At 43.0% G+C, this 57,671-nt stretch carries 57 protein-coding genes (2 of these 57 only partly in view); 33 read left to right on the top strand and 24 right to left on the bottom strand.

Annotation, left to right across the window (positions count from 1 at the left end; translation table 11 throughout):
- Positions 1 to 1,166 carry the 3' portion of an NAD(P)/FAD-dependent oxidoreductase gene (locus ACFQZS_RS13890; RefSeq protein WP_377101210.1) on the top strand. Its footprint begins 382 nt before the window's first position, so only the last 1,166 of its 1,548 coding nucleotides appear in the window; its start codon lies beyond the left edge, outside the window; it ends in the stop codon at positions 1,164 to 1,166.
- 95 nt (positions 1,167 to 1,261) lie between these two features.
- On the opposite strand, the gene ACFQZS_RS13885 is transcribed toward ACFQZS_RS13890, so the two are convergent.
- The 3 genes from ACFQZS_RS13885 to ACFQZS_RS13875 all read right to left on the bottom strand — a co-directional run bounded on the left by ACFQZS_RS13885 (position 1,262) and on the right by ACFQZS_RS13875 (position 2,561).
- On the bottom strand, positions 1,262 to 1,480 hold the full coding sequence (locus ACFQZS_RS13885) for a hypothetical protein (protein WP_377101209.1): 219 nt from the start codon (positions 1,478 to 1,480) through the stop codon (positions 1,262 to 1,264).
- A gap of 100 nt (positions 1,481 to 1,580) precedes the next feature.
- Positions 1,581 to 1,976: a hypothetical protein gene (locus tag ACFQZS_RS13880; RefSeq protein ID WP_377101207.1), complete on the bottom strand. Its 396-nt coding sequence runs from the start codon at positions 1,974 to 1,976 to the stop codon at positions 1,581 to 1,583.
- 12 nt (positions 1,977 to 1,988) lie between these two features.
- Positions 1,989 to 2,561 carry an RNA polymerase sigma factor gene (locus ACFQZS_RS13875; RefSeq protein ID WP_377101205.1) on the bottom strand — a complete coding sequence of 191 codons (573 nt, stop codon included), beginning with the start codon at positions 2,559 to 2,561 and terminating at the stop codon, positions 1,989 to 1,991.
- A gap of 141 nt (positions 2,562 to 2,702) precedes the next feature.
- Here ACFQZS_RS13875 and ACFQZS_RS13870 point away from each other — a divergent pair, with 141 nt between their 5' ends.
- Positions 2,703 to 3,068, top strand: coding sequence for a CoA-binding protein (locus tag ACFQZS_RS13870; protein ID WP_377101203.1), 366 nt, complete (start codon positions 2,703 to 2,705; stop codon positions 3,066 to 3,068).
- A 118-nt stretch (positions 3,069 to 3,186) separates the two neighbouring features.
- Here ACFQZS_RS13870 and ACFQZS_RS13865 read toward each other — a convergent pair whose 3' ends face one another.
- From ACFQZS_RS13865 to ACFQZS_RS13855, 3 genes are read right to left on the bottom strand one after another with little or no spacing between them, the layout of a single operon-like run.
- Positions 3,187 to 3,543, bottom strand: a complete 357-nt coding sequence (locus ACFQZS_RS13865; RefSeq protein ID WP_377101201.1) for a hypothetical protein — start codon at positions 3,541 to 3,543, stop codon at positions 3,187 to 3,189.
- 32 nt (positions 3,544 to 3,575) lie between these two features.
- A complete protein-coding gene (locus ACFQZS_RS13860; RefSeq protein ID WP_377101199.1) occupies positions 3,576 to 4,211 on the bottom strand; it encodes a hypothetical protein in 636 nt (211 codons plus the stop codon).
- The gene (locus tag ACFQZS_RS13855) at positions 4,195 to 4,689 is read right to left on the bottom strand and encodes an RNA polymerase sigma factor (protein WP_377101197.1); all 495 of its coding nucleotides are present in this window, start codon (positions 4,687 to 4,689) and stop codon (positions 4,195 to 4,197) included. The genes ACFQZS_RS13860 and ACFQZS_RS13855 overlap by 17 nt, the downstream gene beginning before the upstream one ends.
- Before the next feature lie 213 nt (positions 4,690 to 4,902).
- Between ACFQZS_RS13855 and ACFQZS_RS13850 the strand changes: the two genes are divergently transcribed.
- Positions 4,903 to 7,647 (top strand): hypothetical protein, encoded by a 2,745-nt coding sequence (locus ACFQZS_RS13850; RefSeq protein WP_377101195.1) that lies wholly within the window; start codon positions 4,903 to 4,905, stop codon positions 7,645 to 7,647.
- Positions 7,648 to 7,716: 69 nt separating this feature from the next.
- Here ACFQZS_RS13850 and ACFQZS_RS13845 read toward each other — a convergent pair whose 3' ends face one another.
- Positions 7,717 to 8,769 carry a glycoside hydrolase family 130 protein gene (locus ACFQZS_RS13845; RefSeq protein ID WP_377101193.1) on the bottom strand — a complete coding sequence of 351 codons (1,053 nt, stop codon included), beginning with the start codon at positions 8,767 to 8,769 and terminating at the stop codon, positions 7,717 to 7,719.
- 129 nt (positions 8,770 to 8,898) lie between these two features.
- On the opposite strand from ACFQZS_RS13845, the gene ACFQZS_RS13840 reads away from it, so the two are divergent.
- From ACFQZS_RS13840 to ACFQZS_RS13825, 4 genes are all read left to right on the top strand, one after another.
- Positions 8,899 to 11,115 carry a hypothetical protein gene (locus tag ACFQZS_RS13840; protein WP_377101192.1) on the top strand — a complete coding sequence of 739 codons (2,217 nt, stop codon included), beginning with the start codon at positions 8,899 to 8,901 and terminating at the stop codon, positions 11,113 to 11,115.
- A gap of 164 nt (positions 11,116 to 11,279) precedes the next feature.
- The gene (locus ACFQZS_RS13835; RefSeq protein ID WP_377101190.1) at positions 11,280 to 12,134 is read left to right on the top strand and encodes an alpha/beta hydrolase; all 855 of its coding nucleotides are present in this window, start codon (positions 11,280 to 11,282) and stop codon (positions 12,132 to 12,134) included.
- A 10-nt stretch (positions 12,135 to 12,144) separates the two neighbouring features.
- Positions 12,145 to 13,233, top strand: a complete 1,089-nt coding sequence (locus tag ACFQZS_RS13830; RefSeq protein WP_377101188.1) for a glycosyltransferase — start codon at positions 12,145 to 12,147, stop codon at positions 13,231 to 13,233.
- Positions 13,234 to 13,270: 37 nt separating this feature from the next.
- On the top strand, positions 13,271 to 14,122 hold the full coding sequence (locus tag ACFQZS_RS13825; RefSeq protein WP_377101187.1) for a 4-hydroxy-3-methylbut-2-enyl diphosphate reductase: 852 nt from the start codon (positions 13,271 to 13,273) through the stop codon (positions 14,120 to 14,122).
- A gap of 83 nt (positions 14,123 to 14,205) precedes the next feature.
- Here ACFQZS_RS13825 and ACFQZS_RS13820 read toward each other — a convergent pair whose 3' ends face one another.
- Entirely contained in the window at positions 14,206 to 14,553 is a 348-nt protein-coding gene (locus ACFQZS_RS13820) for a HesB/IscA family protein (protein ID WP_377101185.1), read from the bottom strand.
- Positions 14,554 to 14,646: 93 nt separating this feature from the next.
- On the opposite strand from ACFQZS_RS13820, the gene ACFQZS_RS13815 reads away from it, so the two are divergent.
- From ACFQZS_RS13815 to ACFQZS_RS13800, 4 genes are all read left to right on the top strand, one after another.
- Positions 14,647 to 15,177 (top strand): DUF7935 family protein, encoded by a 531-nt coding sequence (locus ACFQZS_RS13815; RefSeq protein ID WP_377101183.1) that lies wholly within the window; start codon positions 14,647 to 14,649, stop codon positions 15,175 to 15,177.
- Between the two features lie 4 nt (positions 15,178 to 15,181).
- Complete coding sequence (locus tag ACFQZS_RS13810; protein WP_377101181.1) at positions 15,182 to 16,729, top strand: acyl-CoA mutase large subunit family protein; 1,548 nt, start codon at positions 15,182 to 15,184, stop codon at positions 16,727 to 16,729.
- A 342-nt stretch (positions 16,730 to 17,071) separates the two neighbouring features.
- Positions 17,072 to 18,499, top strand: coding sequence for a chromosomal replication initiator protein DnaA (gene dnaA / locus ACFQZS_RS13805; RefSeq protein WP_377101180.1), 1,428 nt, complete (start codon positions 17,072 to 17,074; stop codon positions 18,497 to 18,499).
- A gap of 363 nt (positions 18,500 to 18,862) precedes the next feature.
- Positions 18,863 to 19,456: an FkbM family methyltransferase gene (locus tag ACFQZS_RS13800; RefSeq protein WP_377101178.1), complete on the top strand. Its 594-nt coding sequence runs from the start codon at positions 18,863 to 18,865 to the stop codon at positions 19,454 to 19,456.
- A 9-nt stretch (positions 19,457 to 19,465) separates the two neighbouring features.
- On the opposite strand, the gene ACFQZS_RS13795 is transcribed toward ACFQZS_RS13800, so the two are convergent.
- The 7 genes from ACFQZS_RS13795 to ACFQZS_RS13765 form a co-directional block, all read right to left on the bottom strand.
- The gene (locus ACFQZS_RS13795; RefSeq protein ID WP_377101177.1) at positions 19,466 to 19,867 is read right to left on the bottom strand and encodes a hypothetical protein; all 402 of its coding nucleotides are present in this window, start codon (positions 19,865 to 19,867) and stop codon (positions 19,466 to 19,468) included.
- An 8-nt stretch (positions 19,868 to 19,875) separates the two neighbouring features.
- Complete coding sequence (locus ACFQZS_RS13790) at positions 19,876 to 20,082, bottom strand: cysteine-rich CWC family protein (protein ID WP_377101175.1); 207 nt, start codon at positions 20,080 to 20,082, stop codon at positions 19,876 to 19,878.
- A gap of 29 nt (positions 20,083 to 20,111) precedes the next feature.
- Positions 20,112 to 20,747, bottom strand: a complete 636-nt coding sequence (locus tag ACFQZS_RS13785; protein WP_377101173.1) for a hypothetical protein — start codon at positions 20,745 to 20,747, stop codon at positions 20,112 to 20,114.
- 294 nt (positions 20,748 to 21,041) lie between these two features.
- The gene (locus tag ACFQZS_RS13780; RefSeq protein WP_377101171.1) at positions 21,042 to 23,420 is read right to left on the bottom strand and encodes a ribonucleoside-diphosphate reductase subunit alpha; all 2,379 of its coding nucleotides are present in this window, start codon (positions 23,418 to 23,420) and stop codon (positions 21,042 to 21,044) included.
- Positions 23,421 to 23,499: 79 nt separating this feature from the next.
- Positions 23,500 to 24,471, bottom strand: a complete 972-nt coding sequence (locus ACFQZS_RS13775; protein WP_377101169.1) for a ribonucleoside-diphosphate reductase small subunit — start codon at positions 24,469 to 24,471, stop codon at positions 23,500 to 23,502.
- Positions 24,472 to 24,899: 428 nt separating this feature from the next.
- Positions 24,900 to 25,262, bottom strand: a complete 363-nt coding sequence (locus ACFQZS_RS13770) for a methionine-R-sulfoxide reductase (RefSeq protein ID WP_377101167.1) — start codon at positions 25,260 to 25,262, stop codon at positions 24,900 to 24,902.
- A 298-nt stretch (positions 25,263 to 25,560) separates the two neighbouring features.
- Positions 25,561 to 27,315, bottom strand: coding sequence for a lysophospholipid acyltransferase family protein (locus ACFQZS_RS13765; RefSeq protein ID WP_377101165.1), 1,755 nt, complete (start codon positions 27,313 to 27,315; stop codon positions 25,561 to 25,563).
- Positions 27,316 to 27,403: 88 nt separating this feature from the next.
- Between ACFQZS_RS13765 and ACFQZS_RS13760 the strand changes: the two genes are divergently transcribed.
- The 3 genes from ACFQZS_RS13760 to tnpA all read left to right on the top strand — a co-directional run bounded on the left by ACFQZS_RS13760 (position 27,404) and on the right by tnpA (position 29,436).
- Positions 27,404 to 28,066: a ComEA family DNA-binding protein gene (locus ACFQZS_RS13760; RefSeq protein ID WP_377101164.1), complete on the top strand. Its 663-nt coding sequence runs from the start codon at positions 27,404 to 27,406 to the stop codon at positions 28,064 to 28,066.
- Complete coding sequence (locus ACFQZS_RS13755) at positions 28,063 to 28,590, top strand: adenine phosphoribosyltransferase (RefSeq protein ID WP_377101162.1); 528 nt, start codon at positions 28,063 to 28,065, stop codon at positions 28,588 to 28,590. The genes ACFQZS_RS13760 and ACFQZS_RS13755 overlap by 4 nt, the downstream gene beginning before the upstream one ends.
- 411 nt (positions 28,591 to 29,001) lie before the next feature.
- Positions 29,002 to 29,436, top strand: a complete 435-nt coding sequence (tnpA, locus tag ACFQZS_RS13750; protein ID WP_377101160.1) for an IS200/IS605 family transposase — start codon at positions 29,002 to 29,004, stop codon at positions 29,434 to 29,436.
- 167 nt (positions 29,437 to 29,603) lie between these two features.
- Here the strand turns inward: tnpA and hpf are convergent, their stop codons facing one another.
- The 4 genes from hpf to ACFQZS_RS13730 form a co-directional block, all read right to left on the bottom strand.
- Positions 29,604 to 29,951, bottom strand: a complete 348-nt coding sequence (gene hpf, locus ACFQZS_RS13745) for a ribosome hibernation-promoting factor, HPF/YfiA family (RefSeq protein ID WP_377101158.1) — start codon at positions 29,949 to 29,951, stop codon at positions 29,604 to 29,606.
- A 12-nt stretch (positions 29,952 to 29,963) separates the two neighbouring features.
- Entirely contained in the window at positions 29,964 to 30,854 is an 891-nt protein-coding gene (locus ACFQZS_RS13740; protein WP_377101156.1) for a tyrosine-type recombinase/integrase, read from the bottom strand.
- Between the two features lie 85 nt (positions 30,855 to 30,939).
- Complete coding sequence (rpsU, locus tag ACFQZS_RS13735) at positions 30,940 to 31,134, bottom strand: 30S ribosomal protein S21 (protein ID WP_377101154.1); 195 nt, start codon at positions 31,132 to 31,134, stop codon at positions 30,940 to 30,942.
- Positions 31,135 to 31,231: 97 nt separating this feature from the next.
- The gene (locus tag ACFQZS_RS13730; protein WP_377101152.1) at positions 31,232 to 31,921 is read right to left on the bottom strand and encodes a hypothetical protein; all 690 of its coding nucleotides are present in this window, start codon (positions 31,919 to 31,921) and stop codon (positions 31,232 to 31,234) included.
- A gap of 151 nt (positions 31,922 to 32,072) precedes the next feature.
- Here ACFQZS_RS13730 and ACFQZS_RS13725 point away from each other — a divergent pair, with 151 nt between their 5' ends.
- From ACFQZS_RS13725 to sucD, 7 genes are all read left to right on the top strand, one after another.
- Positions 32,073 to 33,659 (top strand): PAS domain-containing sensor histidine kinase, encoded by a 1,587-nt coding sequence (locus ACFQZS_RS13725; protein WP_377101151.1) that lies wholly within the window; start codon positions 32,073 to 32,075, stop codon positions 33,657 to 33,659.
- Between the two features lie 161 nt (positions 33,660 to 33,820).
- Positions 33,821 to 34,672, top strand: coding sequence for a bifunctional helix-turn-helix domain-containing protein/methylated-DNA--[protein]-cysteine S-methyltransferase (locus ACFQZS_RS13720; RefSeq protein ID WP_377101149.1), 852 nt, complete (start codon positions 33,821 to 33,823; stop codon positions 34,670 to 34,672).
- A gap of 271 nt (positions 34,673 to 34,943) precedes the next feature.
- Positions 34,944 to 35,216 carry an Ada metal-binding domain-containing protein gene (locus ACFQZS_RS13715; protein ID WP_377101148.1) on the top strand — a complete coding sequence of 91 codons (273 nt, stop codon included), beginning with the start codon at positions 34,944 to 34,946 and terminating at the stop codon, positions 35,214 to 35,216.
- Positions 35,203 to 35,814: an alpha-ketoglutarate-dependent dioxygenase AlkB family protein gene (locus tag ACFQZS_RS13710; RefSeq protein WP_377101146.1), complete on the top strand. Its 612-nt coding sequence runs from the start codon at positions 35,203 to 35,205 to the stop codon at positions 35,812 to 35,814. Before ACFQZS_RS13715 ends, ACFQZS_RS13710 begins: the two co-directional genes overlap by 14 nt.
- 94 nt (positions 35,815 to 35,908) lie before the next feature.
- A complete protein-coding gene (locus ACFQZS_RS13705) occupies positions 35,909 to 37,357 on the top strand; it encodes a serine hydrolase (RefSeq protein WP_377101144.1) in 1,449 nt (482 codons plus the stop codon).
- A gap of 210 nt (positions 37,358 to 37,567) precedes the next feature.
- Complete coding sequence (locus tag ACFQZS_RS13700; protein WP_377101142.1) at positions 37,568 to 38,242, top strand: hypothetical protein; 675 nt, start codon at positions 37,568 to 37,570, stop codon at positions 38,240 to 38,242.
- Between the two features lie 125 nt (positions 38,243 to 38,367).
- On the top strand, positions 38,368 to 39,246 hold the full coding sequence (gene sucD, locus ACFQZS_RS13695) for a succinate--CoA ligase subunit alpha (protein ID WP_377101140.1): 879 nt from the start codon (positions 38,368 to 38,370) through the stop codon (positions 39,244 to 39,246).
- A 211-nt stretch (positions 39,247 to 39,457) separates the two neighbouring features.
- Here the strand turns inward: sucD and gltX are convergent, their stop codons facing one another.
- Positions 39,458 to 40,960 carry a glutamate--tRNA ligase gene (gene gltX / locus ACFQZS_RS13690; RefSeq protein ID WP_377101138.1) on the bottom strand — a complete coding sequence of 501 codons (1,503 nt, stop codon included), beginning with the start codon at positions 40,958 to 40,960 and terminating at the stop codon, positions 39,458 to 39,460.
- Between the two features lie 220 nt (positions 40,961 to 41,180).
- On the opposite strand from gltX, the gene ACFQZS_RS13685 reads away from it, so the two are divergent.
- Both ACFQZS_RS13685 and ACFQZS_RS13680 read left to right on the top strand, forming a co-directional pair.
- Positions 41,181 to 42,422, top strand: coding sequence for a sensor histidine kinase (locus ACFQZS_RS13685; protein WP_377101240.1), 1,242 nt, complete (start codon positions 41,181 to 41,183; stop codon positions 42,420 to 42,422).
- The gene (locus ACFQZS_RS13680) at positions 42,403 to 42,912 is read left to right on the top strand and encodes a DinB family protein (protein ID WP_377101136.1); all 510 of its coding nucleotides are present in this window, start codon (positions 42,403 to 42,405) and stop codon (positions 42,910 to 42,912) included. The genes ACFQZS_RS13685 and ACFQZS_RS13680 overlap by 20 nt, the downstream gene beginning before the upstream one ends.
- Before the next feature lie 17 nt (positions 42,913 to 42,929).
- Here ACFQZS_RS13680 and ACFQZS_RS13675 read toward each other — a convergent pair whose 3' ends face one another.
- The gene (locus tag ACFQZS_RS13675) at positions 42,930 to 43,280 is read right to left on the bottom strand and encodes a DUF6249 domain-containing protein (RefSeq protein ID WP_377101135.1); all 351 of its coding nucleotides are present in this window, start codon (positions 43,278 to 43,280) and stop codon (positions 42,930 to 42,932) included.
- 195 nt (positions 43,281 to 43,475) lie between these two features.
- Between ACFQZS_RS13675 and ACFQZS_RS13670 the strand changes: the two genes are divergently transcribed.
- Together ACFQZS_RS13670 and ACFQZS_RS13665 are read left to right on the top strand one after the other, a co-directional pair.
- Positions 43,476 to 44,057, top strand: coding sequence for an RNA polymerase sigma factor (locus ACFQZS_RS13670; RefSeq protein ID WP_377101134.1), 582 nt, complete (start codon positions 43,476 to 43,478; stop codon positions 44,055 to 44,057).
- A gap of 5 nt (positions 44,058 to 44,062) precedes the next feature.
- Positions 44,063 to 44,554 (top strand): hypothetical protein, encoded by a 492-nt coding sequence (locus tag ACFQZS_RS13665; protein WP_377101133.1) that lies wholly within the window; start codon positions 44,063 to 44,065, stop codon positions 44,552 to 44,554.
- 277 nt (positions 44,555 to 44,831) lie between these two features.
- Here the strand turns inward: ACFQZS_RS13665 and ACFQZS_RS13660 are convergent, their stop codons facing one another.
- The 3 genes from ACFQZS_RS13660 to ACFQZS_RS13650 all read right to left on the bottom strand — a co-directional run bounded on the left by ACFQZS_RS13660 (position 44,832) and on the right by ACFQZS_RS13650 (position 49,900).
- On the bottom strand, positions 44,832 to 46,532 hold the full coding sequence (locus ACFQZS_RS13660; RefSeq protein WP_377101132.1) for a sodium:solute symporter: 1,701 nt from the start codon (positions 46,530 to 46,532) through the stop codon (positions 44,832 to 44,834).
- Positions 46,533 to 46,640: 108 nt separating this feature from the next.
- Positions 46,641 to 46,826, bottom strand: coding sequence for a hypothetical protein (locus ACFQZS_RS13655; RefSeq protein WP_377101131.1), 186 nt, complete (start codon positions 46,824 to 46,826; stop codon positions 46,641 to 46,643).
- A gap of 554 nt (positions 46,827 to 47,380) precedes the next feature.
- Positions 47,381 to 49,900 carry a PIG-L family deacetylase gene (locus ACFQZS_RS13650; RefSeq protein ID WP_377101129.1) on the bottom strand — a complete coding sequence of 840 codons (2,520 nt, stop codon included), beginning with the start codon at positions 49,898 to 49,900 and terminating at the stop codon, positions 47,381 to 47,383.
- A 455-nt stretch (positions 49,901 to 50,355) separates the two neighbouring features.
- Here ACFQZS_RS13650 and ACFQZS_RS13645 point away from each other — a divergent pair, with 455 nt between their 5' ends.
- The 8 genes from ACFQZS_RS13645 to ACFQZS_RS13610 form a co-directional block, all read left to right on the top strand.
- Positions 50,356 to 50,991 carry a TetR/AcrR family transcriptional regulator gene (locus ACFQZS_RS13645; protein WP_377101128.1) on the top strand — a complete coding sequence of 212 codons (636 nt, stop codon included), beginning with the start codon at positions 50,356 to 50,358 and terminating at the stop codon, positions 50,989 to 50,991.
- Positions 50,988 to 52,343 (top strand): TolC family protein, encoded by a 1,356-nt coding sequence (locus ACFQZS_RS13640; protein ID WP_377101126.1) that lies wholly within the window; start codon positions 50,988 to 50,990, stop codon positions 52,341 to 52,343. The genes ACFQZS_RS13645 and ACFQZS_RS13640 overlap by 4 nt, the downstream gene beginning before the upstream one ends.
- A 19-nt stretch (positions 52,344 to 52,362) precedes the next feature.
- On the top strand, positions 52,363 to 53,427 hold the full coding sequence (locus ACFQZS_RS13635) for an HlyD family secretion protein (protein ID WP_377101124.1): 1,065 nt from the start codon (positions 52,363 to 52,365) through the stop codon (positions 53,425 to 53,427).
- 4 nt (positions 53,428 to 53,431) lie between these two features.
- On the top strand, positions 53,432 to 54,976 hold the full coding sequence (locus ACFQZS_RS13630) for a DHA2 family efflux MFS transporter permease subunit (protein ID WP_377101122.1): 1,545 nt from the start codon (positions 53,432 to 53,434) through the stop codon (positions 54,974 to 54,976).
- 286 nt (positions 54,977 to 55,262) lie between these two features.
- Positions 55,263 to 55,853: a nicotinamide riboside transporter PnuC gene (gene pnuC, locus ACFQZS_RS13625; protein WP_377101120.1), complete on the top strand. Its 591-nt coding sequence runs from the start codon at positions 55,263 to 55,265 to the stop codon at positions 55,851 to 55,853.
- Positions 55,854 to 55,965: 112 nt separating this feature from the next.
- Entirely contained in the window at positions 55,966 to 56,523 is a 558-nt protein-coding gene (locus ACFQZS_RS13620) for an AAA family ATPase (protein WP_377101119.1), read from the top strand.
- 104 nt (positions 56,524 to 56,627) lie between these two features.
- Complete coding sequence (locus ACFQZS_RS13615; protein WP_377101117.1) at positions 56,628 to 57,188, top strand: RNA polymerase sigma factor; 561 nt, start codon at positions 56,628 to 56,630, stop codon at positions 57,186 to 57,188.
- Positions 57,185 to 57,671: the 5' portion of a hypothetical protein gene (locus ACFQZS_RS13610; RefSeq protein WP_377101116.1), read on the top strand. 71 nt of this gene lie beyond the right edge of the window; the window shows 487 of its 558 coding nt (coding positions 1-487); the start codon lies at positions 57,185 to 57,187; its stop codon lies beyond the right edge, outside the window. The genes ACFQZS_RS13615 and ACFQZS_RS13610 overlap by 4 nt, the downstream gene beginning before the upstream one ends.

Below are 57,671 nucleotides of genomic sequence, written 5' to 3'. Positions count from 1 at the left end.
AGCAAGGCCTGGTTAATCCCGAATCCAACTACTGCTTTGGCGAGGGTGGCGCGGGTACTTATTCTGATGGCAAACTCTACACCCGCTCAACCAAACGCGGCGATGTGAACGCGGTTTTGAAAACCTTTGTGGCGCACGGCGCAGACGAAGATATATTGATTGATGCACGGCCCCATATAGGCACCAATAAACTGCCGCAAATAATTACCGCCATGCGCGAAAGCATTCAAAATGCCGGCGGCGAGGTGCGGTTTGATGCGAAGGTTACGGAGTTGCTTATCAGTTTTGATCAAATAAAAGGGGTGCAATTGGCCACCGGCGAAAAGCTTGAGGCCGATGCTGTTATACTGGCCACAGGCCACTCCGCGCGCGATGTTTTTGAAATGCTGCGCCGCCAGGATATATTAATGGAGGCAAAAGCTTTTGCCTTGGGCGTACGTATTGAACATCCGCAGGAAATTATTGACCGCGCCCAATACCATTGCGATGTGCGCGGCGAATATTTACCGCCATCTTATTATAATATGGTTGAGCAGGTAGATGGTCGCGGCGTATTTTCTTTCTGCATGTGCCCCGGCGGCATTATTGCCCCCTGTGCTACAGAGCCGGGCGAAATTGTGGTAAATGGCTGGAGCCCATCAAAACGGAATAATCCTTTTGCTAATTCGGGCACCGTAGTTCAGATCAATTTAGAAGACGTTATTGGCGACAATGCCGATCCGTTTAAAATGCTCAATTTTCAGCATGATGTGGAAATGGCAGCTTTCCGCGCGGGTGGCGGTAACTTAGTAGCCCCAGCCCAGCGAATGGTTGATTTTGTTGAAGGATGCCTATCCCGCGATCTGCCTAAAAATTCCTACCTGCCCGGCACCAAAAGTGTTGATCTGTTAAATGTACTGCCACCCAAAATAAACGAGCGCCTGCGCAAAGCCTTGCCTGTTTTTGGCAAAAAGATGAAGGGCTATTATACCAACGAAGCCCTGCTGGTAGGTGTTGAATCGCGCACTTCATCGCCCATAAAAATACCGCGCGATAAAGAGACCTTGCAGCATCCGCAGATTAAAGGATTGTTCCCCTGTGGCGAGGGGGCTGGTTATGCGGGTGGTATTATTTCGGCAGCTATTGATGGTATAAATTGTGCCGCAGCGATAGGGAAGATCATTTAAAATGTCATCGCGAGGCACGAAGCAATCGCACGGAGAAAGGCGCTGATGCAAAGTCCGCGATTGCTTCGTACCTCGCAATGACAGAAAAAATAAGGTTAGTAAGCCAATTCCTCGCAAGCAAACCCCGCATCATGCAGCAGCACCTCTATCTGCCGCGGCGAAAATTGGTCATCAGACACTACCCGTAAAATATTGTCGCAATCTTCCAGGTCAAAGTTCCAGTCCTCAATTTCGGGGCGCGAACTTAACAAGGGTTTAATGCTATCAACCTGATGTGGCGCCGAAACGCTTGTTGTAAATACCAATACGTTCATGTTGTTGTTGATTAAGTTTTGTAATAAGCGGGAGGAAGTACGCAATAAATCCTCCCGCCCTTATAACGATCATACTGACCCAAACGGGACAACTCGCTCGTTATTCTTCTGCTTTTTTTACATCTTCGGGCCAATCGTTCCATTTGTTAGCAAAGGGATGATGTCCGCAGCGCTCCTTCATTTTTTGTTTAAATGCTTCGCGCTCCTCAGGCGACATATTGGCAAGGCGCTCTTTCATCTTCCAGCGCATCCACGGTGCCCGGCCACCGCCACCCATCGGGCCGCAACCGTGACGGCCGCCGCGGCCAAAGCCAAATAATAATTTGCATAATACAAACAAGCCCATGGCCTGCCAGAAGGTAATAATACTATACCCGAATATGCCGGGTATGAGGCAGTTCCACAACGTCATTACCGCCAGGCTAACCAGCGACAAGAATGCCGCGGCAGCCAGAGGTATAAATACGAAGCGGCCTCTATAAAATACTTTTTTCATTTTCTTAAATTCTTAATATCGTGTTATATCTAAATACAATTGTTGTAAACGGTTGCGCAGGTGCAGCACGGCGTAGCGCTTGCGCGATACCAGCGTATTCACGTTCACTCCCGTTAGTTCTGCAATTTCCTGAAAGGTCATGTCGTCCATTTCCTGCCAGATAAATACCTGCCGCTGTTCTTCGGGCAGCTCATCCAGGGCCCTGAATAACTCTTCCCAAAACAGGTTGCGCAGATAAGATGTCTCGGGTGTAACCTCATCGGTCATTAAAATAGCCTGCAGGTCGCTGGTGTCGTCGTCGTCATCATCGCTGATGAAAAGATCATCCAGTAAACTTTCCGACCGCTTTTTATGCTTATCCGTTATTTTGTTCCTTGCCACTTTATACAGCCAGGCGCCTGTCTGTTCAATGGGTTGGGCATTGACTACCGAGCTGAACTGAAACCATACATCCTGCAGAATATCTTCGGCATCAGCATCGCTCTTCACCCGCTTGCGGATAAAGCCCATTAAGCTTTTGCCATACTCCTTTATTGTATTAAGGATGTGGCTGTTCTTGTCTTCGGGCATTACGGTGGTGATCAATGTTTTATTGCTTTATAAAGGTATAGACGACTGAGCCTTTAAAACATTTCAAAATATTTTAAATTATTTTTGATGGGCAAATAGAAATTTATCACCTCACACGTTTGTTAATTTGGCGCAGTATTTGAATACCTATATATTATGGCAGATAAAAAAACATTGATATTAGGTGCCACGCCAGATCCATCCCGTTATGCCTATCTGGCAGCCAACCGTTTAACCGGCAGGGGCCATACTATAGTAAACGTGGGAAAAAAAACAGGCGAAGTTGCAGGCGTGCCTATTGAGAAGCCCGAAACACTTCATGACGATATTGATACTGTAACACTATACGTTGGCACGCGTAACCAGCCTCCCCTGTACGATTATATATTGCGTACCAATCCTAAACGCATTATTTTTAACCCCGGAACAGAAAATACCGAACTGCAAAAAATGGCTAACGAGCGGGGGATAGAAACGGTGTATGGGTGCACGTTGGTGATGTTGAGCATTGGAGAGTATTAGCCCCCTAAGCCCGTGAAGGGGGAACTATAGCGGAACGTTTAGCCTCTTTGAGGATTTACCGCTAATGGTTCTGTCAAGTAAATTACCAGCCTATTACCCTCTTTGGAGTTAAGGGTAGTTACTTCCCCTTACGGGTAAGCAGCAGTGGCAACGAACCTCCACCTTGCACAAAAGTACCGCGAATAATAGCACTGTCGGGTTTGTAAACCCCGCCGTATTTAAAATTAAACCTGGTAGACTCTATGTTAACTGTATTACTGTTAACTGTAGTTTTATCAGCATCCAGGCCCATAGCACCCTGGTCTGTACTGTCAAAAGTTGTAGCGTAATGGTCTGCCTGTTTGTTAATGTGAAAAACTAAATGAAGTTGAGCATCACCGATATTTAATACGCCATACCAGTCCCCGGTTACCTCCTGGGCTTTTAGGTTAAAAGCTGCTGCCAATAGTATCAGTACAAAGCTTATCTTTTTCATTATTATTTCGGTATTTATCTATAATTATTGTTTTATTCTCCTTGTTTCAATTTTTCCATTTCGGTAATGGTCTCCTCTAATTTATTAAATAAACGCCCATACACCAAACGTACTTCCAATCTGTACATTTTACCCGAAAACAAAATAACCACCAACATCCAGGCCGCTAAGTAAGCCAGCCCCCATAACTCAATATTTGCGTTAGGATATTGTCTTTTCATAATGGCAAACATTCCTAATTTGTCCCACGCGGCCCACACACCAACAAAGCCGATCAAACAATAGAGCGGTAAAGAAAACCTTACTATTTTTTCAAACCTCGCGAAAATATCTTTTACGTAGGTATCAAACGATTTAAGATAATCATAACTGGTTGCTTCCTGATCTAGCGTTTTAATGTTTCTTACAATCCTCCGGGTGTACCAGATCATAACAAGCGCCATGGCACAAAAAACCAAACCATTCAAAAAAATATCCATAAAATAATCCGTAACAAGGATAACAATGAGCAACCCGTAATTAAAAACTCTGTAGTTTTTCATCCGCTGTTTTATCCGCTCAACCACATTTATCGATTTACGATTATACAGGTTGTTAACCCTTGGCGCAACCAGGCTGTTCTCATTCAGAAAGCCCTGTTTCCATATCATCTCAATTGAGTTTTCCATCTAATAATTTTTTTAAACGTTCTTTAATTCTGGCTACACGCACCGCAACATTGTTGGCGGTTGTATCTAATATTTCGGCAATTTCCTGGTAGGGCTTTTCTTCCAGATACAGTAAGATAACCGCTCTGTCAACTTCTGACAGTTGCTTTATGGCTATGTATAGCTGATTTAACGGCTCATCTTTAAAAGCCCTGTTGTCTGTTGTTACAAAATCGGGCAATGGGTCAGAAGTAAAATACGTTTGCCCGTTTCTTTTTTGTTTCTTAAGTAACGTAAGGCAAACGTTAAGCGAAATACGATACACCCAGGTAGCCCATTTGCATTGCTCATTAAAGTTATCCTTGCTTCGCCAAATTTGCAGGCATACCTCCTGGTAGTAATCCTCAAAATCCTCCTGCGAATTGGTATAGGCTTTACAGATCTTGATAATGATGCCCGCAAACGGTACAATAGATGCCTGGTAAAAATCTATGCTCAATTTGTTGTTGTTTATTGCTATTTACATGATTAGTGGCTGAAATCAAATAATATTACACTGCGCTTGATTTTTTATACCCGCATTAAACAAGCTAATTAAGTATTAGCCCACTAACTATAAAATTAGCCCGCTTCCCGCTACAATTAATCCTGCATGCGCTATCTTGTGTTAATTTATAACCCTATTGCCTTTACGGCTACCTGTATAACACCGATGAGCATAGAACCAAGCGCCCTTTCTAATTTTGATAATGCCGTTGAAGGCCAAACCCGCCGCGATTTTATAAAGATCATCGGCCTAGGCTCCGTAGCGCTGCCGCTTACCGGCTTCGCTATGAAGGACTACCCACCTGTGGCTATCGTAAGCTTGTCAACAGATGCTGTCGCCTCGGTGTCGGCACCTGTACAATGGGCCGTGGGCGAGCTTACAACGGCATTAAAAGTGTATGGCGTTACTGTTAAAACTTATGATAGTTTAAGCAAAGCGCCCGCGGGCTGTTTTTATATTGCTATAGCCAGTACCATCACAGGCACTGCATTGATCAAAGCGGCGGGTGCCAGCATAAATATTCCTGCCAAACGCGAGGCTGTGGGTCTGGTTACCACAAAACATAGCAAAGGACTGATAACCGTTGCCGCCGGAAACGATGAGCGCGGCCTTATTTATGCCCTGCTGGAACTTGCCGATCGTGTACGGCACGGCAACGATGCCATAGCGGCCCTACAAGTGTCAAAAGCAATAGTAGAGCAACCTGCCAACCGCGTGCGTAGCCTTAACCGCATTTTTGTGAGCGATGTGGAAGACAAACCCTGGTATAACGACCGGGCGATGTGGCCGCAATACCTGAGCATGCTGGCTACTCAGCGCTTTAACCGCTTTAACCTGGGCATGGGTATTGGTTATGATTTTCTACAGAATGTTACCGATGCTTATTTTCTGTTTGCTTATCCATTCCTGTTGTCGGTTCCGGGTTATAACGTGCACGTGCCGGAGTTGCCTAATGCCGAGCGTGACAATAATTTGGCGATGCTGAAATTCATCAGTGAGCAAACTGCCATGCGGGGCATGGAGTTTTATTTAGGAATATGGATGCATGGCTACGAGTGGCTAAATACCACCAACGCCAATTATAATATTAAAGGCATTGACAAAAATAACCATGGCGCTTACTGCCGCGATGCCCTGCGTTTACTGTTGCAACAATGCCCCCACATCAGCGGCATCACCTTTAGGGTGCATGGCGAAAGTGGCGTTAACGAAGGCAGCTACACTTTTTGGGAAACCGTTTTTGATGGTATTAAAACCTGCGGCCGCCCGGTGCAAATTGATATGCATGCCAAAGGCATTGATGATGGCATGATCAACACCGCGCTTAAAGTAGGAGTACCGGTAAGTATTTCGCCAAAATACTGGGCAGAACATAATGGCATGCCTTACCATCAGGCAGATATCCGCTCGCTGGAGATCCCGAAGGAAAACACCCGGTCGTCAGCCTTGATGAACCTGAGCGGTGGCTCGCGCAGTTTTACCCGCTACGGCTATGGCGACTTGCTAAAAGAAGACAGGAAATATGACGTGCTAACCCGCGTATGGCCAGGCACACAGCGCATATTGTTATGGGGCGATCCGCAGGCGGCGGCGGCGCAATCGCGCATATTCAGCTTCTGCGGAAGCGCGGGCGCGGAATTAATGGAACCGCTTTCGTTTAAAGGCCGCCGCGGGTCGGGCGTGGCCGGCGACAGGTGCGGGTATGCAGACGCTTCGCTTAAACCACGCTGGGATTGGCAGAAATATGAGTACAGCTTAGCAGTTTTCGGGCGGACACTTTATAATCCGGACACTGATGCAGTATGGAACCGTTACCTGGTTAAAAACTTTGGTGCAGGCGCTGCCACAGACGCTGGTCTTTCGCTTGCCGCCGCTTCGCGGATACTTCCGGCGTTTTTAACCGCGCATGGGGCCTCGGCAGCTAATAATATTTACTGGCCGGAGATGTACACCAACATGCCTATAACTACCGATAAGATAAAGAGCCACTATACCGATACGCCCACTCCGCGCGTATTTGGTAATGTTACTCCGTTTGATCCGCAGCTGTTTTTAGGCGTTAACGAATATGTGAAACAGCTTTTAGCCGGTAACAGTAATGGCAAATATACACCGATTGAAGTAGCGCAATGGATAGCAGATCACGCTGGTGAAGCGGAAAGCCATCTGCAGCAAATGAAATTAAAGGCCAAAAATAAGACCAGACCTGAGTACCGCCGCATGGAGATTGACATTAACATGCAGATAATGTTAGGCAAATTTTTTGCAGAAAAGCTGCGCGCCGGTTGCCTCTTCGCTATATATGAGCAGGCTAAGGACCGCGCCGCGCTTGAAAAAGCCTTGCAATTGTACAAACAAGCGCGTTCACATTGGGCTGGTGCTGCAAACCTGGCCAAGGGTGTTTACAAGTCTGATGTAGCTGTTGGTGAAGAAAAGCACCAACAGGGCCACTGGTTAGACAGGCTGCCCGCCATTGATGCCGATATTGCAGAAATGGAAAAATTGCTTGCTACAGCACAAGCATCAACAGTAGCAACTCCGCCTTTAGTTTTGACAGCGGTAAACACCTGTCTGCAAAAGCCGTTGCGTATTAATCCTGAGGTAAAACACGCGCCGGTAAAAACGTTCAAAGCCGGTCAAGACATTACCCTTGAGCTTAATATGGCAAATATTCCATCTAAAGCTATTTTACATTACCGACATGTAAACCATGGCGAGCGGTATCAGCAAGTTGAAATGAAAGCAGTTAATAAAACGCTCAGCGCCGTTATCCCGGCAAGCTATAGCAAATCTGATTATCCAATAGCTTATTATTTTGAGCTGAAACAAGATGCTGCGGCAGCAATTTTGTACCCAGGCTTTGGCGCTAAATTAACTGATGAGCCCTACTTTGTGATGCGGCAGGGGTAGAATGTTTCTCGGTAATTGTACGCTCGTCTCACACGCACGCGGAAAGGGTAGCTAATTACGAGTCACTAATTAACTAATCACTAACCTCGCCAATATCTCCTGTATAGAAAACGTAGCCCCGCACACAAACTCGTCAGATGCGCCATAGTATATTGTAACCGTATCGCCATCAACCACATGCCCGTTGGTAAACACCACATTGCCAAAAAAGCCGCTTAACTCGTAGGGTTCGGTGGGTACCATAATAGGTTGTTCGGCACGCGCTATAACCTTCGTCGGATCGTTCAGGTCAAGCAAAAAGGCCCCCAGGCAATACTGGTGCTCCTTGTTGGCACCATGATAGATCTCCAGCCAGCCCTTATCGGTTTTTATGGGCGCGGCCCCCGCACCTACACGGGCACTATCCCAGCTATCGGGCCGGGTTTTAATGATGCACTTGTGCTTACCCCAATGCACCCCATCCGGCGACTCGGCTATCCATATGTAATTGCCGCCAATATCCACACTGCTGGGGCGGTGCAGGGCGTAGTACATTCCGTTTATCTTTTCCTCAAAAATAGCGCAGTCCTTATTGTGGGGTGGCAGTATCATGCCATGACGTTCAAAGCTCTTCCAATCTTTAGTAGTGCGCAAACCCACCCCCACCCCGTTGCCTGATACGGCCGTGAATGTTAAATAATAGGTATCTTCCACCTGCGTCACCCGGCAATCCTCAATACCAAATGCCTCGAGGTTCCCCATCCCAAACAGCGCATTAGGGCCTTTAGGTTCGTAAAAGTTAATACCATCATCACTGCAAAGCAAACGCAGGTGCGATAGAGTGGTTAAATAATCCAGCCCCATATAGCGTATTACGCGGGGGTCGGTGGTTATCAATTCAGGGTGTTCAGCGGGCAGTTCAATTATCTCTGTTTTGCCCAGTTCATTCAATATGGGGAAAAAGATAGAACCCTCCTTTTGCATTGCATTCTCGGCTACGCGCACAATAAGCCAGGTTTTACTATCAAACCTGAATACACCGGGATTAAGCAGGCAGATAATCTGTAACCCTTCTTCACTTGGGGGCAGATCGGCCGGTTTTAACAATGGATTTTGGGGGAAACGGCGGGCTATGTCAGTCATATAGTTGTTGCTTAGTAAGTCTTCAACAAGCAGCCCCGACGATAAGTTTTAAGCAAGTTTTTTAATTAATTATACAAACAAAAGTTTTGAGTAAGTAGTTGAAACAATGGAAAACTATTAAAAACTGTTATGCATACGCAAGCTATATCACCCTGGGCGGCAGCTATTGCTGATAAGTTTAATGATCAGGATCTGCCTAATATCTACCAAAAAATAATAGGTAATTATACCTACAGTGTCCATAATATCGGCGATTCGCTTTGGCTTATTATTTCCTGGCATTCGGGGGGCCGCATAGCAGTCAGGATGGCATATTCGCCTAACAGCGATATCCGCATAACAAGATTAACAGAGAAGGATGGGCAGGTTACTTTTTATATCGACGCTGTGATAGGCAGCTACAGTGTGAGATTGGAAATGCCCGTAGATAATCAAATACCTGTTTTAAGATACACCACCACCCTTAAGCCGGTTGCAGACCTTTTTATACCTTTCTGGCCCCGCGATATTATTGCTTTAAATAAGGACGGCAATGAAAAGCAGCCCGGTGGCAAGATACATGCCAGCCAATGGGGTACCCGCACTGGCTTTGTATATTTTAGTATGGAGCGCCCGCAAAGTGGCTCTGTTTACTACGTGCAAAATCTTACCGCTTTGGCTGATTATTGCCAGGAAACAGAAACCTCGGGGGCCGATACTGTTGGAGGGCAATGGCCCGAGTTGGGTTTTGCCCTGCCGCCTGCAGTGAAGAAGCCGCTTCCGGCAAGCAAGGAATTTATTATCTCTGATGGGTTTTTAGCTTTAAGCGAGGAAGTGCCGGCGGATGAGCTGAAAATGTCGCGACAATTTATGGATCTGCTTGCGGCTATTTATTTGCGGCTGCCCTTACCTAAAACGCAATACAGGGATTGGCAGGATATCACTAATAAATGCTTGAACGATCTGGTAAATAGCCACGGTTGCTGGTCGCACGCCGATGGGCATGACTATTTGAATGCATACGTATCAGACTACGATACTCCGCCTGAAATTATGGTACAGTTAGCTGTATTGCTGCCGCTTTATGAGTATAGTTTATGGAGCGATGAAGAAATACCCGCGGTTAAGAAAATAATTGACGGATTGAGTGCTTTTTATGATAAGGAACTAGGCACTATCAACAGATGGCTGCCTGCCCTGGTAGATGAGTTGGATGAATCGGAAGAACAGTTAAAACCTTACGTAATGGATGCCTGGTATCTCCATCACCCAATGGTTAACCTGGCGCGCATGGCGTTGGACGGGGACAAAATCACCCGAAAACTGTTTTTAGATTCGCTGGAATATATGATCAAAGTAGCGCATCGCTTTGAATACAAATGGCCGGTGTTTTACGACATGAGAAGCCTTGAGATAATTAAAGGCAATAAACAGCCGGGGCAAGGCGGCGAAGGGGATGTTGCGGGTTTATACGCCTTTGTAATGCTGCATGCCTGGGATCTGACCAAAGACGATCGTTACCTAAACGAAGCTAAAAAAGCGGCTAAGAGTTTACTGGGTTTGGGATTCGATCTGTTTTATCAGGCGAATAATACCGCGTTGGCCGCTAAAGCTATGATACGGTTGTGGAACATAACCAAGGATAAAATCTATCTTGATCTCAGCTTTTTATGTTTAACTAATATCTTCCGTAATATGCAGCTGTGGGATTGCAATTACGGTTACGGCAAACATTATAGCACCTTTTTTGCCGTATTCCCCTTAGCTGACGCGCCATACACTGCCGCCTATGAAGAAGCTGAAGTGTTTGCCTGCATACATAATTATCTCGAACTGGCTGCAGACGAGGATCTGCCCGAATCTGTATCCCTGTTATTGGCGGAGTTCATACGTTATATAGTAGAGCGTGTGGCTTATTATTATCCGCCGAATCTGCCTAAAGAGATACTTTCTGAAGAAGTAAAAATGGGGAAGGTTGACCCTGACCTTTGGATAGCCTTAGAAGACATACACGATGGATGGGAAAAATCAGGCAAAGTTGGGCAGGAGGTTTATGGGGCCGGTGTGGCTTTTGGTATAGTTCCCCGCCACTATTTAAAGGTGCCCGGCCAAGAGTTTTTGATCTATTGCGATTATCCAGTTACTAAGTTTACCAAAAAAGGCAAAACCGTATCATTTGATGTGCGGGGCGACAGTCGCCTTACCTGTCGCATGATGATAGTTAAAAAAGACAAGCAGGCATTACCTGAGTTCAAGGTCTACCAAAAAGGAGAAAAGGAAAAGCTGGAGTTAAAAGGGAAACCGGCAAAGAGAAATTTAGAATTCACAGTGACTGGGAATAGTAAGGTAACGGTAACTTGGGGTTAGGCTTTCGTTGTTTGTCTGAACCTGGATTTGTGGGATTTTAAGATTTTAGGACTCTCGAAACAGCTATTATGATTCTTTATCTTAAAAATCTTAGTTCAGACAAATAGTTGCAAACCGTAAATTCCTCCTTCGCATATTTAAGCATATTCCTTAATATTGCCGTAATGGGCTTTTTACAGATCCCCGGCTTGGGAACAGTGCACTTTCATGAATACGGAACAGGTGATAAACCCCTGCTGGCTTTCCATGGTTACGGCATGACGGGCAAGCAATTTCATGTTTTGGAGCAGTCTGTTTTAAAGGAATATCGTGTTTACGGATTCGATCACTTTTTCCATCACGAAAGCAGGCTGGATAACTGGACCGAAGAACAAATAGTAGCGGGTATGCCCCGCGCCATGATGCGCCACTACGCCGAGGAATGGTTTAAACTGCACGGACGGCAGCGCTTTTCGGTAATGGCTTACTCTATCGGCGCTAACCTTGCACTTATATTGGTTGAAGAATTTCCTGATCTGGTAGATGAAATTATTTTGATGGCTCCTGATGGTTTGTCGGTTTTTAAAGGCTTTCACTTTTTGCTGCACCAGGGGCCGGGTAAACGTTTGTTTAAGCGTTTAACTAAAAGCAAATGGATGGCTACATCGCTTTTAAGAAACTTGCTGCGTATTGGCTTTATAGACCAGGCCTTGTTTGATATTGCTTACAATGAGCTGGATACACCCAAAAAGCGTTTGGATGTTTACTATACGCTTAACCTTATGCGTTTGCTCACACCTGATATTGAAAAACTACCCGATTTAATTAATCAACATAAAATAAAATGCATGCTGATTTTTGGCAAGCACGATAATCTTTTTCCGCATAAAAAAGCCTTGCCGTTTATTGAAAAGCTGCACAACCCGGACATTCACCACGTTGACCTGGGACATTGGCTGATAGTGCCTGCACTTGACGATTATTTAACTAAATTTGAACGACAAGAAATTGCAGACCATCTGCGCCAGATAAACCAATAGCAAAATAACAGTGATATATATAGTTGCCGCAACTTTATTGTTTATGGTTTTGCGCTTTACTGTTACGCTGTTCAATTTTATATCAGACCCAAAACTTAGGCGGGTAAGCAGGCATTATACCGATTTTGTATCTATTCTTATCCCGGTACGTAACGAATCGTCTGATATCATCGCTCTGCTTGAATCTATTTACCGGCAGGATTATAATAATTACGAAGTGATTATTTTGGACGATGACTCTAATGACGATACCTATAAACTATGCAAAACCTTTTGCGACAGGCATAACAATTTCAGGATAATAAAAGGCGAACAATTACCTGCGGGATGGACGGGTAAAAACTTTGCCTGCCACCAATTGGCCCAGGCAGCCAAAGGCGATTTCTTTTTATTTTTAGACGCGGATGAGCAGGTACGCAACGGCTTGATCAATACCGCCGTTTACAGAATGTACCAATACAAACTGGGTTTGCTAAGCGTGTTTGCCGATACTGACATGCGCAGTACCGGCGAATTAACGGTAGTGCCTTTACTGCATTACGTGTTATTGGGCCTGCTTCCCCTCAGGCTGGTTTATCTGATAAAGAACCAAGCCGTTGCCGCGGCAAGCGGACAGTTTATGCTGTTTAATGCAGAAGTATACCGGCAACATCAATGGCACAATGAGGTTAAAGATAAGGTTGTAGAAGATGCTGAAATTATGCGGATGGTTAAAGCGGCAGGCTACCCGGGCGAAACATTGTTGGCCAATAATATGCTGAGCAGCCGTATGTATAAAAGTTATAGCGCAGCCGTAAACGGGTTCAGCAAAAATGTACTATCGGTTTTTAATTATAACATTATTTGGTTCCTAATTTATATACTGTTAATTATTACCGGCCCCATGATGGTAATTATTACGCTCAATATCCCCATTATCCTCTTTATGTTAACTATTACGGTAATAGGGCGGCTTATGAGTTCATTCTTAGCAGGGCAAAACCCTGTTTACAATGTCATTTTGCATCCGCTGCAAATGCTCAACCTTACTGCAATAGCATTTATCGCCATACAAAAACACCTCACGCATAAAGTAATATGGAAGGGGCGGCGCATATAAATCAAATTGCGTTAAATATTGTTTAAATTTGCGGCGTATGGGAGCATATAATTTAAAGGTTACTATTGATAAGGATTCGGGCTTTTGCTTTGGTGTTATTTACGCCATTGACATGGCCGAAGATATATTAGCAGAAGATGGCTACCTGTATTGCTTAGGGGATATTGTACACAACGACGAAGAAGTAGGGCGACTGAAAGCAAAAGGGCTGCGCATTATAGACCACTCCGCTTTAAAAGACCTGCATAATGAAAAAGTGCTGATACGTGCCCACGGCGAAGCGCCCGAGACCTATCGTACCGCATTAGAAAATAATATTACGCTGATAGACGCATCGTGCCCGGTTGTGCTGAAGCTGCAAAACCGCATTAAAACATCATTTGATAACAAAGAGAAGATATTAATATTTGGCAAACACGGGCACGCCGAAGTGGTAGGATTGCAGGGCCAAACCAATAACGAGGCGCTTGTTTTTCAGGACCTGGCCGAGTTAGATAATGTTGAGCTTCCGCAAAAGATCACGCTTTACAGCCAGACCACTAAAAGCATGGATAAGTTTTATCATATAAAGGATGTGCTTACCCAGCGTGGTTATGAACTGAATGCTAATGACACTATTTGCCGCCAGGTATCTAACCGCGACAAGGATCTGCCTACGTTTGCAAAAAACTTTGATAAAATAGTTTTTGTATCGGGAGTGAAATCCTCCAACGGAAAGGTATTGTATGAGGTATGCCGCAAACATAACCCCGATACTTATTTTGTTTCTTCTATCGCCGAGTTAAACCCTTCCATGTTCTCTGCAGGCGATACCGTTGGTATAGCCGGAGCAACTTCTACACCTATGTGGCTGATGGAACTGGTGAAGGGGGAGTTGGAGTCATATTAATATTGATAGCGAATGACCAATAAAAAAGCGGCCCCGAAAAATCGAAGCCGCTTTTGTTTATATAGGTAGATAAAATAGCTTATTTATACTGAGAAAGAGGTACCGCACCCGCAGGTTTTATCTGCATTGGGGTTATTAAATGTAAAGCCACGCGCGTTCAAACCGTCCTGAAAATCAATTTGCATACCGGCAAGGTACATCCCATGTGCTTTGTGCATGTATACCTTTACTCCTTCAATAAAATATTCGTTGTCTCCGTCTTTTTTCTGGTCGAAGCCTAAAACGTAATTCATACCGGCGCAGCCACCGCCTTCAACACCAACACGCAGGCCAAAATCATCGCCTATCTCCTGCTGATCTTTTAGCTTATGTAATTCTTTTATTGCACCAGTTGTAAAAGTTACCGGGGCTGCTTCAACGGCTACACTCATGTTATTTTTAATTAAAACACAAATATAAGCTAAATTGCGGATGTTTATTCAGGCGGGCACTTTTATGACCTACGCCTAACATATTATATAAGCATGAATCTTTACCCCTTTTTATTAGATATATTAAAATATAGTATTGCCGGTATGGGCGTTGTGTGGGTTGCCTTTTACCTGCTAAAACCTTACCTGGACAAACAGGACAAACTGCAATTACTTGAGCTCAAAAAAAGCATCAATAACCAAACACTGCCACTGCGTTTACAAGCTTATGAACGTATAGTATTATTTATCGAACGCGTTAACCCGGCAAATATGCTTATCCGCCTTAAGGCAGGTGACTATACCGCCGCCGAACTGCATGCATTGGTGGTAAACGAGATACGTAACGAGTATCAGCACAACATTACCCAACAGATATATATAAGCCTGCGCGCGTGGGGAGTGGTAAAACAATTAAAAAATGATACGCTGAGTATGGTGAGCAACGCCATGAAAGCTTTGCCCGAAAATGGCAGCGGCATGGAACTAAGCAGGATAATTTTAGCACACCTCAGTCAGCTAGAAAACGATCCTTACGAGGTAGCAGTTGGCCTTATCCGTAAGGATCTGGACAATATATTGTAACGCTATGGAGGGCAAAAAGGTAAAAACCACATCGGGCATTGAGATAAAGGAGGTTTATACCGAACCTTCAGCAATGAATGAATTACCCGGTGAGTTTCCTTACACCCGCGGCATACAAAAAGACATGTACCGGGGTAAACCCTGGACCATGCGCCAATACGCCGGCTTCTCAACGGCCGAAGAATCAAACAAACGTTATCATTATTTATTGAGCCAGGGCACAATGGGCCTGTCAGTAGCTTTTGACCTGCCTACACAAATAGGCTATGATTCTGATCATGACCTTGCGGAAGGCGAAGTTGGAAAGGTTGGGGTTGCCATTGATTCTTTAAAGGATATGGAAACTTTGTTTGATGGAATAACACTGGCAGACATCACCACCTCTATGACCATCAACGCCACGGCAGCTACCCTTTTGGCCATGTACATCGCGTTAGCAAAAAAACAAGGTGCAGATCTGAAACAGCTTTCGGGCACAGTTCAGAACGATATATTAAAGGAGTATGCGGCGCGGGGTACCTATATATATCCGCCTGCGCCATCTATGCGTTTGATAACCGATATATTTGAATATTGCAGTAAGGAATTGCCCAAATGGAACACCATATCCATATCCGGTTACCACATTCGCGAAGCCGGTTCAACAGCAGTGCAGGAACTCGCCTTTACGTTGGCTAATGGTAAAGCATATTTAAATGCGGCCATCAGTCGGGGTTTAGATATTAATATATTTGCCAAAAGACTTTCCTTCTTTTTTAACTGCCATAATAATTTTTTTGAGGAAATAGCCAAATTTAGGGCCGCACGGCGCATGTGGGCAAACATTACCCGGCAAATGGGCGCTACCGACCCCAATGCGGAGAAACTACGTTTTCATACGCAAACAGGTGGCTCTACCCTTACAGCTCAGCAACCCATGAATAATATTAGCCGGGTAACGGTACAGGCATTGGCTGCCGTTTTGGGCGGAACACAATCACTACATACCAACAGCTTTGATGAGGCCATTGGCCTGCCCACCGAAGCAGCAGCGCAGATTGCCTTACGTACCCAACAGATCATAGCTTTTGAAACCGGCGCTACCGATACGGTTGATCCATTAGCCGGGTCCTACTTTATAGAAGCACTTACTGATGAACTGGAAAAGGCGGCGTACCTATATATAGATAAGATAGATGCAATGGGCGGTGCGGTTAAAGCCATTGAGCAGGATTATATTCAGCAGGAGATAGCAGCCTCAGCTTATACTTATCAAAAGGAAATAGAAAACGGCGAGCGGGTTATAGTGGGTGTTAATAAATTCGGCCAGGAGGGTGAAAAAACAACGGCCTCTTTTAGGGTTGATGATAAAATAAGGTTAGATCAGATAGAAAAAATTAAGGTGCTTAAAGCTTCAAGAGATAACATACTGGTTGCTTCGAGCCTTGCAAAATTACGGCTTGCATGCCTTGGAAATGAAAACCTGATGCCACTAATATTAAACAGTGTTGAAGCCTATGCAACCCTGGGTGAAATAGCGGAAACATTGCGTGAAATTTTTGGCGAATATTAACTTAATGTTATTCTAAAAAGAAGTAAGCAATCTAATTAACCGGCAAAATAGCGCGGGACATTTTTTAAATTTATAGTTAAAGTTGCTTAAAAAAATGCCCCTACAGCATTGAAACGCAATATCCCGTGTTAAAACATATATTCAAATTACCCTGCGCCAATAATATAGTTTTTTATAGTGGAAAACCCACAAGAAAAGATGTTATTTTTTTAAAATTTATTTCAATAAAAAGTTAAAATTTAATTTTTTAATTCGCTTTTTTTCTGAATATTCGATGTTCCGTAGCAGACCCAAAGAATGCATCGCTGAGGGTTGTAATTCAATATTTTACTAAAAATTTATATGGAAAAAACTTGTACTAACGTCTGGAATAGCTGTCTCCAAATCATAAAAGATAACATACCGGCGCAAAGCTTTAAAACCTGGTTTGAGCCAATTAAAGCTTTACGCATGGAAGGCAGCGTTCTAACTATACAAGTTCCAAGCCTGTTCTTCTATGAATGGTTAGAGGAGCATTATGTTAGCCTGCTACGCAAAACAATTAAAAAACAATTGGGCGATGATGGGCGTTTGGAGTATAATATTGTTGTTGAACAATCATCGGCAAGTAAACCGTATACTACTAATATGCCATCAAATGGTAACGGTGCCGACTCAAAAAAACAGTCTATGCCCATCCCGATATCTATTAATAAGGACATAAAGAACCCTTTTGTTATACCCGGGCTTAAAAAGCTGAATGTTGACCCGCAGCTTAACCGCCAATACACCTTTGAAAACTTTGTTGAAGGAGATTGCAACCGTTTGGCCCGCTCGGCAGGATATGCCGTTGCTGCCAAACCGGGTGGTACGTCATTTAATCCACTGATGATATATGGTGGTGTAGGTTTGGGTAAAACACACCTGGCACAAGCCATTGGTAACGAGATAAAACGCACGCTGCCTGATAAGTTGGTGCTATATGTATCATGCGAGAAATTTACCCAGCAGTTTGTTGACGCGCTTAAGCACAATAATATAAATGACTTTGTAAACTTTTACCAGGCCATTGATGTGCTGATAATGGATGATGTACACAACTTTGCCGGTAAAGAAAAAACACAGGATTTCTTTTTCCATATATTCAATCACCTGCACCAATCAGGCAAACAGTTAATCATTACATCTGATAAAGCACCCAAAGATCTGGCTGGTTTAGAGGAGCGCCTTTTGTCAAGGTTTAAGTGGGGTCTATCTGCAGATTTGCAGATACCTGACCTGGAAACCCGTATGGCTATACTTAAAAACAAAACCTACCAGGATGGTATTGATCTGGGCGATGATGTGATTGAATATGTTGCGCATAACATTGATAACAATGTGCGCGAGTTGGAAGGCGCCATGGTATCATTACTGGCCCAATCAACGCTTAACCGCAAGGAAATAGACCTGAATCTGGCCAAGCAAATGCTGAAGAACTTTGTAAAAAATTCTTCAAAAGAGATATCGATGGAGTACATACAAAGTCTGGTTTGCGAATACTTTGAAGTGCCTATAGAGATGGTTAAATCGCAAACCCGCAAGCGCGAAATAGTGCAGGCAAGGCAAATATCAATGTACCTGGCTAAAGCACATACCAAAAGCTCACTTAAATCTATCGGCAGCTTTTTTGGTGGCCGCGACCACTCAACTGTGATCTATGCCTGCCAAACGGTAGAGGACCTGATAGATACTGATAAGAAGTTTAAGGGCTACGTTGCTGATATTCAGAAAAAGCTGAAAATGAGCTAAATCGATTGCGGATATCTTGTTTTTCTGATATTAAAAAGTGCTACTGAAATCAGTAGCGCTTTTTTTGTACCGTTAGTTTTTCACAGTTGCAATCAGGTAACAGCATAGCTCTTTTTTAAAGTATAATTAATCATTGATTAATTATTTTCGTATAAAAATAATTTCATTAGAAAATTATTAGAGCGCTAAAAATCTTTAGTTTTGTTAAACTTTTATATCGTCGTTACGATGTTTGCAAACTATTATCACAATTCATTAGTCCGAAAAACGCGAACTGTCCTTAGAAAATTAGGGTTGCTATCTGTAGTTAAATCCCTACTTTCCAGGCGCAGGAAGTCATACGAAAAAGCATTTCATACGGCGTTGAAAGCAGCTATAATACCGGGCGATATAGTGTGGGATATTGGCGCACATGTTGGTTTATATACCAACTATTTTCTTGATTGGGTAGGCGAGGCAGGCGAAGTGGTGGCATTTGAACCGTTACCCTCTGCATTTGTGGCCCTCACACTTGCTATAAGTACCCGCCCGAAGAATAAAAACAATGCGGTTTTACAGCCACTGGCACTGGCTGATTATTCGGGAGAAGCTGTGTTTACTGACGATAAGAGTGACAATAAAATAAATCCCAAAACCGCTCATTTAATTGAAAACCCTGATGAGGGCGAAGGAATTAAGGTAAAGGTGGATACAGCCGACCATGTTGTTATTGAAGAACATCTATCTATACCCAATGTAGTAAAAATTGATGTTGAAGGGTTTGAAGAGAGTGTATTGCTTGGCGGGGAGAAAACCTTTGCTAACCCGGCCTGCCGCCACTTGTTAATAGAGATCCATTTTGAACGAATAGACGAACGAAAGTTGGGAGACTCCGTTGGCAGAATGGTCAAGCTGTTAAAAAAATGGGGCTACAAAGTCCGATGGGTTGACGCCTCGCATCTACACGCCAGCCGGTGACGTAATTATTTAATACACATACGCCAGCGGCCCATCCTTTGCTACCAGCACAGACCAGCCCGGTTTAGCACCAACAGCAACAGATGCTATAAACTTATCGCGGATGTAAAGGCCAACTTCTATTAAGCCATCGTCCTTTGATTCCGTCCATTCGCAGCGTATCTGGCTTTCATCTGTAATAGGTTTTATAGCGGCATCAGGCAATAGATATTCCTTGGGGTTTAAAAATGGCATATCTTCCGGCAGCCAGAATGATGTTTGTGGTGGTTCAATTTGATTATAGAGCCAAACATCGCCAACAATATCTTCGCCCTCGTACAGGTACGCATAAGCCACCCGGCTGTTATCTTCTATTCGCACGGAATAATGGCCATCAAACTCGCAATAATTTCTAAGGGAAAAAGTACACATACAATTTATCAGGCTATTCCCATCACTTCTCTATACTCCACCTGCAAGGCTCTTAAGCAATCGGCACACATACAGCCCTCAAAATTTTCGCTTATATATTGCACCTCGTTTAAGGTAAGCTGTACGCCGCTGCACTGGCATTTGGTATAGGCATTAGCTTTACACTCAATACTTTTGCCACAACGCTCGCAGGCTATTATCTCATGCTTTATCATTAAAGGTAATGTGACTACTACCTTCGCAATTAAAAACCGTAGCGCAAAACCAGGTTCCCTGCTACCGAATTAAATCCTTTCGAAACCGTGTCACTTGATGGATCTTGATCGGCTTTAGACAAACTTACGCTGTAACGGGCTTCAGCACCCAAACTTATCCGGCTGTTAATGGCAAAGTTTAAACCCAACTTAGGCCCAATATAAGTAATGTTAACTTTAGCTTGGTCGGCAATAGCAAAAATACCTTCATAGCTGACGGCATAATCATACTTAGATATAATGGTGCCGCCGTTGACACCTACATAAAAGCTTGCACCTGGAGTAATAAGCGCTTCATATGACACGCCTGCGTAAATCCCTATACCTGAAAAATTACCATAGGTTACTTCTCCGGTAGCGGTTTGTCCGTTAATATCAATATCAAGCGGGAATGAACTTTGCTTAGGCTGGTTGTTTCGATAATCTACAGTACCCGAAATTACTAAGTGATTCCACTTTTTCATTAATGTAACACCAAATGTAGGCGCAGGCTTGTAAATATCTCTCATCTCGCCAAGGGGTGCTTCATAACCACCATTAACAGCTAAAAACCACCCCTCGGTAGGCAAATACGCCCCACCGCCGCCGCTTTTGCTGCCGCCAAGTACATTGCCGTCTGCATTCATACCAACCGAACGATGCTGAGCTTGAGCGGAAAAGCAATTTACCATTAAATAAAAAACCGGAATGGCTAGAGAATAAATAACGCGTTTGAGGCTGAGATACATGTATAAGGGTAAGTATGGTTGACGCCTCTAAATTAACACATTTTTTTAACTGACACTAAAAAATTTCTTTTAAGCTATGGTTAGTTTATTGATTGATAGCGTTTTTCGTTCATTTACTGTTTAATTTAAAAACAGGGCAAAAAAAAGACGCCTTAGTGTTAAGGCGTCTTTTAATAGATAAATATTTAGGGATTATGCTGAACAAGTTACGCAGCCCTCTTCCATTGAGCAGGTTGGGCCTGCAGGTATCTCGTCTTCAACCTGTTGTACAACAGCAGGTATAACCGGATCCATGTTCTTGCCACCTTGATTTTCAACAGTAAATTTAACCGCTTGCGAAGCTGCTTGTGTACGCAGGTAGTACATACCTGTTTTTAAGCCTTTCTTCCATGCATAGAAGTGCATTGAGGTTAGTTTAGACGCATTTGGCGAGTTAATGAACAGGTTAAGCGATTGCGACTGGCAAATATATGCGCCTCTATCAGCAGCCATATCAATAATGGTACGCATTTTTATTTCCCATACGGTTTTGTAAAGGTCCTTCAAATCCTGTGGTATTTCCGGAATATCCTGAACAGATCCATTAGCACTGATGATCTTATTCTTCATGGTATTATCCCACAATCCACGGTTAACCAGATCGCGTAGCAGGTGTTTGTTAACGATGATGAACTCGCCGCTTAATACCCTGCGGGTGTAAATGTTTGAGGTATATGGCTCAAAGCACTCGTTGTTACCCAATATTTGCGATGTAGAAGCGGTAGGCATTGGTGCTACCAATAGTGAGTTACGCACACCATGGTTCATTACATCTAAGCGTAGGTTTTCCCAATCCCAACGGCCGCTTTCAGGCTTCACATTCCATAGGTCAAACTGGAACTGGCCTTTTGATAGTGGCGAACCCTTAAAGCTTTCGTAAGGACCCTCTTTAATAGCCAGGTCTTTTGAAGCCGTCATAGCAGCAAAGTATATCGTTTCAAATATCTCTTTGTTTAACTGCTGCGCTTCAGGGCTTTCAAAAGGCATGCGTAATAAAATGAATGCATCTGCCAAACCTTGTACACCTAAACCAATTGGGCGGTGCCTTAAGTTTGATGTACGGGCTTCCTCAACCGGATAATAATTGTTATCAATTATCTTATTAAGGTTAATGGCCGCCTGATAAGTTACTTCATATAATTTTTCGTGGTCGAATTTGCCTTCGCGCACATAACGTGGCAACGCCAGCGAAGCCAGGTTACACACAGCGATCTCATCAGCTGATGTGTACTCTAAAATCTCGGTACAAAGGTTAGAGCTTTTTATGGTGCCTAAATTTTGCTGATTTGATTTAGCGTTAGCTGCATCTTTATATAACAAATATGGTGTACCGGTTTCTACCTGTGCATCAAGCACCGCGAACCAAAGCTCCTGCGCTTTTACAGTTTTACGGGCGCGGCCCTCTTTTTCGTATTTTTTGTACAGTTTTTCAAACTCTTTTCCGTGGCAATCTGCTAAGCCTGGTGCTTCATGCGGGCAAAATAAACTCCAGTCCTCATTAGCTTCAACACGCTGCATAAACAAGTCGCTTACCCAAAGCGCATAGAACAAGTCGCGGGCGCGCATTTCTTCTTTACCGTGGTTTTTACGCAAGTCAAGGAATTCAAATATATCTGCATGCCATGGCTCTAAATAGATAGCAAAAGCGCCTTTACGTTTACCACCGCCCTGGTCAACATAACGGGCGGTATCATTAAACACGCGCAGCATAGGGATAATGCCGTTGCTGGTGCCGTTGGTACCGCTGATATAAGAACCCGTAGCGCGCACATTGTGAATGCTTAGGCCGATACCACCTGCGCTTTGAGATATTTTGGCTGTTTGTTTAAGTGTATCATAAATACCTTCAATACTGTCATCCTTCATGGTTAACAAAAAGCATGATGACATTTGAGGCTTTGGTGTGCCCGAGTTAAACAAGGTTGGGGTAGCGTGTGTAAACCAACGCTCGCTCATCAGGTTGTATGTTTTGATGGCGCTTTCAATATCTTCTTTGTGGATACCAACCGATACACGCATGAATAAATGCTGCGGGCGCTCGGCTATCTGGCCATCTAATTTTAACAAATACGATTTCTCCAACGTTTTAAAGCCGAAGTAGTCAAACCCAAAGTCACGGTCGTAGATGATGCTGCTATCTAATTCCTCAGCATTCTTTTGAATGATGTCATGAATATCGTCGGCTAAAAGAGAGGCGTTTTTACCTGTTTTAGGATCAACATATTCATAAAGCAGTTTCATAGTCTCAGAGAAAGACTTTATGGTGTTCTTATGCAGGTTTGATACCGCAATACGCGATGCCAGCAAGGCATAATCAGGGTGCTTTGTAGTAAGCGATGCGGCCGTCTCGGCAGCAAGGTTATCCAGCTCTGATGTGGTTACCCCATCAAATAAGCCTTCAATTACTTTTTTTGCTACGTCAATCGGGTCAACCAGCGCCGGGTTTAAACCATAGCATAGCTTCTCTATGCGCGCGGTGATCTTGTCAAATTTTACCGACTCTTTTTTTCCGTCTCTTTTTACTACAAACATGCCAGTGAACAGTTAATGGGTGATTAGTTAATGTTTTAATGTCTCTTTCTATATATCTGATTGTGATTGGTGGTCACTTTTAAAAATCCTCATCCAATGAGAATGATTTGCTTTCCTGATTATTCAGCACGCCGCTTTTTTGATAGTCGCCAACCCGTTTCTCAAAGAAGTTAGTTTTGCCTTGCAGGGATATCATCTCCATAAAGTCAAACGGATTAGTAGCGTTGTATACTTTGTCATAGCCCAGTTCTGTTAACCATCTATCGGCTACAAATTCAATGTATTGGCTCATCAGCTTAGCGTTCATACCAATTAAACTAACCGGCAGCGCATCGCTTATAAATTCTTTTTCTATCTCAACAGCATCAGTTATAATAGCTGTTGCAGCCTCTTTTGATAGTTTGTTTTCTAACATGCGGTATAACAAACAAGCAAACTCGCAATGCATACCTTCGTCACGAGATATTAATTCGTTGCTAAAAGTGAGACCCGGCATTAAGCCACGTTTTTTCAACCAGAATATTGAACAGAAACTTCCCGAAAAGAATATTCCCTCAACAGCTGCAAAAGCAATTAAGCGTTCGGCAAACGTGCCGTTGTTTATCCAACGCAGGGCCCACTCCGCTTTTTTTCCTACACATGGTACGGTATCAATAGCGTGGAACAACCGATCTTTTTCGGCAGGCTCCTTAATGTAAGTATCAATTAATAACGCGTAGGTTTCTGAGTGGATGTTCTCCATCATTATCTGAAAACCGTAGAAGCAACGCGCCTCGGGCAATTGCACCTCGCTCATGAAGTTTACTGCCAGGTTTTCGTTAACAATACCATCGCTGGCAGCAAAAAAAGCCAATACATGCGAAATGAAGTGACGCTCGCCATCGTTCATGCTCTCCCAGTGTTTCATGTCGTCAGAAAGATCTATCTCTTCTGCTGTCCAGAAACTGGCTTCACACTTTTTATACATCTCCCAAATGGCGGGATACTTGATAGGGAGGATAACAAATCTATCCTTATTTTCCCTTAGTAATACTTCATTTTCCTGACTCATTCCCTATTCGTTTTTAGCCTGTTTAACCATTTGTTAAAAGTCGACACACCACCTGCCGCTCTCTGTTTTGTAAAAAAGCGGATGATCTTCCTCTTGAAAAATTCTGTGTGTTGGTGCCTCCGGCTTTATCTTCAGTTAACCCATGATTTACACAGTGTTAACGCTAACAGATGCGATTAGCTAATATCGCCGTTGGACTAAAACAAATGTAATAGCGATATCATTAAGATGGATGCCGAAGTTTTGAACAATAGGCCGAGTTATAAACAATTTTTCGCCTTTTTTCTTCACATCAATTGGTGCAAAACTTTTTAAAAAAATTAAAACAACTGTAAGGAGTACTTTAAGCCTGTTGCTTAATAATTAAAAAAAGCATTTAACAATATGTGAGGGCATTTTTTGTACCCGCCATGTTAAAATTGAGTAAATTACGGGGCAGCAACAAACTTCATTGACAATGAGTTAACACAGTGGCGTACATTCTTTGGCGTTAAATATTCGCCTTCAAAAACGTGACCGAGGTGAGCGCCGCAATTGGCGCAAACAATCTCCACCCGGCGGCCATCGGCATCGGGCACACGCTTCACCGCCCCAGCAATTTCATCATCAAAACTTGGCCAGCCACAATGCGACTCGAATTTTGATTCGGAAGTATACAATGGCGAATCACAGCGTTTGCAAACGTATAAACCCTGGGCCTTGTTATCTAATAACGCTCCGGTAAAAGGGCGTTCTGTGCCTTTATGTAATATTACCCATTCTTCGTCGGGTGTTAGCTTGTTGTAGTTCATATTAATTATTGACTTACTGAGTTATTGAATTATTGATTGAGGCAAGTGAATAAGTGATTTCCTTGCTCATCTATACAATATACGTATAATAATGCAACCGATTTTAGGAAGAATGGTTTGTTGACCTGGGGGTGACGGAGACAATAAAGGGGGGGGCTCACAGGGGCTCACAGTGGCTCACGGGGGTTCACGTGGGTTCACGTGGCTCTGAGCCCCCCCCCTCAATAAGCTACTTACAAATCGTAAAATGTTACTTACGACTAACAACGTACTATATTAAAACAACGACGAATAATTACTAAAAATTCTGCGTCAGTTTATCCAACATATCCTGCGGTACTTTCTGCAGATCAAGCACCAGGAAACCATCCAGCGAGTCGGAAAATTTGGGGTCGATATTAAAGCCGATGATCTTTGCATTTAAGCCAATATATTGCCGCAGCAATACCGGCACTTTCATGCTGCGGGTTTCCACTTCGGATATCAGGCTGTCCAGATTTTTAAAGGTATCCTCACCGCTGCGTAACACATCCGTATCAATTTTTGAAAAATCAACTTTAAATTTTTTACGCGGCTTAATCAGCGCAGCCATTTCATTATCGAAATGATTACGACTGATATAGTCGACTATCAGAGATTTAGAGAACTTAGAAAAGGAATTACTGATACTTACCGGCCCGATCAGATAACGGTAACGTGGCTTATCCATCACATATTTTAATATGCCTTTCCATAGCAAAAACAGCGGCAAGGGTTTTAGCTGATACTCTTTGCGGATAAAGGAACGGCCCAACTCTAAACTATGTTTAAGTACGGGTGTAAGATCAGCCTTGATCTTGAATAGTTCGTTTATATAAAAACCTTTTTTGCCGAAACTGTAAAATATCTCGTCGCCCAAGCCAATACGGTAGGCCCCCACAATCATTTTGGCCTCCTTATCCCATATAAAAAGATGGTGATAATAAATATCGTATTCATCAAGATCGGTGGCTTTATTGGTACCCTCTCCTACCTCGCGAAAAGTTATTTCCCGCAGCCGCCCAATCTCTCGAGTGATATATGGAATATTAGTGGTAGGCGTTACAAAAACTTCGTAGTTCTTCTCCGTCCAAACCAAATTGTTTTCGCGCAGCAGTACAACCTCATACTCTAATATATCAACATCAATCGCCTTAACTATCTCCTGCTGCTTTTTTTTTATTTTAAACAGCTTCCGCGGATTAAACAGACGTTTTTCTTCTTCCAGACCGGTACCCAAAGCATAGGTTTTAGCCCTTAAAAAGTTTAGGATTTTGGCGGTATTACCATTATCAGGAATATCCTTTAAATGGATGGCCTTACCGATACGTAGTTTAATAGTATGGCCCTGCTTGTTAAACAATTCAGACGGCAGCTTGGCTGTGCGCAGTGTTGGATGTATTAAACTTAGCAAATTAAATAGCAGCCCGTTATTGCCGTGAAAGTAGATAGGCACAACCGGCACTTTTGATTTGGCTATGATCTTGCCAACTACCGGATGCCATAACTTATCTGTTACTTGTTGCTTCTCAATTTTGAAGGTGGATACCTCGCCCGCCGGGAAAATGCCTATGGGTGTTCCTTCGGATAGTAAATGCAGTGTATTTTTTATCCCGCTGATACTTGAGGCATGCTCAACATTCTCAAAAGGATTAACGGCAACAAAGTACTCGCTTAAATTAGGTATCTTTTTAAGGATAAAATTAGCCATCAGCCTGGCGTCGGGCCGTGCCATTAACAGCATTTTAAGCAGCACCAATCCCTCTATGCCCCCGTAAGGATGATTGGCAATTGCAATAAAGCTTCCCTCGCGCGGGATATTTCTCAGGTCTTTCTCGTCAAATTCAATTTCAACCCCGCAGCCTTTTAAAATAGCGTCAATAAATTCAATACCTTGTTTGGGTTGGGCCTCGGCAAACAAGCTGTTTACCTGGTTTATCTTCATCACTTCCATCAGGAACGCAGCAAGGCCGGGCATTTTTAGTTTATCAAGCCCCGTGGCTTTTGCAAATTCCTCGGTGGTTATTATTTTCATACTGTTTTTTTGAACACCGTTTAGCCTATAAATATATCCTTTAAAGCCGAATAAAATATATTGATTATTTTTAGCTGTCAACTAAACCATGAAGCAACGCGTAACCAACTATTTTTCCATCACCAAAAAAGAATGGAACGGCACTGTGGTGCTGGTTATTGCAATATTGCTGATTATGGCTGCGCCATATATTTACCAAAAGCTGCACAAAGATAAACCGGTAAACTTTAAAGAATTTGACAAAGCGGTAGCGTTACTTAGTGCTGCCGATAAAAAAACAGCCGGAAATTCCAATGCTTTTCAAACCAGCACAACAGCGTTCAATTACTCACTAAACAAGTTAAAAGCGGGCGAAACTATTGAACTAAATACAGCCGATTCAGCCGCCCTAACCCACGTACACGGCATAGGACCATCATTTGCAAAACGAATCATCGGCTACCGAAGAAAACTTGGTGGTTTTATAGATAAGGAGCAATTACAAGAGGTGTATGGCCTTGATGCAGAAAAATACGGAGAAATAAGTGATGAGATTAGGATTGATGCCTCACGCATTAATAAACTCCCCATTAACACTATCAATTTTGAACAGTTAAGGCGTTTCCCCTATCTTAGTTATAAACAGGGCAACGCCATTATACAATACCGCGCACAACATGGCAATTATAACTCGATAGAAGACATGCGGCCCATTGCCATATTGAACGAAGATATTTTACGTAAAATTGCACCATACATTATTTACAAATGATTGAACAGCAAATTAAAGCAGCTATACGCGACATACCCGATTTTCCGAAACCCGGCATTATCTTTAAAGATATAACCACTATTTTAAAAGACCCTGTTTTATGCATCAATATAGTTGATGCGTTTGTTGATCAGTTAAAGGGCAAGCAAATTGATGTAGTGGCGGGGGTAGAGAGTCGCGGATTTCTGTTTGGGTTAACATTGGCTAACCGCTTGGGGGTACCCTTTGTGCCTGTGCGTAAAGCCGGTAAGTTACCGCACACCGTAAAACAAAAAACTTACGATCTTGAATACGGAAGTGCCGTAATAGAAATGCACGTTGACGCTTTTGAACCGGGTGCTAACGTTCTGCTGCATGATGACCTGCTTGCTACCGGCGGTACAATAACCGCTGCCAGCGAATTAATAAATGAGCTGGGCGGTACAGTATGCGGGTTTACTTTCGTGGTTGGCCTGGGGTTTTTAGGTGGTAAAGAAAAAATAGCACCTATTAATGGCGATATAATTGTATTGGCGGAGTATTAAGAAATTTTGGCTAAAGCCACTTAGCTGCTCCCCTAATTCCGTTGGCTGAAGCCAACGGCAATGAAGTTTTTTCCTTGCAATTTTTTATTGACTTACACTTATCTTTCTAACCAATGTGAATTGCAAGGGACTTTCATTGGATAGTTTTTCATTATTTAGAACTTACTCTTTTAACTGAAGCCAACGGCAACGAACTTTTTCCTTGCAATTTTTTATTGCCTTCCACTATCTCTCTAACTAATGTGAACCACACGGAACTTCATTAGATGGTTTTTCATTATTTAGAACTTACTTTTTTTAACTGAAGCCAGCAGCAATGAGCTGTTTCTCTGGCATTTTTCATTGCCGTCGGTTTTAACCGACGGATTTATAAAACATTTTGTAAATTGGCTTTAGCCAAACCCTGCGACAATGTCTTTTGTAAAAATATGGATCCACCTTGTTTTCGCTACAAAAAATCGGGAACCCCTATTGCTTAAAGACATTAGACATCATTTACACAAACACATCATTCAAAACTGTGCCGATAAAGGCATATTCTTACAAGCAATTAATGGGCACACTGATCATATACATTGTTTAATATCGTTAGGAAAAGATCAAAGCATTAGCAAAGTAAGCCAACTTATAAAAGGGGAGTCATCATTTTGGATCAATCAGAATAACATCACCGGTGAACATTTTAGCTGGCAGGATGATTATTTTGCAGTATCGGTAAGCGAATCTCAAGTGGGGGCAGTGGTTAATTATATCAAAAACCAAGAAACCCATCATGCCAAAAAGTCTTTTGAAGATGAAGTAAACGAGTTCATGACCAAATATGGCTGGCAAAAAAACCAAGACTAAACTTTCTATTTTTTTGACTAAAGCCTTCTTCGCTTTTCTTGCTTCGTGCGCTAAAGCCAACGGGAATGAAGGTCGCGACATCGCTACAGGCGGTTTCAAATGAAAGATATTCTCATAAAAAAAGCGCCCTTTTTCCGGGGCGCTTTTCTCTATGATATGTTGTTTTACTAAAATTCTTCTTCAGTTGACGTCAGAACAGCTTTTCTAACCTCCTGCGCCGCTATTTCTTTTTTAGTTTTATGCTTGGCTATTTGTTTGCGCAGGCTCTCAATAGCCAGGTCTGTAGCTTCTTCAAATGTTTTGCATTGCTCTTTAGCAAATATTGTGTTGCCAGGCAAGTGCAGTTTTATTTCCGCTATCTTATTTGCTTCGTGTTCTACATTTTCCAATTTTAAATAAACTTCCCCGTTTATAATGTTATCAAAAAAGGTATCCAGCTTATCCGCTTTCTTCTGTATAAATGCCAATAAATTTTTGTCTGCATTAAAATGAATTGATTGCACTGTAATTTTCATGGTTCCTCCTTTTTATGCCTTTGGATGGGCGAGTTTATAAATAGACTTTAATCTTTCAACAGAATTGTGGGTATAGATCTGCGTGGCGCTGAGGTTAGCGTGGCCAAGCAGCTCTTTTATAGCATTCAGGTCTGCCCCTTTATTGAGCAAACTGGTTGCAAAGGTATGCCGCAACACGTGCGGGCTGCGTTTGCTTTGGGTTGATATGTGGGATAAATATTTCTGCACAATTAAATAAACAAGCTTCGGATATATGTCTGTCCCTTTATTTGTAACGATCAATGTTAATGATTTGTTATCAAAATTTTCACTTTTCTTTAACGCTAAATATTTTGTCAGTAATGTTCGTAATTCTGAGTTTAGCGGAATGATGCGTTGTTTATTGCGCTTGCCTAAAACCTTCACTGTGCCCTCGTAATCATCAATGTCATTTTCTTTAAGACCAACCATTTCGGCCAGGCGCATACCGGTTCCAAACAACATTTCAATTACCAGTTTATCGCGGGTGCCGGCAAAATCATCATTAAAAATATCGTCGCTATCCAGCATTTGCGTAAGCCTGGCATCTTCTACAACTACCGGCAAGTTCTTGGGTATTTTGGGCGTATGTATTTTCGAAGCGGGATTTACCGCTATAACACCATCGGCCAATAAAAACTTAAAATACTTGCGCAGGGTAGCTATTTTACGGCTGATGGAACGGGAAGCTATCTGGTTACCCATCATTTCAACCATCCAATTACGGATGTGGTGATGGGTTATTTGATCGGGATGAGTTACTATTACTTCAGGATTATTTAAAAAGCCCATGAACTGGTCAAGGTCTGACCGGTAGGCTGATACGGTATGCGGGGAGTACCGCTTTTCGAACTGTATATATTGTATAAAACGCTCTAAAAACATAAAAACTATTTGCGCATCCGTATAATTGAATGTACAAATAGTTTTCTATATGTTTTCAGGAAAACTGAAAAATTCTTTTAAAGAATTAAACAGTGGTTTCCAGATTTAAGCCTTGTTTGTAAATGGCATGCTTAACCACGTGACGACGGGTCACAGATTTTTTCTCGAATGCCTGGCGGCTACGCAGTTCGCGCAATACACCTGTTTTCTCAAATTTCTTTTTGAAGCGTTTTAATGCTTTATCTAAAGATTCGCCTTCTTTAACGTTGATGATGATCATAATTCCCAAATACCTCCTTTCAGGGACGCCAAAGGTAAGCACAATGTTTTGATTTTCAAATAGGTTTTTTAAGATTGGTGTGTGGGGCCCGCTGCTGCTAACTTATCCACGACGATATCGTACCCCAATAGGTCCATTTACCATTTTCATTTTTATAGATGGCCAGTTTACCCGACCCGCAAAGATCGCCGCAACTATTGTCTGAGTAAAAAATGCAATAGATATCATTCCTTATAAAAACGGGAGTGCTAAAACTATAGAATTTATTTATTCCTTTTTTATACATATAAGCCCAGCCATCAATTCGAGGATCCTTAAACACGCTATTTATCGTATCTTTAGTTATCTGTTTAGCGCCTTCAATTAGCGCTTTGCTCCATTTACTATTGTTTGTTTTTTCAAATTGTTCCAAAGTATAGGCAATCTCACTGTCTGAAAGCATGAGCGAGTCATCAACTATTGGCATCAATCTGCTTCGGGTAAAACGACCTTTGCTCATTTCGCTTAAAATTATAGGTTGTGCTATAGATCTAAGCATACGTGTTTTTGTGCCCATGCTATCTACATAAATAACACTATCTTCTTTGAATTTGTACACAAAAAAACTCTTACTACGTTTTAAAACATCACGAAGCATTGATTCGCCCGCGTTACTTACAGCATCTTGATAAGTGATATTATGGTCGGCAATAACCTGGTTGATAAATTCTTTTTCTTTAACAGACCTTTGGCAGAAAGCTGGTAGGTTGAAAACAAAAGCAAACGCGATAATGAAAAGGTATTTCATGGTTGATAAAGCTTAATTACCTAAGATAGTGATTCTTTTTGGACGACTACCTTCAGTATCGTTGATTTTACGTTGCTGTAGAACAAACTTTTTTAATTTAAACCTGTTAAAAACATCTATATTTAACGTGCTGTTACCGGCCCTAATTTAAATGTCCGAACCAAACATTCAAAAATCACCCTATTTACATTACCTGGACGGTGGCGGCGAAATGGGCCGTCTTACGCGCGAGTTTGACTGGAGCAAAACCGTTTTAGGCAAGCCCGAAACCTGGTCGCAAAGTTTGTTAACTACCGTAAGTATTATACTTAATTCGCGCTTCCCTATGTTTTTATGGTGGGGGCCGTCGCTTATACAGTTTTATAACGATGCCTACCGCCCAAGTTTAGGTCAGAATGGCAAACATCCAACCGCGTTAGGACAAAAAGCTGAAGATTGCTGGCCCGAAATATGGACGGTTATAAAACCGTTAATAGATCAGGTTATGCAGGGTGGTCAATCCACCTGGAGCGAAGACCAACTGATACCCATTTACCGCAACGGCAAGCTGGAAAATGTTTATTGGACATTTAGCTACAGCAGGGTTAATGATGAAACGGGAGAGCCCGCAGGCGTACTGGTTATTTGCTCAGAAACTACAGACAAAATAAATTCATACAACAACGTTAAAAATGCCAAGCAGGACCTCGAGTTTGCCAATGAGGCCGCCGAACTGGGCACCTGGGATCTCAACCCGATAACTAATCATTTTATAGGTAACAAGCGCTTAAAAGAGTGGTTTGGCTTACCGGTTGAAGAGGATATTGACCTTGACCTGGCCATCTCTGCCATTGCAGAGGAAGACCAGCCACGGGTGGTAGAAGCCATACAAAGAGCAATAGCACCCGGCTCTGACGGAAATTACAACATAGTGTACACCGTAAGTAGCCTGAAAGATCAAACCCGTAGTGTACTTGAGGTTAAAGGAAAGGCTTTATTTGATGAGGAAGGAAGAGCATACCGGTTTAGCGGAATAGCACAGGATGTTACCGAAGCCTACAGACTTCAGCAGCGTAAGGATGAGTTTATAAGCGTAGCCAGCCATGAGTTAAAAACGCCTATAACATCGCTTAGCGCATCTATGCAGATTTTGCAAAAGCTGGTGAAGAATGATCCATCGTCTGAGAAGATACCCACGTTTGTAAATAAGGCCAATAACAATCTGAGCAAGCTTATTAACCTATTAGATGACTTGTTGAATGTTACCAAGATACAACAAGGTCAGCTGGCGCTAAATATTACCCGGTTTGACATTGTTGCGCTGATAAGAGATTGTTGCGACTACATTAATTTTAACAGCGAACATGAGTTTGTACTGATGGGCGAAGATGAGGTAATGATATTTGCCGATTATCGCCGCATTTACCAGGTAATGATCAACCTGATAGGTAATGCTGTAAAATACTCGCCGCAATCTAACCGGGTAGAGATCACCGTGTATCACGATGAAGAGAATGTAACCGTATCTGTGCGCGATTTTGGCATCGGCATAAACCCTGAAAAACTACCCCACTTGTTTGACCGGTATTACCGCGTTGATGCCTTTGGTCACCAGTTTTCGGGCTTGGGGCTGGGGCTTTATATTACTGCCGAGATCGTTCAACGCCATAACGGTAAAATAGCTGTAGACAGCAACCTGGGCAGCGGCAGTAACTTCTGGTTCAGCTTGCCGATGGATGACAGGATGGTTGAGCATTAAGATTAAAGAATGAAGAATAAAGATTAGTACTGGCGCTTTTACCAATCATTCGGCTTCAATAACTAATCATCAATCTTTAATATCCAATCTTCAAAACAGCAAGAAACGGGTTTCACAGCGCTATGTAACGGGGTAAATTTGTATCATTAAATTCAATAATGATGGAAACGCAAAACCAGATAGACTACCAAAGAATAGCCCGGGCCATTGAGTTTTTAAGGCTTAACCATAAACTGCAGCCCTCGTTAGAACAGGCGGCAGAACATGTAAGCCTTAGTCCCTTTCACTTTCAGCGTATGTTTAAGGATTGGGCGGGGGTAACACCAAAGCAGTTTCTGCAATACCTGAGTGTTGAGTACGCTAAATCTATCCTGAAAGAAAAACAAGCCTCGCTTTTTGACGCGGCTTTTGAAACCGGCCTATCAGGCACGGGGCGCCTGCACGATCTGTTTATAAAAGTGGAAGGCATGACACCGGGCGAATACAAGAACGGCGGCGAACAACTCAACATTAACTACAGCTTTGCCGAGAGCCCTTTTGGCACGGTGCTGGTAGCGTCAACAGCTAAGGGCATTTGTTATATGGCTTTTGCGGATGAGGCGCAGGAGGATGCTTTCGCGCATTTGCAGAAGGCCTTTCCCAATGCCAGATACAACCTGTTTTTAGACCGTATACAGCAAAACGCGCTGTTTATTTTTACGCAGGACTGGAGCAAACTGGATGAAGTAAAACTACACCTAAAAGGTACGCCATTTCAGTTAAAAGTATGGGAGACGCTGCTTACAGTGCCCATTGGCGGACTGGTAACGTACGGCAGCCTTGCGGGTAAACTACAAAATCCAAACGCGAGCCGTGCGGTGGGTTCGGCAGTGGGCGATAATCCTGTCGCCTTCCTTATCCCCTGCCATAGGGTGATCCGCTCAACCGGCGAGATAGGCCAATACCATTGGGGCAGCGGGCGCAAAAACGCCATTATTGGCTGGGAAGCATCAAGGGCATTTGGGGCAATTTGATATTTTAAACAAGCGGCCTGTTGCAGTAATATATGCAACGCTTTGCAACACTTGCAACAGCATTTTTTACAACAATTTGATTATTAATATTTTACAACTATTGAATGTTTAAACATGCAACACTTTGCAACACACTTATTCGTCAGGAAAATTAGCTATAAATTGGATTTAAATTATTGATTATCAATTTATTAAAAATACCAATTTTTATCTTGTGCCTTGCAACAGTTTGAGACGATCGGCATTGAAAAATAAATGGATCACAATTAACATGCAGATCAACCACATCGACCTCGGCAACAGGCCATTTATCCGTAGTCACAATTTGTATAGGCTCATCGCCGCAGGCAAAATAAAACTGGGCGGCAATAAAAAGTTAAAAATATACGGAACACTTAAATGTGGGTCTGGCAGACGCATGAAATTAGAGAACCGGGTATTCTTTAAAAATGAAGAAGAAGCCCTTGCCAACGGTTACCGCCCATGCGGCAACTGTATGCCTGCCGACTATAAATTATGTAAAAAGAACAATGGAACTATTTAAACAAGATACGACAACCAACATCCTCCCTTACGGTGGCGAGGTTATTTATTACGGCAAAGTATTAGCTACGCAAAAGGCTGACAATTACCTGGATATTCTGCTAAACACAATTGAGTGGAAAAATGATGAGGCAGTAATATTTGGCAGGCATATTATTACCAAACGCAAAGTGGCCTGGTATGCCGATAACGAGTATAGCTACACCTACTCTAATACAACCAAACACGCATTACCCTGGACCAAGGAATTGCTGCAGCTTAAAAAGCTAACGGAAAAGCTAACCGGGCATCAGTTTAACTCCTGCCTGCTTAATTTGTATCACAATGGCGATGAAGGCATGGCCTGGCATAGCGACGATGAAAAAGCTTTAGGGAAGGATACGGCAATAGCGTCATTAAGTTTTGGTGCCGAACGCAAATTCGCGCTAAAACATCGCGAGAGCAAACATAAGGAAGAAGTGATATTGGCACATGGCAGCTTGCTGATAATGAAGGGCGCTACCCAAAGTAACTGGCTGCACTGCCTGCCAAAATCAAAAAAAATAAAAACGCCGCGGGTTAACCTTACTTTCAGGACGATGGTGAGCAATATGCAATAAGTTGGTTTTAAAACCAGTGTTAAATGATGTTAAACTTTAAGATAAAGGCGCGGGAGTTTATAACTTAAAGCCCGCAAATAATTTTAAGTGAAACATGAAAGCCTTTTTAGCCCTATCAGTTTTATTGCTTTTCTTTAGTCAGACTTCTACCCCGGCGCAGAACCAAAAGATAGCAGAGAAGATAAAACTGGTAGAAAAAAGCCTGGTTGGCCCGGTGCACAAACAGGGCGATAAGGGCTGGACCATCCGGGAGCGAATGGCGCATTACAAAGTAAACGGCGTAAGCATAGCAGTTATCCATAATTATAAAATTGAATGGGCAAAAGGCTACGGTTGGGCTGATAAAAGCAGCAAAACGCCGGTAAGCCCATCAACACTTTTCCAGGCCGGGTCTATAAGTAAATCGTTAAATGCGGTGGGTGTTTTGAAGCTCGCGCAACAGGGCAAGATCGATCTGCATACTGATATTAATCAATATTTACGATCGTGGAAATTTCCTTACAATGCAGTATCGAAGAATAAAAAGATCACTTTGGCCCATTTGCTAACGCATACCGCAGGCTTGGGTATTTCGGGCTTTAATGGGTATGCTGCAGGGCAGCCAATCCCGTCGCTACCTCAAGTATTAAACGGCCAACGTCCCGCAAACTCCGCCCCTGTCCGGTCGGTTTTTGAACCGGGTCTTCGTCACGAATATTCAGGTGGTGGAACAACAATTACACAAATGATCGTAACGGACATCACCTATCAGCGATATAGCGACTATATGCATGAAAATGTTCTAAAACCACTCGGGATGACGAGCAGCACTTTTACGCAGCCTATAGTAAAAAACGCTGCCACAGGCTATTACGAAAATGGCAAACAGGTAGAAGGCAAGTATCATATCTACCCCGAACAAGCCGCCGCCGGGCTCTGGACCACACCAACCGATCTGGCCCGGTTTATAATAGATGTTCAGCAAGCTTACGCCGGCCAGCGCAATACACTGTTAACACCGGCTACGGCTAAATTAATGCTGACACCTTACCTAGATGCCAAAGCAGCGCCCGGTGTTTATATTGATAATTATAACGGCGAAAAATACTTTGAACATACCGGGCTAACCCATGGATTTTACAGCCATTACTACGGCAGTTTAAGTGGTGGTAATGGCTTAGTAATAATGACCAACTCGGTTAACACTGATTTGGTTGCCGAAATGGTAAACAGTATTGCCCATGTGTATGGTTTTAGGGGATTGTATCGTTCGCAAATTGAGAAAGACTTTAAAGTGAGTGATGAAGTATTGCAAACCTACATTGGACGATACAAACTTGGCCCTGATGCTATTTTAAATGTTTCCAAGAAAGGGCAACAATTGTTCATTCAATTAAACAACGAGGAAAAGACACCCGTTTTTGCCGAAACCATGAACAAATTTTACCTTAAGGCAGTTGATGCGCAGATAGAATTTGTAAAAAACAGCAATGGCAAAATAACCAAAGCTATCCTTTATCAGGATGGTAGCGCTAACCCGGCACCGAGATTAGGGAACAAGTAAACGTCCCTATTATCAATCGGCATTTAAAACACTGACCTATTGGTATGATTCTGGCCTCCGCAACCCAACAAAAACCAACTAAAACGCTCGTTTTTACGCATTATTATACTTTTTTGGCCTGGATAAAATTTATTTAATAATTGACTGTTGTGCTGAAATATTGTTCTTTTTCTCCCGTTCCTCTGTCAAATTAACTAAACAAAATTTATCATGAAAAAAACCTTAATCTTTACCATTGCCGTTATGCTGGCAATGCAATTTTCAATGGCGCAAACGCAAAAGGGAGCGCAAAATCTAGGCGGATATGTGGGCTATTCGCGTGTTTCTTCCAATGATTCGCAAATTATTCCGTACAACGGCCAGACTTCAGTGCAAAAAAATAACACATCAAGTTTCGATATAGGACCAGCCTACGGATATTTTGTAGCCGACAATTTGGAGTTGCGCGGTGTACTGCAATTTTCTACAGCAAACTTCAGCTCGTCATATGCCACCTCGGGATCAAATGGCGATTCGAAACAAAAATCAAACACTTTTGGTGGTTCGCTGGCGCTGATGAAATATGTTATGTCCAGCAAAATAGGTTTACGCGTGGGTCCTTACATCGGATACTCTTATGGGGTTACAAAAACCAATAATCCGGCTACATCGCCCACCGCAACATCGCATGTAAATAGCTATAATGCCGGTGCCAAAGCCGATCTGGTTTATTATCCATCAAAAACGTTAGGGTTTGCCGCGTCGTTAGTAAACATCAATTATTCAAAGAGTAAATCACAAGATGTTAATATTCCGGAGCGAAACACCACCAACGAATTTTTCAATGCAAGTTTTATAACCAACGGGCTCGGTTTATCGGTATTTTACGTTTTTGGCAACAAGTAGGCCCCACAATTGCAAAACCGAACATAATTATTACAAATAAATATCACTCAAATGCTTAATACACCAAAATTTAGTTTGAGATTAAGCCCAATAAACTTAGATTTGCGCTACAAAAAACAAATTCAATGAGTGTACTCGTAAATAAGGATTCTAAAGTTATAGTTCAGGGTTTCACAGGTAATGAAGGCACGTACCACGCGTCGCAAATGATAGCGTACGGAACGCAGCTGGTTGGTGGGGTTACCCCCGGCAAAGGCGGTCAGCAACACCTGGAAAGACCTGTATTTAACACTGTAGCCGATGCGGTTAAACAAACCGGCGCCGATGTATCTATCATTTTTGTTCCGCCTGCATTTGCTGCCGACGCGATAATGGAAGCTGCCGAAGCCGGTATAAAAGTAATTGTTTGTATCACCGAAGGTATCCCTACAAAGGATATGATACAGGTTAAAGAATACCTTAAAGACAAGAGCTCACGCTTAATTGGCCCTAACTGCCCTGGTATTATTACTGCCGATGAAAGCAAAATTGGTATTATGCCCGGCTTTATCTTCAAAAAAGGTAATGTGGGTGTTGTTTCAAAATCGGGTACATTAACTTACGAAGCTGTTGACCAGGTGGTTAAAGCCGGTTTAGGTATCACTACTGCTATAGGTATTGGTGGCGACCCAATCATTGGCACCCCTACCAAAGAAGCAGTTGAATTGTTGATGAATGATCCTGAAACGCATGGTATTATTATGATAGGCGAAATTGGCGGTGGTATGGAAGCCGAAGCTGCACGCTGGATCAAAGAAAACGGCACCAAGCCTGTTGTTGGCTTTATTGCAGGTCAGACAGCGCCTCCGGGACGCCGTATGGGCCACGCAGGTGCAATTGTTGGCGGTGCCGATGATACTGCTGCTGCAAAAATGAAGATCATGGCCGAGTGCGGTATTCGTGTGGTAGAATCGCCTGCCGAAATTGGCGCTGCTATGGCAGAAGAACTGGCTAAGCTGGCTTAATTAAGCCGTTTTTATAAAATAGAAAATCCCGGAGCGAGTGCTTCGGGATTTTTTTTCTATGGGCTTGTTATTGCTAAGATAAATAGATAAAAATTTGTCATTGCGAGGTACGAAGCAATCGCGAACTGTGCATGGCGGACTTTATACGCGGCTTTTCTCCGTGCGATTGCTTCGTACCTCGCAATGACAAAGGAGCTTTCGGAGGCTGGTTTTAATCCCTGAAAGCTGTTATACCAGCCTCAATACGCTTAACCGTCTCCTTTTTTCCAATCAAAGCTGCAATATCAAACACATGCGGACCAAACTTGCCCCCTACCAGCATAATGCGGAAAGGCAGCATTACATCGCCGGGTTTTAAGCCTTTATCAGTGGCTAATGCTTTAAAGCGCTCTTCCAAAATCAAAGCGTCAATGGCATCGCTCTCCTTTAATAAAGCAATAACATTATTAAAGAAATCTGTCTTCTCCGGTGTCCATTTTGGTTTTACCGCATTAAGGTCATACTCCAGCGGTAACTCAAAAAAGTAGTTAGCTTGATCGTAAAAATCAGTTAATAAAGTACAACGATCCTTTATCAGGTTGATAACCGTAAGCAGATAGGCGTCGTCATTGGTAATAATGCCTTTGCCTTGCAGCACCTTTTTAACTTCAGGCAACAAGCCTTCGCCGCCTGACCGTTTTATCCACTCCGCATTGAACCATTTGGCTTTCTCAAAATCAAACTTAGCGCCAGATTTATTGATGCGCTCTATAGAGAATTTCTCCACCAGATCATTTAAAGTAAATAACTCCTGGCCACTGCCATCGTTCCAACCTAAGGTAGCCAGCATGTTTACAAAAGCTTCGGGCAAAAAGCCCATGCCGTTATAGCCGGGGTCGCCCTGCCAATCTAAAGCAAACACCGGGAAACCCAGGCGCGCGCCATCGCGCTTGCTTAATTTGCCGTGGCCGTCCGGTTTTAATATTAAAGGCAGATGCGCCCATTTAGGCATTGCATCTTTCCAGCCCAGGTATTTCCATAATAACAAATGCACAGGTGCAGAAGGCAACCACTCTTCGCCACGGAAAGCGTGCGATATCTTCATCAGGTAATCATCAACCACCACGGCTAAATGGTAAGTAGGCATGCCATCGGCCTTTAACAAAACTTTATCATCAACCTGGTTGGTATCAAAAGTTACGCGCCCGCGTATCATGTCGTCAAAACCTACTGTTTCGTCGGCAGGTATCTTTATGCGGATAACGTGCGGCGTATGCGCATCCAACAAGGCATCAACCTCATGCTGCGGTAGTGAAAGGGAGTTACGCAAACTATCACGATAAACCTGCCCGTATTGAAAGTTGGGTATTTCCTTGCGGTTCTTATCCAGTTCTTCAGCAGTATCAAAGGCGTAATAGGCGTGGCCCTGCATTACCAACTGCTCGGCATACTGGCGGTACAGGCTTTTACGTTCGCTTTGGCGGTATGGCGCGTATTGACCGGGTTTAACCGGGCTTTCGTCAGCCTCTAAACCGCACCATTTAAGGCAGTCAACTATATATTGTTCCGCGCCCTCAACAAAGCGGGTTTGGTCGGTATCTTCTATTCTTAAAATAAAATCGCCGTTATTTTTCTTGGCGAAAAGATAATTAAACAGTGCTGTACGCACCCCACCTAAATGTAAACCACCCGTTGGACTGGGTGCAAACCTAACTCTCACTTTTTTATCTGACATACGTGGCGCAAAGATAGTTTTTTGAGGTAAAAGGCGGAAGCCAAAAGGTTAAAGGTGACATTAGGAGGTGAAATACGGGAAATGACAGTTAAAAGCGGAAGGTAAAAGGCCGCCATGCCTAAAGACCTTTACCTTAACAACTTTACCTTTAACCTTAAAAACCCTTTTACATAAAAAGCTTTTGCCTTTTACCTTTTACCTTTTACCTTTATCCACAATGATAAACGCGTACCAAAACAGGCGGCTCTGGAATTACATTTTGTTGTTTTTTGCAACGGTTATAGCCAGCGGATCATTAATGTATACCCGCTACCTGGTTAAAAACATAGCACGCTCTGAACGCGCACGTGCGCAGATCTGGGCGCTGAGCATGAAAGAGACCATAACGGCGGACAATAACAGCTCCCTGTCCTATGTTTTCACCGTTCGCGATAGTTCAACCGTTCCGGCCATTGTTACCAATGAAAAAGGCGACGTGCTGTTTGTTAAAGGGCTCGACTCTACCAAAACTTACATAGAAATGCCGGCGGATATTGTTGCCGACAAAAAAGCGGCTAAATATGATCCGGAATACTTTGCGGCAGAACGGGAGACCATGGAGTCGCAGCACGAGCCTTTCAGGATAGATCTGCCGCCGAGGGGCGGCAACCCGCATCCTTATTGGCTGGTATATTACAAAGACTCTGACCTGCTTACGCAATTACGCTTGTTCCCTTATGTGCAGTTATCGGTTATCGCCATTTTCCTTTTGTTGGCGTACACGGCGTTTAACTCTTCGCGTAAATCAGAACAGAACCAGGTTTGGGTAGGGTTGGCAAAAGAGACGGCGCATCAGTTAGGTACGCCAATATCGTCGCTAATGGCATGGCTGGAGCTATTAAAAGACAAGTTCAACGCCGAGGAAGACCCCTTAATGGCCGAAATGGGCAATGATATAAAACGCCTTGAAATTGTTGCAGACCGTTTTTCAAAAATAGGTTCGGTGCCTAAGTTGGATGCTTTGGTAGTTTATGATGTGGTAAATGATTTTGTGGATTATTTCAGGGTACGGGTAAGCAGGAACATCAGCTTTGAAGTTAGCGGCGATACCGAAATTAAAGCAGGTTTAAATGTACCTTTATTTGATTGGGTGATAGAAAACCTGTTAAAAAACGCTGTAAACGCTATTGAAGGTAAAGGTGATATTAAGGTACACATATCAACCAATAAAGTAAAAGACCAAATATTTATTGATATAATTGATACCGGGAAAGGCATACCGCGCAGCAAATTTGTAAGGGTTTTTCAACCGGGATATACCACGCGCAAGCGGGGCTGGGGCCTGGGCCTGTCTTTAACCAAACGTATTGTAGAAAATTATCATAACGGTCATATTGTTGTACGCGACTCGGAATTAGGTAAGGGTACAACTTTTAGAATTTCTTTAAAAAGTATCAGAACGTATGACGCCACCGAAGCCTGAAGAATACGCCCCATTTATGGGCAACTATATTAAGCTGATTGTTGAAACTGCCGATATTATTGATCTACTTGAACAGCAGGCCACGCAGATCTTTGATCTGTTTAACAATCTTACTCCCGAAAAGGCCCTATATGCCTATGGGCAGGATAAATGGACCTTAAAACAAGTTGTGGGCCATATGATAGATGCCGAGCGCACGTTTGCTTACCGGGCGTACGCGTTCTCTCGCGGGCAAGCCGAGCTGCCTGGTTTTGATGAGAATACGTATGTTGAACTGGCCAACTTTAATAGCCGCCCAGTTCAGGATCTGGCTGCCGAATTTAGCGCCGTAAGAGCATCAAACTTATATTTTATTCGCGCTTTGAGTGATCAGCAATTATCTACTGTAGCCATCTCTAACGGTATACCAACATCAGTTAGAGCGTTAGTTTACGCTATGGCCGGCCATGCGCAGCATCATTTAAATATTGTGAATGATCGGTATTTTTAATTTTTCAGCTTTATGCACTATTCCTTCGCTTGCTTCTTCTCTACAACGTAGGCACCTAATAAGCCTAATCCGCTAAAGAAAGCAATACATGCAAAGTAGATAGCTGTTGGATTATAATCAGGCGGCAATGCGGCCCACTCTAACATAAAAGCAATAAATAACCCTACGCCCCCACCTATTAGCACCATAGCTGCCGTTAAAATATAATTGCGGCTGCCTGCCGTGTCAATTTGCAAACGCGGGTCCATGCCTCGCTCTATCATAGCCATTCTTTCCTTATTACGAAGGTATACAATGCCAAAAATCAGTGAAAAGAAACCCAATGTTGTAAAAATCGGGATAAGTAAAGCCATACGTGAAGCGTCCATATTTTTTAAATTTAATTAGTTTTTTGGTTACTACACCAGCACCGTTGCCGTGTATTTTGAAGCTATGACTACCGTTTTTTTTAACAGGTTACGGGTTGTATAAATTTTTTTGAGTTTTATGCCTCTGATAAAACCATATATTTATATAAAAGGGTGTAACCTCAATAAAATTTAAGTAGTCATAGTAAGCAATTAATGCAAAGTAAGCTTACCGACATTGAATTGATACAGCGCACGCTTAAAGGCGACCAGCGGGCTTATGCCCTATTGGTAAAAAACCACCAGCGGTATGCTTTTACGCTTGCGCTGCGCTTTACCAAAACGCGCGAAGATGCTGAGGAAGTGGCGCAGGACAGTTTTATAAAGGCTTACAAAGCATTAGGCACATTTAAACAGGAATCAAAATTCAGCACCTGGTTGTATACAATTGTGTATACAACGGCCATGACCAGCCTGCGCAGACGCGATAACGCACCGGTGGCTTTAGATGACGAAAACAACTTTACACAAATAGCTAACTCTACAGCTAAGTGGGACGTTAATACAGCCGAAGACAGGTCCAGGTCATTCTATTTAAGCCAGGCCATAGAACAGTTGCCCCCTGATGATGCTACGGTGTTAACGCTGTTTTACCATGCAGAACAATCATTAGAAGAAATAGCGCTTATTATGGGTATTGAAACCAATGGCGTTAAAATAAAATTATTCAGGGCGCGTAAACGCCTGAAAGAAAAACTGGAAGAAAATTTAAAACACGAGGCGAAAGAACTGATATGAACAACATGGAAGAAAGACTGTGGAACTATATTGACGGAACCTGCAGCCCTGATGAGCGCGATGCAATTACCTCATTAATTGGGCAGGATGAAAACTGGCAAAAGGCCCACCAGGAGATGCTGCAATTTAACACAGAAATAACGGCGATTACGCCCGATGAACCATCAATGGCTTTCGGCTATAACGTTATGGAAGAGGTACGCCACCTCGAGGCCAGCAAACCTTTAAAAACTACCATTAACAAATACATAATAAATGGTATAGCCGCTTTTTTTGCACTTAGTATTATAATCATCCTTATTTTTTTATTGAAGGACAGCATGCAGAGCAGTGGCACAACTACTACAGATGTGAACACCATGTTTCCGGATATGTCGGCATTAATGAGTTCTTCCGTTATAAAAGTTTTCTTTTATGTTGATGTAATGCTGCTATTATTTTTTGGCGATGCATTTTTAAGGCGGAAAAAAACCGGCGCTGTACCCAAAAGTGTATAAAAATACAAACACGCTGTTCCGCTTTTCAGACAGTTTTCCAAACTTCGGAACGGAAGATCAATAAAATAGGGTTATTTAGCTATGATGGCTGTTAAAATAAGTTTGGTATAGTAATTGCTTAAATAAAAACGAACCGGTACTTACCGGTTTAATTGTGATAAGGTTTAGGTTGAATGCCCCTAAGAAGCAAGTTCGAAGGGGCATTTATTTTTTCCGGAAATTATAAAGCTTTGTCTCAAAAATGGAATTTCTATCCGATTCCGATACTCATGTTATCTTATGACTGAGATGTGGCTCTATCCTCAAAAAACAGATTAACTATTAAAGCAAGCCCTATTACCAGCAAACAACCTATAGCATTCAACCATAAGTAAGCAACTACTTCGTAGTATCCGCATATAAGGATAATAATTTCTGATAACACAGCAGCTATAAAAACTGCCGTTCCCTTTATGTTTTTTAAATAAAAAGCGGTTACAAAAACACCTAATATGGTACCATAGATGTAGGAACCTAACTGGTTTACAGCCTCGAGCAAGTTACCCAACTTACTGGCATAAAGCGCCATGGCAATGCAAACCAGCCCCCAAAATACCGTGGCTACGCGCGATGCGTTCAAGTAATTCTGATCAGACGCGTTTTTGTTGACACCGCGTTTATAGATATCAATAACCGTGGTTGAGGCCAGCGAATTAAGCGCGCTGGCTGTTGATCCCATTGAGGCCATAAAAACAATGGCTATCAATAATCCTATTAAGCCTTTAGGCAAATAATGCGTAACAAAGTTCAGAAACACGTAGTTGGTATCATTCGTGTCGGCCTGGGCGTTGTTTTTTTTCATTATGGCTATGCCATCCTGCCTTATTTTGCTTACAGCGTCTTCTGTTTGCTGTAGCTTCATTTTGGCACGCTCTACGCGTACGTCGTCTTTACTGTCTATAGCATTTACTAACTCATTGGCGGTAGCTTTTCTCTTCTCAAATGCCGCGGTGTATTCCGTCTCCAACGCGTTATATTGTGGCGCGTACTCACTCTTTTGTACCTGCTTTACCTCGTACTGGTTAAAAAACATAGGTGGCCTGTTAAACTGGTAAAATGCAAACACCAGCACGCCTATCAGCAAAATGCAAAACTGCATAGGTATTTTTATCAGTCCGTTCATAATAAGGCCCATTCTGCTCTGCCCTACCGAGCTGCCTGTTAAGTAGCGCCCCACCTGGCTTTGATCTGTACCAAAATAAGATAGCTGTAAAAAGAAACCACCTATTATACCGCTCCAGATGTTGTAACGGCTATTTTGATCAAACTTCCAGTCTATAACATTCATGCGCCCCAGCTTGCCGGCCAGTTTTAGCGCGTGACCAAAGCCTACGTTCTGCGGCAGTAGCGCTACCACCATTGCACCAGCTGCAAACATCCCCAAAAAGATAATGCTCATTTGCAGCAATTGGGTGTATGATACCGCCTTGGTACCTCCATAAACGGTATAGAATATTACCAGCCCGCCAATAAACAGGGTTGTATAAGTGGTATCAATATTAAGAATAGCTGAGAGGATAATAGACGGCGCGTATATGGTAATGCCTGTTGAAAGCCCGCGCTGCACCAAAAACAGAAAAGCCACCAATGAACGTGTCTTAAGGTCGAAGCGTTGCTCCAGATATTCGTAAGCGGTGTAAACTTTAAGTTTGTGGAAGATAGGGACGAAAGTGATACAGAGCACTATCATGGCCAATGGCAACCCGAAGTAGAACTGCACAAAGCGCATCCCGTCTGAATAAGCTTGTCCGGGGGCTGAAAGAAAGGTAATGGCGCTGGCTTGCGTAGCCATTACAGATAGACCTATGTGGTACCAGGGCAGGGAGCGCCCGCCTACAAAGTATTGATCTATATTTTTTGTAGCGCCGCTCTTCCATACCCCATAAACTACTATGGATAATAGGGTAACGGCAAGAACGATCCAGTCGATTAGGCTCATCTAAAGTATAAAGTGATGAGCCAAAAGAAAATGATAAGGAAAACCAGCCAAAAAATAACTACACCATAAAAATGGTTCCAGCTACGTATAAAGGGTGGTAATTCAGTATCAGACGTGCTTTTCATGCCCTTTAACGAACGTTCTTAAAAAGAAGCCCGCAAATAACAAACCGGTAACACCTAAACCAATTATATAGCCGGGACCGCTCTGAGTAGCCACGCCTGTGAAAAGGCCAGCTAACAAACCAACCAGGTAATAAACAGAATAGAAATTGTTGTCTTCGTGTTGTTTCATGTTGTTATTATGTAGTAGGGCAAAAGTAATTGATTATGCGGTGTATAACAAGCTAATTTTTTAATTGTAACAGGCTTCTTATTTAGTTAGCTTTTAGACTAATTGTCTACGATTGTAAATGCGGATTAATGCAAATAATACCTTCCTTAATATCATTGGTTAATTCTTCTCCGCTTTTAAAAAGTGATCCGAAATCACCAAGACAATAAAAATTTTTATTACCGAATTTCACAATAATTACATTGAAAAGTATTAATCTATTGATCCCAACAAATGCGTGAGATGGAATTGTTTCTTTAGTAAAAAGTTTCTCTATTATAAACTGTTCGCTATTCCATTTTATATCATTAAAAAAGAACCAAAAAATATTAATAATTAACAACGCGGATAGCGAGATAGACCAAAAAATCAACGAGATATTAGTTAAATAGTTAATTAGAAGTATAAATAAAGAAAACGTCAGACACGTTACCTGAATGTATCTGGTAATTCCCATACCCAAAGATTTGTATTTATCCGCTTTCAAATTAACAAACTTGCTAATCAACTAATCCCTACCTCGGCTTACTCAATAAATTAACAAATAACCTGTATGCTCCCGGTACACCAGCGGGCAGTTCTCTAAAGAACACCAGCGAGGTGTAAACAAATCTGCCTTTGCCGTAATCGCCAACTATCAGCGAGCCGGGGTTCGGTTGTTCGCCTGCATCATTCATTTGTAATATGCTTTTATAGCGCGGGTCAATATTGTTTACAAAGTATAGCCCACGCTCCTGTATCCAGCCCTCAAAATCAGCCTGGGTAATTTTGTTAGGATAGTTCAGTACCGGGTTAGTTGGGTCAAGAAAGGTAACGGCCGCATTCTCATCAGTAACCCGTTGGTTAACCGGGCGGAACGGAAACGGACCAATGTTACTAGTGGCCAGCCCATTGGGGTTATTATATTGTACCACCAGATTACCGCCCTTATTTACATAATCTAAAAGGCGGGGCTGCATAACAGCCAAACGCGGGTTTACGTTGTAGGCACGTATGCCGGTAACAATGGCGTCGTAAACAGAAAGGTCGGCGTTCATTACATCGGCCTCTGTTAACTGGTGCACTTCGTAGCCTACCTGCATCAAGGCCTCGGCTACCAGATCGCCGGCACCGGTTATGTAGCCTATTTTTTTGCCGGCTGTTTTAAGGTCAACGTTAATTAGTTTGGTTTCGGCAGGCGGGAATAAGGTAATTGCAGGAACATGATCATACAAAATACGCTGTATACCCAGGCTCCAGTCTTTGCCGCCTGTTTTTACCACGGCCTGCAATACGCTTACTTTTTGTTTGCCGTCAGACGGTGTTACAGTAAAAGAGGCCACCCATTCCGCACCTTTGGCTTTATCGGTGAAATCTATTCTCTCCGGACTAATTTTCCAACCGGCTACGGGCTTCAAACTGATACTGCCGCTTGCATTGGTAAAGCTTTCCATTTTTATCTGAACAGTCTGCGGCTGCTGGGTGTTAAAAACGTAATCTTTATTAATGATATTAGCTGTAACTGGCGGAGTTATAGCAACCGGCTGGTAAATTTCGCCTTTAGCCGGGTCAACATATTTATACATCAATTTACGATCAACAGTAATTAATTGATTATTAATCGCCAAAACTATCCTTGCACGCGGTGCCTCCCAATTTTCAGGATTACCTATATCAAAAATTTCCCCTGCTAAAGCATTAGCGTTATTTGATTGTCCGTTACCTATAACATAGGTGCCTATTGGATGTGGGGCTACCAACCAATAAGGTTGCGTAATTTTCCCTGCTTCTTCCTTTAGTTCAAAGGTCTGCACTTGGTTAACTTGTAGTGTTTTTCCTTTATGAGCTAAAGGGGACAAAGACTCTATTATATCGTCAAAAATTTTTGTTTGCCCTTGTACAATTGTAACAGTATCCAATTTGACATTAGGATACTGACTTATAACCTGCGTACGTATATTCATCATATCCCCTAAAGCTACTGATGGAGTTGTAACGTAACTCTCCGTCCAAACCCCGGCACACGCTAAAATCAGATCGATTAGCCCTTTAGATTTTTGCTCTCTCCAATATAAGTCATTTATCCCCTCCACTTTCTTTAACAAAGCCACCAGTGCCGGAACAGACTTTTCCGGATGCTCTATATCCAAATTTTTTCGGATGGTGGCTAACTCAGCAGATATTCCCTCGCCGCCTTTAACGCGGCTCCACGTAGTGTTCACGCCATCCATCAGGTCGGTTTTCGGTGCGTCGCCTAATATAATGCGGAAAGTTTCCTGCGCGTCTCCTCGTTGCTTTGCACTGCCAAAGCCTTGCGTTTTATGATTAGAGCGGCTATCGGCAGATACTTCACCATACCCTTTTCCAAGTGCCGTGTTGTAAGCACCTGTGCTCATTCTGAAAGGCCCTTCGGTATTGTTACCGCCAAAGTTGGCGCCGTTCAATAGCAAACGTTTAGCCTGCCATACCTGCGTATATTTTAATTGCTCCGGAAAGCGCTTAGGGTCTGCCGCGGCTGCAAATGCCTCTTGTGCTATAATGGCCGATGAGGTATGGTGCCCATGGCCCCCCTCGCCGGTAGTAGGGAAACGGCATATAATTATATCCGGACGGAACTTTCTGATCACCCAAACCGCATCGCCCAGTACTTTTTCATGATCCCATATTTTTAAAGTCTCTTCGGGTCCTTTTGAGAACCCAAAATCGTTAGCGCGACTAAAAAACTGCTCTGCACCGTCCATTCTTCTGGCCGCTAAAAGCTCTTGCGTGCGTATTAAGCCCAACAACTCGCTTTGCTCATTGCCTATCAAATTCTGCCCGCCATCGCCCCGCGTTAAAGCCAGGTAACCTGTGCGGTAATGCTTCTCTAAAGCCAGGTAAGCCAGCAAACGGGTGTTCTCATCATCAGGGTGCGCTGCTACATAAAGCACGCTGCCCAACACATCCAATTTCTTCAGTTCCTGTAAAATGGTTCCCGGATCAGAAGGCGGGGCAGTTTGTGCAAACGTGTTAGCGCCAAATAGCAAAATTGCGGCAAGTAATTTGAGGTGCTTCATAGCGATAAATATACTGTATTATTTAAAAGTCGGAAAATTAGAACGTCTTAAACACCGAAGTTAGTCAGCGTGATAGTTTGGTGATTGAAAGTCAGAAAGTTGTTACACTATTTAATTGGGAAGTTAGGGTGGAGTGAATATTGGGGATCCAGACATGTTCGAAAGATTTGTTTTCATAAAAACTCCTTCCTTGGGGAAGGGTGCGGCAGACTGTGAGATGGCGGGAAGGGGTATAGTACAGCGGACTAAGCCCCTCCCGACACCCTCCCAAGGGAGGGAATCGCACAACCCACCGCTTCATCTGGAAATCATTCTGGCCTTTTGATCGCACCTCCCGACTAAAAACTAATCACTTGATTAATTTTTAATCATTGATAATGAGTAACTTATATGCTATGACAAAAATATGACGCAACTTTAATCAATCGTTTGATTAATTTTGACCCATTGAAATTATGGACAAAGATAAAATAGACAAAAAGGACTACATTCTGGACGTGGCTGAGCGCGTGTTTGCAGATAAAGGGTTCGACGGCGCATCTACCCGTCTGATATCGGGAGAGGCCGGTGTAAATATGGCTATGCTCAATTATTACTTCGGTTCAAAAGAGGGTCTTTTCCTGGCGATAATTGAACGTAAAATATCACACTTCCAAAACATACTGCAAAACCTGGGCAGTAATGAAAACATGAGCCCATGGGATAAAATGGAGACCTACATTGAGCTTTACGGCGATAAGATTGTAAGCAATAACTGTTTCCAGAAACTGCTTTATAAAGAGATGGTGATGGACCGTGGCAACGAACTATCTGAAAAGCTGCGCAGTATGCTGCTAAAAAATGTTGCGGAGGTGGAAAGGATATTAAAGGAAGGTATTAAAACCGGCGACTTTAACGAGCATATTGATATCCCCATGGTAATTGCAACGCTTTACGGAACAAAGAACTACATTATTAATACTCCGTTAATGTCGTCGTCGCTTTTGGGCTATGATATCTATAATGATGAAATGATAGAGAAAAAGCTTAAACCTCAGATAAAAAGCTTTATGAAGAACTTACTAAAATGCTACCTGCTAAAACAACAATGAAAATACAATTCAACACATCTCACCACTTCCATTTAATTAAGATACCGCTGCTGGCTGTTATTTTGGCCATACTGCTAATGGGCCTTGTAAACAACGCCAAAGCACAGGACAAAACCCTGCGATTGGAAGAAGCCATACAATTAGGCTTGCAAAACAGCAAGGTATTAAAACTGTCTCAAGCTAAAATAGACGAGGCTGTATCGCAATACAATCAAGAAAAAGATCGCGCGTTGCCAACGGGCTCGGTAAGCTTTGGTTACAACCACGCGCAAATTCCGGCCAATAAATTAAACTTTGGCGAAGAGACCATAGCGCTGCCAAAAAGCGCCAACGCGTTTCTGGGTATTGCGTCAATCAACCAAACTATTTTTGGCGGGCACCGCTTAAAATACGCACAGGAGTCAACTAACCTGTTGACCAATATCTCGCGCTTAGATGCTGTAAGGGATAAGGACCAGATAACCTATGACATTATTAACGCTTACTACAACCTGTATAAGGTGCAGCAAAGCTTAAAAGTGGTTAAGGAAAACCTGGAAACTATTGACGACCAGATCCACCAATCACAGCGCTTTTTTGATCAGGGTTTGGTTACCAAAAATGATGTATTGAGGTTCCAGCTGCAGCGTTCCAACGTTCAGATAAACGGCGTTGACCTGGAGAGCAACCGCAAGATCATTAATCATAACCTCGATATCCTGTTAGGTTTGCCGGAAAGCACCAATTTGGTTATTGATGAGATACCAATGGCTAAACGCTCAATAGGCACGTTAAATGATTATATAGATTCTGCCTTAGCTAATCGCCGGGAACTGGCACAATTAGATATACGTAACCGCATTGCCGAGAACAATATTAAAAGCATACAGGCAAATACTACGCCTACGCTTTCGGCATCGGCAGGCGCTTATTATGTTGATGTATCGGCTAATCCAATACCAAGAAGCGGCAACTTTATTACGCCTGTTGCGGTAGGGCTTACCGCCTCATGGAACATATCAAGCTTGTGGAACAACAAAAACAAAATTGCCGAAGCGAAAATTCAGCAGAGTGAAGTAGCCATTAACAAAGGCATTGTGTCTGACCAACTGCGTAATGAAGTTAACCAGAATTACCAAAGCTATTTATCCGCGCTGGATAAGATACAACTGCTGCAAACTGCTATTGAGCAGGCAGGCGAGAACAAAAACATACTGGCATCTAAATACAGAAGCAATATAGCATCGGCAATTGACAGAGCCGACGCCGAGACCCTACTCTACCAGGCACAGATCAATTTAGCGTTGGCCAAGGCCGATGCAGATCTGGCTTACTATACCTTAATGAAATCAACCGGAAAACTTAATAAATAATAAAATCACTTAGAATAAAATGGCAAAGCAAGCAACAGCTCAAGAAGATACACCTGCGAAAAAACCAAATAAAGTATTACCAATAATATTAGGCGTTATACTATTAGGCGGCATTATTTTCGGGGTAAAAGAATACATGTACTACAGCAAACACGTTGATACAGACGACGCGCAGATTGATGCCGATATAAGCCCTGTTGTGGCCCGCGTTGGCGGATATGTTGACAGCATAATGTTTGAAGAGAACACACCAGTAACTAAAGGACAGGAATTAGTTAAAATAGACGACCGCGATTACAAAGTTAAATTAGAACAGGCGCAGGTTGCGCAAACCGGCGCTGCGGCTAACGTAGGCGTTGGCCAATCACAGATCTTTACCACGGCGGCTAACTCATCCGTTGCCCGCGCGCAAATGGAATCGGCAAAGGCACGTTTGGATAAAGTGGAGAAAGACTATCAGCGGTATGCTAACCTAATTAAGGATGGCTCTATTACCCAGCAGCAGTTTGACCAGGCAAAATCAGACCTTGAAGTGGCGCAGGCTACCTATCGCGCAGCACAAGATCAATACAGAGCGGCAGAGCAGCAGGTTAATACCACCCGCAGCGAACTAAAGGTTACCAATACAGGCGTTAACCAGCGCGAGGCTGATATTGACTATGCCAAATTGCAATTAAGCTATACCCGCGTTATTGCGCCGGCAAGCGGCATAGCATCAAAAAAGAACGTGCAGCTGGGGCAGTTAGTGCAGCCGGGACAAACGCTTTTTAATATTGTTAACGCCAACAGTATGTTTATTACGGCCAACTTTAAAGAGACGCAGTTAGAGCAGATAAAAAACGGCCAGAAAGTAAATGTTGAGGTAGATGCTTATCCTGATATGGAAATAAGCGGTACGGTTTACAACTTCTCTCCCGCTACAGGCGCTAAATTCTCGTTACTTCCGCCGGATAATGCTACAGGTAACTATGTAAAAGTGGTACAACGCGTACCCGTTAAAATAAAGCTGAACGGAAGTAAAGAAGACCTGGCCAAGTTGCGTGCCGGGATGAGTGTAAACGTATCAGTACTAGTAAAAGAATAATTAAATGGCCGAAACTGGTTTTAAAAAATGGATCATCACAATTACGGTGATCACAGCTTCGCTATTGGAGCTGATTGATACCACCATTGTGAACGTAGCGCTGCCCCACATACAGGGAAACCTGGGCGCAACGCTTGAAGATGTGGCGTGGGTAGTTACCGGTTATGCAGTGGCCAACGTAATTATACTGCCCATGTCGGGCTGGCTGGGTGGCAGGTTTGGCCGCAAAAATTACTTCCTCGCTTCTATTATAGTGTTCACATTCGTATCGTTCTTATGCGGAAACGCGCAGAACATGGACGAGCTGATCATCTTCAGGATATTACAGGGGCTTGCAGGTGGCGGCCTTATATCAACAGCACAGGCCATATTATTAGAAACCTGGCCGCGCGAACAAATAGGTACAGCAACAGCGCTATTTGGTTTGGGCGCGGTGGTAGGCCCTACAGTTGGCCCAACCATTGGTGGTTGGATAGTTGAGCAATACGCCTGGCCATGGATATTTTACGTTAACATACCGGTAGGCGCGCTGGCCGCATTTTGTGCCTACACCTTTATTAGAGAGACGCCGAAGGAGGAAAAGCGACCCGTTGACTGGTGGGGAATTTTACTGCTTGCCATTGCTGTTGGTAGTTTACAAACCGTATTAGAAAAAGGCGAGAGCGAAGACTGGTTTGCTACCACCTATATAGTTGTGTTAACGGTAAGCGCGGTGCTGGGTACATTCCTGTTTATATGGCGCGAAATGAGTACGGACCACCCTATTGTAAACTTCAGCATACTCCGGCATCGCAGCTTTGCAGTGGGGATGTTCACTTCATTTGTTTTGGGGTTTGGCTTATACGGATCAGTGTTTGTGTTCCCGGTATTTTGTCAAACACTATTGGGCTTTAATGCGCAGCAAACCGGCGAATTACTCTTCCCGGGTGGTTTGTGTACCATTGTTATGATGCCTTTTATTGGTAAAATGCTTAACAAAGGTGTTCCGGCGCAGTTTATGGCGGCGGCTGGGATGTTCCTCTTCTTTGTCTTCACCAACATGCTGAGCCACTCTACATTGCAAACCGGCGAAAAAGACGTATTAATACCGTTACTGGTACGTGGTGTAGGTATGGCCCTTTTATTTGTGCCACTAACAACGCTGGCCATGTCAGACCTTAAAGGGCCTGAACTTGGGCAGGGATCAGGCCTTAACAATATGATGCGCCAATTGGGCGGATCTTTTGGTATAGCGGTGTTAACTACCCTTATCCATACACGGCAGGCCTATCACCGCAGTCATTTGCTGGAGAATATAACTGTTTTAAATCCGGCACTTACTGAAAGGTTAAATATGCTTACTCATAGATTTATGAGTAGTGGCAAATCAGTTATGGATGCTACCACGATGGCTTATAAAGCTTTAGAGGGTCAGATAACCCGCCAAACGCTGCTGCTTACGTATGATGATGCCTATTGGTTGTCGGGTATGGTGATGGTATTCTCTATTCCCTTAATATTTTTGCAGCCTTTTAAAAAGAAGCTGAAGGCTGTTACAGATGCGCATTAATAACAAAAGCCGTTCCTTTGTACAAGGGAACGGCTTTCTCCAAAAAAATTAACAATTAAATTTTAGTAGCCTCCGGATAACCGCTTTCCTCTCACAAAAAGTATCCGCCGGAGATATTTGTTTAAATCTTAGCGATAAAATTATAAGTTTTTTGATAAAACAAGGCATATTTTTTATTCTTTTAATGAAAAAATTTTGCCCTGTATACAAATCTGAACGTTTTTTGTTAAACCAAAGTAAAAAACACGCGTAAACATTTACTGGTCTATTGAATTTGAGTTAACACATGGCAATTGCGCAAGTTTTTGAGATATGGTGGCAGCAGCAAACCTGGCAGGAACTAACAGGTTTTATTACCGGCCTGCTATGTGTGTACCTGGCCGCAAAAAATGTAATATGGAACTGGCCCCTTGCCATTATAAGCGTGGTTACCTATGCCTTTATTTTTTTTGATAAGCACTTGTTTGCTGATGCCGGCTTACAACTTTATTTTTTGGCGATGAATATTTATGGCTGGTACCATTGGAGCAAAAAATCGCCTTTAGAGAACCTGGCACCGGTGGTGCGGATAACTAACCGTCAAATACTATTAAGTGTTACTGGGGTAGCCGTTGTTACCTTTTTTTTAGGATCTGTTTTAAAATACACAACTGCCTCTTACCCTTACCTGGATAGTTTTTGTGCGGCATGCAGCGTAGTTGCGCAGCTGCTGTTGGCACGCAAGGTGTTAGAGAACTGGCTGATATGGATCTTTGTGAATACCATTTACGTGGGTATTTATATAGCCAAAGACCTGCATCTTACAGCTATAATGTACGCCGTTTATATTCCTATTGTGGTGTTGGGCTACATAGAGTGGAAAAAAGAGTTGAAATGATTTTGGATTTCGGATGTTCGATTTCGGATTTATTTACTTTTACAGGTATTGGAACTAACCAACGTGCTCAAATCCGAAATCGAACATCCTCAATCCGATATAAAAACGCAACATGCTTAAATCCGAAATCGAACATCCGAAATCCGAAATAAAAAAGATCGCTGTAGTGGGGCCGGAATCAACCGGAAAATCAACCATGTCTGCCTGGCTGGCCGACCACTATGATACCATTTGGGTACCCGAATACGCACGCGGCTATTGCGAAAAACTAACACTACCCCCTACCTGGCAGGACGAGATCAATATGTATAAGGGCCAGCTTGCTTTAGAACAAGAAATGACCCCACAGGCCCGTAACGGCTTACTGCTATGCGATACTACTTTCATCACCGTAAAAATATGGAGCGACCATATCTTCGGCAGCTCGCCAACGGAAGTTACAGATGCCTTATTAAAGCACCACTACGATCTGTACCTGCTGCTTGATATTGATATGCCCTGGCAGGATGACCCTCTGCGCGATTTCCCTACCCTGCGTGAGCATTTTATGGAAGTATGGCACAGGGAATTAAAGGCTTTGAATGCAAATTACGTGGTAATATCGGGCACGGGGCAGGAGCGGTATGATAGCGCGGTGCGGATCATCGACGCACATTTATCCGCAAATTAATCGCCTCATCCTTCACACATCTACTGCAATACAAGCTTTTATTTTTTAAAATGATGCAACATTCGCGCAAAGCCTGCGTCATATAACATTGAAAGCTAAACAGTTTGAGCGCCATATTTACTGATAAGCATTACCACCTTGTTGTTGCATGCAAACAGGGTAGTAAGCAAGCCTGCTATGACCTGTATCGATTGTATTCGAAAGCAATGTTAAATGTTGCCTTTCGGATAGTGGGGAATATTGGCGATGCTGAAGATATTTTACAGGAATCTTTCGTTGACGCGTTCAACAAACTGAAAGATTTTAGGCAGGAAACAACGTTTGGCTTATGGCTTAAGCAAATTGTAATAAACCGCTCGGTTAATTTATTAAGAAAACGCAGGGTTGAGTGGGTGAGTCTGGATGACGAACACATAGAAACCCTGAGCGATGATGAGGTGGATGACGGCGAAGATGTTCAATACAAAGTACTCCTTATTAAAGAAGCGATGAAAGAACTGCCCGATGGATATCGAACGGTATTGTCATTGTATTTGCTGGAGGGTTATGATCATGAAGAAATTGGGCAGGTATTAGGTATAACAGAAAACACATCCCGAACTCAGTTTTTAAGGGCTAAGAGAAAACTGTGTGAAATTTTAGATAGAAAAGGACAAAAAAAATGAGCTCACAATTAGAAGATTTTATAAAAAATAACCGCGAACAATTTGATGATGCAGAACCGGCAGACGAGTTGTGGCACCGCATAGAAAGGAGGTTGCCCCGGCAAACGTATAATGAAAGGTTTACGAAAAAAGCATTTTCGTTCGGGTTTGTTTTGCGCGTGGCAGCGGCCGTTATTTTAATTATGGGTATTTGCTTTATAGGTTATTTAAAATTGTCTAACGCCCGTGTAGATCTGGTCGCTATAAATCCGGAATATGCGCAGCAGCAGGCGCATTATGCTACGTTAGTTAAAAACCAGCGCTCAGAGCTAAAAGCGGTAACAAAAGCCGACCCGCAGCTGTACTACGAATTTAATACAGAATTTACCCGGATGGATTCGGTTTACAAACGTTTAAAGAGTGAACTATCAACCAGCCCCGACCGCGAAAAGGTTTTGCGCGCCATGATCCAAAACTTACAGATACAAACACAGGTACTCAGTC

The sequence above is a fragment of the Mucilaginibacter calamicampi genome (assembly GCF_042676765.1).
GTDB classification, from domain to species: Bacteria; Bacteroidota; Bacteroidia; order Sphingobacteriales; family Sphingobacteriaceae; genus Mucilaginibacter; species Mucilaginibacter calamicampi.
Note: the sequence above shows the minus strand (reverse complement) of the source record. Positions and strands in the feature narration are given on the sequence as shown.

Bases quoted from the DNA above. Each gene is read 5' to 3' on its own strand.
- ACFQZS_RS13885 (WP_377101209.1), bottom strand. From the start codon at position 1,480: ATGAACGTATTGGTATTTACAACAAGCGTTTCGGCGCCACATCAGGTT.
- ACFQZS_RS13880 (WP_377101207.1), bottom strand. From the start codon at position 1,976: ATGAAAAAAGTATTTTATAGAGGCCGCTTCGTATTTATACCTCTGGCT.
- ACFQZS_RS13870 (WP_377101203.1), top strand. From the start codon at position 2,703: ATGGCAGATAAAAAAACATTGATATTAGGTGCCACGCCAGATCCATCC.
- ACFQZS_RS13865 (WP_377101201.1), bottom strand. From the start codon at position 3,543: ATGAAAAAGATAAGCTTTGTACTGATACTATTGGCAGCAGCTTTTAAC.
- ACFQZS_RS13860 (WP_377101199.1), bottom strand. From the start codon at position 4,211: ATGGAAAACTCAATTGAGATGATATGGAAACAGGGCTTTCTGAATGAG.
- ACFQZS_RS13850 (WP_377101195.1), top strand. From the start codon at position 4,903: ATGAGCATAGAACCAAGCGCCCTTTCTAATTTTGATAATGCCGTTGAA.
- ACFQZS_RS13845 (WP_377101193.1), bottom strand. From the start codon at position 8,769: ATGACTGACATAGCCCGCCGTTTCCCCCAAAATCCATTGTTAAAACCG.
- ACFQZS_RS13840 (WP_377101192.1), top strand. From the start codon at position 8,899: ATGCATACGCAAGCTATATCACCCTGGGCGGCAGCTATTGCTGATAAG.
- ACFQZS_RS13835 (WP_377101190.1), top strand. From the start codon at position 11,280: ATGGGCTTTTTACAGATCCCCGGCTTGGGAACAGTGCACTTTCATGAA.
- ACFQZS_RS13825 (WP_377101187.1), top strand. From the start codon at position 13,271: ATGGGAGCATATAATTTAAAGGTTACTATTGATAAGGATTCGGGCTTT.
- ACFQZS_RS13820 (WP_377101185.1), bottom strand. From the start codon at position 14,553: ATGAGTGTAGCCGTTGAAGCAGCCCCGGTAACTTTTACAACTGGTGCA.
- ACFQZS_RS13815 (WP_377101183.1), top strand. From the start codon at position 14,647: ATGAATCTTTACCCCTTTTTATTAGATATATTAAAATATAGTATTGCC.
- ACFQZS_RS13810 (WP_377101181.1), top strand. From the start codon at position 15,182: ATGGAGGGCAAAAAGGTAAAAACCACATCGGGCATTGAGATAAAGGAG.
- dnaA (WP_377101180.1), top strand. From the start codon at position 17,072: ATGGAAAAAACTTGTACTAACGTCTGGAATAGCTGTCTCCAAATCATA.
- ACFQZS_RS13795 (WP_377101177.1), bottom strand. From the start codon at position 19,867: ATGTGTACTTTTTCCCTTAGAAATTATTGCGAGTTTGATGGCCATTAT.
- ACFQZS_RS13790 (WP_377101175.1), bottom strand. From the start codon at position 20,082: ATGATAAAGCATGAGATAATAGCCTGCGAGCGTTGTGGCAAAAGTATT.
- ACFQZS_RS13785 (WP_377101173.1), bottom strand. From the start codon at position 20,747: ATGAATGCAGACGGCAATGTACTTGGCGGCAGCAAAAGCGGCGGCGGT.
- ACFQZS_RS13780 (WP_377101171.1), bottom strand. From the start codon at position 23,420: ATGTTTGTAGTAAAAAGAGACGGAAAAAAAGAGTCGGTAAAATTTGAC.
- ACFQZS_RS13775 (WP_377101169.1), bottom strand. From the start codon at position 24,471: ATGAGTCAGGAAAATGAAGTATTACTAAGGGAAAATAAGGATAGATTT.
- ACFQZS_RS13770 (WP_377101167.1), bottom strand. From the start codon at position 25,262: ATGAACTACAACAAGCTAACACCCGACGAAGAATGGGTAATATTACAT.
- ACFQZS_RS13765 (WP_377101165.1), bottom strand. From the start codon at position 27,315: ATGAAAATAATAACCACCGAGGAATTTGCAAAAGCCACGGGGCTTGAT.
- ACFQZS_RS13760 (WP_377101164.1), top strand. From the start codon at position 27,404: ATGAAGCAACGCGTAACCAACTATTTTTCCATCACCAAAAAAGAATGG.
- ACFQZS_RS13755 (WP_377101162.1), top strand. From the start codon at position 28,063: ATGATTGAACAGCAAATTAAAGCAGCTATACGCGACATACCCGATTTT.
- tnpA (WP_377101160.1), top strand. From the start codon at position 29,002: ATGTCTTTTGTAAAAATATGGATCCACCTTGTTTTCGCTACAAAAAAT.
- hpf (WP_377101158.1), bottom strand. From the start codon at position 29,951: ATGAAAATTACAGTGCAATCAATTCATTTTAATGCAGACAAAAATTTA.
- ACFQZS_RS13740 (WP_377101156.1), bottom strand. From the start codon at position 30,854: ATGTTTTTAGAGCGTTTTATACAATATATACAGTTCGAAAAGCGGTAC.
- rpsU (WP_377101154.1), bottom strand. From the start codon at position 31,134: ATGATCATCATCAACGTTAAAGAAGGCGAATCTTTAGATAAAGCATTA.
- ACFQZS_RS13730 (WP_377101152.1), bottom strand. From the start codon at position 31,921: ATGAAATACCTTTTCATTATCGCGTTTGCTTTTGTTTTCAACCTACCA.
- ACFQZS_RS13725 (WP_377101151.1), top strand. From the start codon at position 32,073: ATGTCCGAACCAAACATTCAAAAATCACCCTATTTACATTACCTGGAC.
- ACFQZS_RS13720 (WP_377101149.1), top strand. From the start codon at position 33,821: ATGGAAACGCAAAACCAGATAGACTACCAAAGAATAGCCCGGGCCATT.
- ACFQZS_RS13715 (WP_377101148.1), top strand. From the start codon at position 34,944: ATGCAGATCAACCACATCGACCTCGGCAACAGGCCATTTATCCGTAGT.
- ACFQZS_RS13710 (WP_377101146.1), top strand. From the start codon at position 35,203: ATGGAACTATTTAAACAAGATACGACAACCAACATCCTCCCTTACGGT.
- ACFQZS_RS13705 (WP_377101144.1), top strand. From the start codon at position 35,909: ATGAAAGCCTTTTTAGCCCTATCAGTTTTATTGCTTTTCTTTAGTCAG.
- ACFQZS_RS13700 (WP_377101142.1), top strand. From the start codon at position 37,568: ATGAAAAAAACCTTAATCTTTACCATTGCCGTTATGCTGGCAATGCAA.
- sucD (WP_377101140.1), top strand. From the start codon at position 38,368: ATGAGTGTACTCGTAAATAAGGATTCTAAAGTTATAGTTCAGGGTTTC.
- gltX (WP_377101138.1), bottom strand. From the start codon at position 40,960: ATGTCAGATAAAAAAGTGAGAGTTAGGTTTGCACCCAGTCCAACGGGT.
- ACFQZS_RS13680 (WP_377101136.1), top strand. From the start codon at position 42,403: ATGACGCCACCGAAGCCTGAAGAATACGCCCCATTTATGGGCAACTAT.
- ACFQZS_RS13675 (WP_377101135.1), bottom strand. From the start codon at position 43,280: ATGGACGCTTCACGTATGGCTTTACTTATCCCGATTTTTACAACATTG.
- ACFQZS_RS13670 (WP_377101134.1), top strand. From the start codon at position 43,476: ATGCAAAGTAAGCTTACCGACATTGAATTGATACAGCGCACGCTTAAA.
- ACFQZS_RS13665 (WP_377101133.1), top strand. From the start codon at position 44,063: ATGGAAGAAAGACTGTGGAACTATATTGACGGAACCTGCAGCCCTGAT.
- ACFQZS_RS13660 (WP_377101132.1), bottom strand. From the start codon at position 46,532: ATGAGCCTAATCGACTGGATCGTTCTTGCCGTTACCCTATTATCCATA.
- ACFQZS_RS13655 (WP_377101131.1), bottom strand. From the start codon at position 46,826: ATGAAACAACACGAAGACAACAATTTCTATTCTGTTTATTACCTGGTT.
- ACFQZS_RS13650 (WP_377101129.1), bottom strand. From the start codon at position 49,900: ATGAAGCACCTCAAATTACTTGCCGCAATTTTGCTATTTGGCGCTAAC.
- ACFQZS_RS13645 (WP_377101128.1), top strand. From the start codon at position 50,356: ATGGACAAAGATAAAATAGACAAAAAGGACTACATTCTGGACGTGGCT.
- ACFQZS_RS13640 (WP_377101126.1), top strand. From the start codon at position 50,988: ATGAAAATACAATTCAACACATCTCACCACTTCCATTTAATTAAGATA.
- ACFQZS_RS13635 (WP_377101124.1), top strand. From the start codon at position 52,363: ATGGCAAAGCAAGCAACAGCTCAAGAAGATACACCTGCGAAAAAACCA.
- ACFQZS_RS13630 (WP_377101122.1), top strand. From the start codon at position 53,432: ATGGCCGAAACTGGTTTTAAAAAATGGATCATCACAATTACGGTGATC.
- pnuC (WP_377101120.1), top strand. From the start codon at position 55,263: ATGGCAATTGCGCAAGTTTTTGAGATATGGTGGCAGCAGCAAACCTGG.
- ACFQZS_RS13620 (WP_377101119.1), top strand. From the start codon at position 55,966: ATGCTTAAATCCGAAATCGAACATCCGAAATCCGAAATAAAAAAGATC.